General features: G+C 63.8%; 47 protein-coding genes (2 of these 47 cut by a window edge). 22 read left to right on the top strand and 25 right to left on the bottom strand.

Translation table 11 applies throughout. From position 1 onward, the window contains the following. From H8S62_RS07880 to H8S62_RS07860, 5 genes are all read right to left on the bottom strand, one after another. Positions 1 to 1,084, bottom strand: partial view of a S1C family serine protease gene (locus tag H8S62_RS07880; protein ID WP_155147683.1) — the 5' portion only. 230 nt of this gene lie to the left of the window's left edge; only the first 1,084 of its 1,314 coding nucleotides appear in the window; the start codon lies at positions 1,082 to 1,084; its stop codon lies off the left edge, out of view. A 74-nt stretch (positions 1,085 to 1,158) separates the two neighbouring features. Then, complete coding sequence (locus H8S62_RS07875; protein ID WP_155147685.1) at positions 1,159 to 2,604, bottom strand: sensor histidine kinase; 1,446 nt, start codon at positions 2,602 to 2,604, stop codon at positions 1,159 to 1,161. Positions 2,605 to 2,643: 39 nt separating this feature from the next. Next, positions 2,644 to 3,336 carry a response regulator transcription factor gene (locus H8S62_RS07870; RefSeq protein ID WP_186918959.1) on the bottom strand — a complete coding sequence of 231 codons (693 nt, stop codon included), beginning with the start codon at positions 3,334 to 3,336 and terminating at the stop codon, positions 2,644 to 2,646. Between the two features lie 539 nt (positions 3,337 to 3,875). Next, complete coding sequence (locus tag H8S62_RS07865; RefSeq protein ID WP_186918958.1) at positions 3,876 to 5,051, bottom strand: cation diffusion facilitator family transporter; 1,176 nt, start codon at positions 5,049 to 5,051, stop codon at positions 3,876 to 3,878. Positions 5,052 to 5,295: 244 nt separating this feature from the next. After that, a complete protein-coding gene (locus H8S62_RS07860; RefSeq protein WP_186918957.1) occupies positions 5,296 to 6,375 on the bottom strand; it encodes a sensor histidine kinase in 1,080 nt (359 codons plus the stop codon). A 631-nt stretch (positions 6,376 to 7,006) separates the two neighbouring features. Between H8S62_RS07860 and gap the strand changes: the two genes are divergently transcribed. Continuing rightward, positions 7,007 to 8,020: a type I glyceraldehyde-3-phosphate dehydrogenase gene (gene gap, locus H8S62_RS07855; RefSeq protein ID WP_186918956.1), complete on the top strand. Its 1,014-nt coding sequence runs from the start codon at positions 7,007 to 7,009 to the stop codon at positions 8,018 to 8,020. 160 nt (positions 8,021 to 8,180) lie between these two features. Here gap and H8S62_RS07850 read toward each other — a convergent pair whose 3' ends face one another. The 4 genes from H8S62_RS07850 to proB form a co-directional block, all read right to left on the bottom strand. Continuing rightward, positions 8,181 to 8,570 carry a hypothetical protein gene (locus H8S62_RS07850; RefSeq protein ID WP_155147696.1) on the bottom strand — a complete coding sequence of 130 codons (390 nt, stop codon included), beginning with the start codon at positions 8,568 to 8,570 and terminating at the stop codon, positions 8,181 to 8,183. A 281-nt stretch (positions 8,571 to 8,851) separates the two neighbouring features. Next, complete coding sequence (locus H8S62_RS07845) at positions 8,852 to 9,136, bottom strand: hypothetical protein (protein ID WP_186918955.1); 285 nt, start codon at positions 9,134 to 9,136, stop codon at positions 8,852 to 8,854. Positions 9,137 to 9,153: 17 nt separating this feature from the next. Further along, a complete protein-coding gene (locus H8S62_RS07840) occupies positions 9,154 to 10,401 on the bottom strand; it encodes a glutamate-5-semialdehyde dehydrogenase (protein ID WP_186918954.1) in 1,248 nt (415 codons plus the stop codon). 84 nt (positions 10,402 to 10,485) lie between these two features. Next, the gene (gene proB / locus H8S62_RS07835; RefSeq protein WP_155147701.1) at positions 10,486 to 11,298 is read right to left on the bottom strand and encodes a glutamate 5-kinase; all 813 of its coding nucleotides are present in this window, start codon (positions 11,296 to 11,298) and stop codon (positions 10,486 to 10,488) included. 468 nt (positions 11,299 to 11,766) lie between these two features. Between proB and H8S62_RS07830 the strand changes: the two genes are divergently transcribed. The 9 genes from H8S62_RS07830 (at position 11,767) to H8S62_RS18340 (ending at position 24,397) form a co-directional block, all read left to right on the top strand. Then, positions 11,767 to 12,252 carry a tRNA (cytidine(34)-2'-O)-methyltransferase gene (locus H8S62_RS07830; protein ID WP_155147704.1) on the top strand — a complete coding sequence of 162 codons (486 nt, stop codon included), beginning with the start codon at positions 11,767 to 11,769 and terminating at the stop codon, positions 12,250 to 12,252. A gap of 6 nt (positions 12,253 to 12,258) precedes the next feature. Next, positions 12,259 to 13,527, top strand: a complete 1,269-nt coding sequence (locus H8S62_RS07825; RefSeq protein ID WP_186918953.1) for a phosphoglycerate kinase — start codon at positions 12,259 to 12,261, stop codon at positions 13,525 to 13,527. Between the two features lie 178 nt (positions 13,528 to 13,705). Then, positions 13,706 to 14,479, top strand: a complete 774-nt coding sequence (gene tpiA, locus H8S62_RS07820) for a triose-phosphate isomerase (RefSeq protein ID WP_155147707.1) — start codon at positions 13,706 to 13,708, stop codon at positions 14,477 to 14,479. Between the two features lie 349 nt (positions 14,480 to 14,828). Next, the gene (gpmI, locus tag H8S62_RS07815; protein ID WP_186918952.1) at positions 14,829 to 16,349 is read left to right on the top strand and encodes a 2,3-bisphosphoglycerate-independent phosphoglycerate mutase; all 1,521 of its coding nucleotides are present in this window, start codon (positions 14,829 to 14,831) and stop codon (positions 16,347 to 16,349) included. 454 nt (positions 16,350 to 16,803) lie between these two features. Continuing rightward, on the top strand, positions 16,804 to 18,105 hold the full coding sequence (gene eno / locus H8S62_RS07810) for a phosphopyruvate hydratase (RefSeq protein WP_207723481.1): 1,302 nt from the start codon (positions 16,804 to 16,806) through the stop codon (positions 18,103 to 18,105). A gap of 676 nt (positions 18,106 to 18,781) precedes the next feature. Next, positions 18,782 to 19,354: a TetR/AcrR family transcriptional regulator gene (locus H8S62_RS07805; RefSeq protein ID WP_155147712.1), complete on the top strand. Its 573-nt coding sequence runs from the start codon at positions 18,782 to 18,784 to the stop codon at positions 19,352 to 19,354. Beyond that, positions 19,351 to 20,724, top strand: coding sequence for an AMP-binding protein (locus H8S62_RS07800; RefSeq protein ID WP_186918951.1), 1,374 nt, complete (start codon positions 19,351 to 19,353; stop codon positions 20,722 to 20,724). Before H8S62_RS07805 ends, H8S62_RS07800 begins: the two co-directional genes overlap by 4 nt. 78 nt (positions 20,725 to 20,802) lie before the next feature. Next, positions 20,803 to 21,186 carry a BlaI/MecI/CopY family transcriptional regulator gene (locus H8S62_RS07795; protein ID WP_155147714.1) on the top strand — a complete coding sequence of 128 codons (384 nt, stop codon included), beginning with the start codon at positions 20,803 to 20,805 and terminating at the stop codon, positions 21,184 to 21,186. Further along, complete coding sequence (locus tag H8S62_RS18340; protein ID WP_155147716.1) at positions 21,179 to 24,397, top strand: M56 family metallopeptidase; 3,219 nt, start codon at positions 21,179 to 21,181, stop codon at positions 24,395 to 24,397. The genes H8S62_RS07795 and H8S62_RS18340 overlap by 8 nt, the downstream gene beginning before the upstream one ends. A 101-nt stretch (positions 24,398 to 24,498) precedes the next feature. Here H8S62_RS18340 and H8S62_RS07785 read toward each other — a convergent pair whose 3' ends face one another. Next, positions 24,499 to 25,572, bottom strand: coding sequence for an NAD-dependent epimerase/dehydratase family protein (locus H8S62_RS07785; protein ID WP_186918950.1), 1,074 nt, complete (start codon positions 25,570 to 25,572; stop codon positions 24,499 to 24,501). Between the two features lie 185 nt (positions 25,573 to 25,757). Between H8S62_RS07785 and H8S62_RS18505 the strand changes: the two genes are divergently transcribed. Then, positions 25,758 to 26,336, top strand: coding sequence for a TetR/AcrR family transcriptional regulator C-terminal domain-containing protein (locus H8S62_RS18505; protein WP_155147720.1), 579 nt, complete (start codon positions 25,758 to 25,760; stop codon positions 26,334 to 26,336). A 2-nt stretch (positions 26,337 to 26,338) separates the two neighbouring features. After that, positions 26,339 to 27,046 carry a hypothetical protein gene (locus H8S62_RS07775; protein ID WP_186918949.1) on the top strand — a complete coding sequence of 236 codons (708 nt, stop codon included), beginning with the start codon at positions 26,339 to 26,341 and terminating at the stop codon, positions 27,044 to 27,046. 62 nt (positions 27,047 to 27,108) lie between these two features. Here the strand turns inward: H8S62_RS07775 and H8S62_RS07770 are convergent, their stop codons facing one another. Continuing rightward, positions 27,109 to 27,927, bottom strand: a complete 819-nt coding sequence (locus H8S62_RS07770) for a C40 family peptidase (RefSeq protein WP_186918948.1) — start codon at positions 27,925 to 27,927, stop codon at positions 27,109 to 27,111. Between the two features lie 41 nt (positions 27,928 to 27,968). Continuing rightward, entirely contained in the window at positions 27,969 to 28,898 is a 930-nt protein-coding gene (locus H8S62_RS07765; protein WP_207723480.1) for a S66 peptidase family protein, read from the bottom strand. A 232-nt stretch (positions 28,899 to 29,130) separates the two neighbouring features. Between H8S62_RS07765 and H8S62_RS07760 the strand changes: the two genes are divergently transcribed. Genes H8S62_RS07760 through H8S62_RS07750 form a run of 3 tightly spaced genes read left to right on the top strand, consistent with a single transcriptional unit; the run spans position 29,131 to position 31,825 of the window. Further along, on the top strand, positions 29,131 to 30,117 hold the full coding sequence (locus H8S62_RS07760) for a helix-turn-helix transcriptional regulator (RefSeq protein WP_186918947.1): 987 nt from the start codon (positions 29,131 to 29,133) through the stop codon (positions 30,115 to 30,117). 15 nt (positions 30,118 to 30,132) lie between these two features. Beyond that, the gene (locus tag H8S62_RS07755; RefSeq protein WP_186918946.1) at positions 30,133 to 30,804 is read left to right on the top strand and encodes a response regulator transcription factor; all 672 of its coding nucleotides are present in this window, start codon (positions 30,133 to 30,135) and stop codon (positions 30,802 to 30,804) included. After that, a complete protein-coding gene (locus H8S62_RS07750; protein ID WP_173023520.1) occupies positions 30,791 to 31,825 on the top strand; it encodes a HAMP domain-containing sensor histidine kinase in 1,035 nt (344 codons plus the stop codon). The genes H8S62_RS07755 and H8S62_RS07750 overlap by 14 nt, the downstream gene beginning before the upstream one ends. A gap of 216 nt (positions 31,826 to 32,041) precedes the next feature. On the opposite strand, the gene H8S62_RS07745 is transcribed toward H8S62_RS07750, so the two are convergent. From H8S62_RS07745 to H8S62_RS07730, 4 genes are all read right to left on the bottom strand, one after another. Next, positions 32,042 to 32,473, bottom strand: coding sequence for a GNAT family N-acetyltransferase (locus tag H8S62_RS07745; RefSeq protein WP_155147735.1), 432 nt, complete (start codon positions 32,471 to 32,473; stop codon positions 32,042 to 32,044). A gap of 239 nt (positions 32,474 to 32,712) precedes the next feature. After that, a complete protein-coding gene (locus H8S62_RS07740) occupies positions 32,713 to 33,045 on the bottom strand; it encodes an arsenate reductase family protein (protein ID WP_155147737.1) in 333 nt (110 codons plus the stop codon). A gap of 33 nt (positions 33,046 to 33,078) precedes the next feature. Further along, positions 33,079 to 33,294, bottom strand: coding sequence for a DUF1653 domain-containing protein (locus tag H8S62_RS07735; protein ID WP_155147739.1), 216 nt, complete (start codon positions 33,292 to 33,294; stop codon positions 33,079 to 33,081). A gap of 66 nt (positions 33,295 to 33,360) precedes the next feature. Further along, on the bottom strand, positions 33,361 to 34,206 hold the full coding sequence (locus tag H8S62_RS07730; protein WP_186918945.1) for a hypothetical protein: 846 nt from the start codon (positions 34,204 to 34,206) through the stop codon (positions 33,361 to 33,363). A gap of 189 nt (positions 34,207 to 34,395) precedes the next feature. Between H8S62_RS07730 and H8S62_RS07725 the strand changes: the two genes are divergently transcribed. Next, positions 34,396 to 36,735 carry a sugar phosphate nucleotidyltransferase gene (locus H8S62_RS07725; RefSeq protein WP_186918944.1) on the top strand — a complete coding sequence of 780 codons (2,340 nt, stop codon included), beginning with the start codon at positions 34,396 to 34,398 and terminating at the stop codon, positions 36,733 to 36,735. Between the two features lie 393 nt (positions 36,736 to 37,128). Further along, positions 37,129 to 38,787 carry a ribonuclease J gene (locus H8S62_RS07720; protein WP_155147745.1) on the top strand — a complete coding sequence of 553 codons (1,659 nt, stop codon included), beginning with the start codon at positions 37,129 to 37,131 and terminating at the stop codon, positions 38,785 to 38,787. A 67-nt stretch (positions 38,788 to 38,854) separates the two neighbouring features. Here the strand turns inward: H8S62_RS07720 and H8S62_RS07715 are convergent, their stop codons facing one another. Then, positions 38,855 to 39,961, bottom strand: a complete 1,107-nt coding sequence (locus H8S62_RS07715) for an Ig-like domain-containing protein (RefSeq protein WP_186918943.1) — start codon at positions 39,959 to 39,961, stop codon at positions 38,855 to 38,857. Positions 39,962 to 40,225: 264 nt separating this feature from the next. Between H8S62_RS07715 and H8S62_RS07710 the strand changes: the two genes are divergently transcribed. Then, positions 40,226 to 41,866: an AAA family ATPase gene (locus H8S62_RS07710; protein WP_186918942.1), complete on the top strand. Its 1,641-nt coding sequence runs from the start codon at positions 40,226 to 40,228 to the stop codon at positions 41,864 to 41,866. A gap of 194 nt (positions 41,867 to 42,060) precedes the next feature. Here H8S62_RS07710 and H8S62_RS07705 read toward each other — a convergent pair whose 3' ends face one another. The 3 genes from H8S62_RS07705 to H8S62_RS07695 form a co-directional block, all read right to left on the bottom strand. Then, the gene (locus tag H8S62_RS07705; protein WP_243255498.1) at positions 42,061 to 42,837 is read right to left on the bottom strand and encodes a polysaccharide deacetylase family protein; all 777 of its coding nucleotides are present in this window, start codon (positions 42,835 to 42,837) and stop codon (positions 42,061 to 42,063) included. 210 nt (positions 42,838 to 43,047) lie between these two features. Next, positions 43,048 to 43,725, bottom strand: a complete 678-nt coding sequence (locus H8S62_RS07700) for a DUF2461 family protein (RefSeq protein WP_186918941.1) — start codon at positions 43,723 to 43,725, stop codon at positions 43,048 to 43,050. Positions 43,726 to 43,981: 256 nt separating this feature from the next. Then, entirely contained in the window at positions 43,982 to 45,925 is a 1,944-nt protein-coding gene (locus tag H8S62_RS07695) for a VanW family protein (protein WP_186918940.1), read from the bottom strand. A 356-nt stretch (positions 45,926 to 46,281) separates the two neighbouring features. Between H8S62_RS07695 and H8S62_RS07690 the strand changes: the two genes are divergently transcribed. Continuing rightward, positions 46,282 to 47,673 carry a 5-bromo-4-chloroindolyl phosphate hydrolysis family protein gene (locus tag H8S62_RS07690; RefSeq protein WP_186918939.1) on the top strand — a complete coding sequence of 464 codons (1,392 nt, stop codon included), beginning with the start codon at positions 46,282 to 46,284 and terminating at the stop codon, positions 47,671 to 47,673. 126 nt (positions 47,674 to 47,799) lie between these two features. Here the strand turns inward: H8S62_RS07690 and H8S62_RS07685 are convergent, their stop codons facing one another. Then, a complete protein-coding gene (locus H8S62_RS07685; RefSeq protein ID WP_341481034.1) occupies positions 47,800 to 48,729 on the bottom strand; it encodes a CPBP family intramembrane glutamic endopeptidase in 930 nt (309 codons plus the stop codon). Between the two features lie 206 nt (positions 48,730 to 48,935). Between H8S62_RS07685 and H8S62_RS07680 the strand changes: the two genes are divergently transcribed. From H8S62_RS07680 to H8S62_RS07670, 3 genes are all read left to right on the top strand, one after another. Next, positions 48,936 to 51,257, top strand: a complete 2,322-nt coding sequence (locus H8S62_RS07680) for a vitamin B12-dependent ribonucleotide reductase (protein WP_186918938.1) — start codon at positions 48,936 to 48,938, stop codon at positions 51,255 to 51,257. 362 nt (positions 51,258 to 51,619) lie between these two features. Further along, positions 51,620 to 52,096: a DUF6323 family protein gene (locus H8S62_RS07675; RefSeq protein ID WP_186918937.1), complete on the top strand. Its 477-nt coding sequence runs from the start codon at positions 51,620 to 51,622 to the stop codon at positions 52,094 to 52,096. Then, positions 52,086 to 52,904 carry a DUF6179 domain-containing protein gene (locus H8S62_RS07670; protein WP_186918936.1) on the top strand — a complete coding sequence of 273 codons (819 nt, stop codon included), beginning with the start codon at positions 52,086 to 52,088 and terminating at the stop codon, positions 52,902 to 52,904. The genes H8S62_RS07675 and H8S62_RS07670 overlap by 11 nt, the downstream gene beginning before the upstream one ends. A 38-nt stretch (positions 52,905 to 52,942) precedes the next feature. Here H8S62_RS07670 and rpiB read toward each other — a convergent pair whose 3' ends face one another. The 4 genes from rpiB to dnaJ all read right to left on the bottom strand — a co-directional run. Further along, complete coding sequence (rpiB, locus tag H8S62_RS07665; RefSeq protein WP_186918935.1) at positions 52,943 to 53,368, bottom strand: ribose 5-phosphate isomerase B; 426 nt, start codon at positions 53,366 to 53,368, stop codon at positions 52,943 to 52,945. Positions 53,369 to 53,403: 35 nt separating this feature from the next. Then, a complete protein-coding gene (locus H8S62_RS07660; RefSeq protein ID WP_155147762.1) occupies positions 53,404 to 54,207 on the bottom strand; it encodes a histidinol-phosphatase HisJ family protein in 804 nt (267 codons plus the stop codon). A 131-nt stretch (positions 54,208 to 54,338) separates the two neighbouring features. Next, positions 54,339 to 56,513 (bottom strand): phospholipid carrier-dependent glycosyltransferase, encoded by a 2,175-nt coding sequence (locus H8S62_RS07655; protein ID WP_186918934.1) that lies wholly within the window; start codon positions 56,511 to 56,513, stop codon positions 54,339 to 54,341. A gap of 204 nt (positions 56,514 to 56,717) precedes the next feature. Continuing rightward, a protein-coding gene (gene dnaJ, locus H8S62_RS07650; protein WP_155147766.1) for a molecular chaperone DnaJ crosses the window boundary here: on the bottom strand, positions 56,718 to 57,671 show its 3' portion. 210 nt of this gene lie beyond the right edge of the window; the window shows 954 of its 1,164 coding nt (coding positions 211–1,164); the start codon falls outside the window, past its right edge — the gene reads right to left on this strand; it ends in the stop codon at positions 56,718 to 56,720.

Raw genomic sequence — 57,671 nt, 5'->3', positions numbered from 1 at the left:
CCGGGACCAGTCCGCGGGCCGCTGCCATCTCCTCCGAGAGGGCCGCGCCGGTGATGCCCAGGGTGGGCCGACCCGCCAGATGCCCCCGCTCAATGAGCTCATCCACCACGGCTTTGGCGGTGACCGAGGGAATGGCGAAGCCGATGCCCTCAATGGTGTCGGAGTAGGAGGTCATCTTCATGTTGGTAATGCCCACCACCTGGCCGTAGATATTCAGCAGGGCCCCGCCGGAGTTGCCGGAGTTGAGGGCGGCGGTGGTCTGGAGGAGGGTCATGGTGTTGCCGTCGGAGTTCACGTCCCGGTTAATGGCGGAGATGATGCCGTCGGTCATGGTGCCCCGGAGCTGCTCGCCCAGGGGGTTGCCGACGGCCAGGGCCGTATCCCCCACCTGGAGCAGGTCGGAGTCCCCGAACTCTGCGGGGGTCAGGCCGGAGCAGTCAATTTTGAGCACGGCCAGATCGTTGGTCTGATCGCCGCCCACCAGCAGCGCGTCGTGGACGCTGTCGTCGTGTAGAAGGACCTCCACCCGGCTGGCGCCCTGGATGACGTGGTAATTGGTGATCACGTAGCCGTCCTGCGTCATGACGACCCCAGTACCGGAGGCGCCACCGCTGGTCTTGTAGGAGCGGATGCCCGCGATGGACGGGATGCACTTCTGATAGAGGGCCTGATAGGTGAGGGCCTCGCCTGTCTCATGGGAGAGGTCCAGGGTGACGCCGGTGCCTGTGGGCGCCCGCTCCACCGTGGTGGGCGGATCGGACGCCTGGGGCAGGGGGATGGTGGTGACGCCGCCGCCCGAGGGAATGTAGCCCGATGGGAGGGCGAGGGCGGGTGCCTCCATCCGCAGGGCCAGGAGAACAGCCGCCGTCGCGCCGATAAGGAGCAGGAAAACGGCGAAAACCAGTCCCGCGTGGTGCCTGCGGCTGGGCCGCTGCCCGCGCAGGGCCTTCCGCTGTGCGCGGGTGAGGGGCGGCGGGTCCTCGTAGAGGGGGCCGCCGAAGCCGGTCGGCGCACAGGGAGAGTACCGCCCTGCGCAGTCCGCGGGGCGGTAGTCCAGGTCCTGGTCAAAATAATAACTGTGCATATGACCTCCATGGGAGATGAGATAGGCGCGGCCCGTCAATGGACGGGCATAAACATCACGGGTCAAAAAATTCGTTATGCCAGGGTGAGGGTAAAAACAAACTCGGTGACGCCGTTTTCACTGGTCACAGTGATGTTCTCTTTGTGGTTGTTGAGGATGGTTTTGACGATGTAGAGACCTAGGCCCACGCCCTCCCGGTCCTCGCTGCGGGACTTGTCGCTCTTGTGGAAGCGGTCGAAGAGGAGGGGCAGCTCGGCGGCGGGGATGGTATCGCCCACGTTGCGGACGCTTACATGGGCCTTGCCGCCCTTGGACGCTACGCCCAGGGTGATGACGCCCCCCTCCAGGGAAAATTTGATGGCGTTGTCGAGCAGGTTATAGCATACCTGGGTGATAGCGTCCGGATCGCCCCAGACCATGACCGGCTCCTCAGGCAGGTTGGTGTCCACATCCAGCCTGCGGGCGTTGATTTTGGTCTCCAGGCTCAGCAGCACACGGACCATGAGCTCGGACACGTCGAACTGCTCCTGGGCGGTGACGCTCTCAGTGGACTGGAGACGGGAGAGGTCCAGCATCCGCCGCACAAGCCTGGAGAGCCGCCGCGTCTCGGAGGAGATGGTGGCGAGGGCTTCCGGCTCCTTGGCGGGGGGGATGGTGCCGTCCAGTATGCCGTCGGCAAAGCCCGCGATGGTGGTCATGGGTGTCTTGAGCTCGTGGGAGATGTTGGCTACGAACTCGCTGCGCTTGGCCTCGGACTTTGCCAGAGAATCGGCCATGGCGTTGAAGGCCTCGGCCAGCTCGCCCACCTCGTCTTGGCGGCCGCCCACCTCCACCCGGGTCTCAAATTCCCCGTGGCCGAACTTCCGCACGGCGTCCGCCATCTCCTTGAGGGGCTTGGTCTGGCGCAGGGAGGTGACGGAGGTGGTGATAAAGGCGATGCACAGCACCACCACGGCGGTAAAGAAGAAAATATTAGCGAAAGCCCGCCACATCTCGGTGAGGCTGGAGGTCTCGGCGGCCACAAAGACCATGCCCGCCATTACGCTGCCCCTGTAGATGGGGCTGGCGGCCACAAATCGCTTTTCGGTAAACAGGCCGCCCAATGTATCCATTCCAGAGTATCCCTTACCTTGAATTGCCGACTGTATGACGGACTCAGGCACGTAGAGACCATTGAACCCGCCCTCTGTCACGCCGTCGGAGGAGTAGACAATCTGACCGGAGACACCCTCGGCAGTCTCACTGAGGATGACATACGCGTCGGCCAGCTGGGCCAGAATAGAGACATAGCTGCGGTATTCAGTATCATAGATGGTGGCAGGACTGTAGAAGGATCGGTTCCCCGAGAGGTAGAGCGTGGTAAAATTAGCGAGAATATCGGCGTTATGTTCCATCGATTCCTGCTTCTCCCGGACGGTATACGTGTAGGAGAGGGTAATGAACGCCGAGCCCAAGAGGGCAAAAGAGATGAGGATCATCCCCGCCATCATGGCAAATTGACGCTTATAGAGGCTCTTCATAAGGGACATCCCCCCTTCTTCTCTTAAGTTCTTTCGATGTCAGCTGTTTACTACCTCGAATTTATACCCAACACCCCATACGGTCTTCAGGCTCCAGGCGTCGCTGACGCCCTCCAGCTTTTCCCGCAGGCGTTTGATGTGGACGTCCACCGTACGGGAGTCGCCGAAGTAGTCGAAGCCCCAGACCTCGTCAAGAAGCTGGTTGCGGGTAAACACCCGGTTGGGGGAGGCGGCCAGATGGAAAAGAAGCTCCAGCTCTTTGGGAGGCGTGTCCACCCGCTTGCCGTCCACCAGCAGCTCGTAGGAGTCCAGGTTGATGACCAGCTTGTCGAAGGAGAGGCGCTTTTCGCCGCCGCTCTCCTCCTCCACGCCGAAGCGGCGCAGCACCGCGTGGATGCGGGCGAGGACCTCCTTCATCTCAAAGGGCTTGACGATGTAGTCGTCCGCGCCCCCCTCCAGACCGTTGACCTTGTCCTCGGTCTCGCCCTTGGCGGTGAGCATGATGACGGGGGTTTTGTCGGTTTCGCGGATCTTCTTCAGCACCGACCAGCCGTCCATCACAGGCAGCATGATGTCCAGCAGCACCAGGTCCGGGCGGAAGGAGCGGAAGAGCTCCACGCCCTTGCCCCCGTCGGGAGCCACGGCGGTTTCAAAGCCCTCCTTCTCCAGATAGAGATGCAGAAGCTCCGCGATGTTGGCCTCGTCCTCCACGATAAGCACTTTTCGCGCCATATGACACCATCCTTACTCTCTTAGTAGTTTCATTATAACCGGATTCAGGGATACGGGGTGAACTTTTTGTAAATTTAGGGTGAAGCGCGAGCGTAGGCGCATAGGGGGGATAAGACGTCATGGAGCCGAAAAAACAGGTTGGGCGACTCACGCAAGCCCAACGGCATTTTTCGCGCAATGCCGGCTTATCACCCCGGCCATGGGCCAACGAGAACGTGACAAAAAAGCGCGAGCGTAGGCGCATAGGGGGATAAGACGTCATGGAGCCGAAAAAACAGGTTGGGCGACTCACGCAAGCCCAACGGGATATTTCGCGCAATGGCGGCTTATCACCCCGGCCATGGGCCAACGAGAACGTGACAAAAAAGCGCAAGCGTAGGCGCATAGGGGGATAAGACGTCATGGAGCCGAAAAAAACAGGTTGGGCGACTCACGCAAGCCGCCCGGGGGTGCGCAGTCCTACGGCTTAGGGCCCTGGGCGATTCGTGAATGGTCCTCGCGCACTGCTGCGAGAGAGGCCCCTTGTGCCGCACTGAGTCCTACATCCCCTCGGTATAGGCCCGGTCGATCTCAATCACGGCGAAGCAGTTGGCGTCCACAGCCTTGAGCCTGCTGACAATGGCGGCCTTTACTTCGTCGTCGGTGAGCTTCACGCTGTAGGGCACCACCACGTCGAAGATGAGGTTGCGGTGATGGGGGCCGTTGGTCATGCGGAAGTCGTGGATGGTCATGGCGCCGTCGAGCTCCTTGACCAGGGCGGCCACCATGTCACGGGTGCGGTTCACCGTCTCGTCGCCGGTGGCTATGGGGTCCATATGGATGGAGGTCTCAATGCGGAACTTCTCCCTCAACTCCCGTTCAATGGCGTCAATCACATCGTGAACCTCCATAATATTGGAATCCATGGGCACCTCGGCGTGAAGGCTCATCATGGAGCGGCCGGGGCCGTAATCGTGGAGAATCAGGTCGTGAATGCCCACCACCTCCGGATGGGCGAGAATGGTGTCGTGAATGTCCTTGACGAGGGCGGGGTCCGGGCTCTGGCCCAGGAGGGGATTGAGGGTATCTCTGGCGGCCCCCCAGCCCGCCCGCAGGATAAAGGCGGCCACCAGAATGCCCATCCAGGCGTCAATATTGAAGCCGAGGAAGTGGCCGATGAGGGTGCCGAGCAGCACCGCGGAGGTGGCGGCCACGTCGGAAAGGGAGTCGGTGGCGGTGGCGGCCATGGCCGCCGAGCCGATGCGGCGGGAGAGGGAGCGGTTAAAAAAGCTCATCCAGAGCTTTACCAGGATGGACGCTGCCAGAATACCCACGGTAAGCCAGGAGAAGGAGACGGTCTCCGGGTGAATGATTTTGTCAATGGAGGACTTGGCCAGCTCCAGCCCCACCAGCAGGATTGCCGCGGATACGGCGAGGCCTGAGAGGTACTCAATGCGGCCGTGGCCGAAGGGGTGGTCGCCGTCGGCCCGCTTGCCCGCCATATGAAAGCCTACCAGGGTTACCACGGAGGAACCGGCGTCGGAGAGGTTATTGAAGGCGTCGGCGGTGACGGCGATGGAGCCCGTGAGCATTCCGGCCGCGAATTTGCCCAGGGAGAGCAGGAGGTTCAGGATAATGCCCACAATGCCGGACAGCGCTCCGTAGCGCTGACGGACGGCGGGGTCCTGGGCGTCGCCGCAGTTTTTTATGAAGGTTTTTACCAGCAGGTCGGTCATAGGACACCTCATATTGGAAAATGATATCTACATATTATCCCACGCCCGCGGGAACCCGTCAAGGGGTGAGCGCGGGCGTGACAGGGGAGGCGCTCAGCGTCCGTATAGGGGCTGCGGCATCGGAGCCGGAACGGGCAAAAAGGGAGAGGAACGATCAAAGCAGATACCAAATGAAACAACAAGCGCGAAACGGAAACAGGGTTTGAAACGGTTTCCTGCCGTTTCAAACCCTGTAAATGAGCATTCAATCCACGTCGTCGGGCAAAAACGCCTCACTGGGCAGCAGGTCGGCCAGCTCCACCAGCACGGGGGAGAAGCCGCCGGTGACGTCGCCCACCGGGGAAGGGGTGCGCAGAGCGCCGCAGCCCTCGGGCGGCTGGACGGGGAGGGAGAACGCCGCACGGACGCCCTTGCCCGAGCGGCTCTCCAGCATGACCGCGCCGCCGTGGAGGGCGGCTATCTGCCGGGCGGCGCTCAGGCCCACGCCCAGACCGCCGCCGCTCCGGTATACGGGTTCGCTGTCCGGACCTCCGCTCTCCATGCCGCTCCCCAGGCCGGGGCCGCTGTCCCAGACGGTAATCAGGGCCCTGCGTCCGGACTTGGCGAGCCGAAGGCCGGCCTCGCCCCCTCTGCCCGCAGCCCGGAGGGCGTTGGACACAAGGCTGAGGATCAGCCGGCGGAGCAGGGCGGCGTCCCCGGTGGTAATGAGGGAGGAGAGCTCGCTCTCATAGCGGAAGGACACCCCCGCCATCCCGGCCAGATGGGTCACCTGGTCGGCAAGCTCCCGGCACAGCCCCGCCAGGTCCAGGGAGGCGGGGCGGAAGGGGAGGACACCGTCATCCAGAGCCCGGGCGGTGTCGGCGCTGTTCATCAGGCGCATGAGCCGGTAAAAGCTCTGGTTCATAATGGCGAGATACTGATCGTATCTCGCCTCACCATGCTCACGGATTACCGGAGTGAGCAGGTGGGTGGCGGCCACCAGATTCCCTACGTGCTGGCGCATCTGCTCCACCAGCACGGGGAGCTGAAAGCCCGGGCCGGGGGCCGCGCCGCCATTCTGGAAGAAGACCAGCAGGCCCTGCTGGGAATAGGAGGCGGCGACGGACCAGAGGCGCCCCCCCGCCAGGCAGGAGGCCGAGACGGCGCCGCGGGCGTCCGCAAGCTCGGCCAGAAACTCCGGCAGAGCGCTGCCCGGCTCCGGCAGGGGCAGCGCCCGGACGGCGGCGGGGTTGCTGTAAACAACGGTTCCGCCGCGCAGGAGCAGGACGGGCTGGGGAAGAGTATCAAAAAAAGCGCAGAGCTCTGACGGCTGCGTCATATCCATTCGTCACCTCCATCGGCTTTTCAAAACCTGTTTAAAGCCCGTCGGGGCGCCCGGCAGCGAAATGGTCTCGCGATATCGGGCGGCGGGTTTTGCAGCAGACTCTAATAGGATGCACAAAAGCGCGGCGGATACTGAGCCTTTTCAGTATACCAAAATCTGGCCGCTACAACAAGAAAAAAGTCGAATTATGTCGAAAACGAGGGCGGGAGAAAAACACCGGTAAAATACCGGCCGGGAGACAAACAAGCGTGATAAGCGGGAAAGCCCGCCCGGGCGGGCTTTTTTCCGCCAAAACGCGGCGGTTTCTCCTGTCCGGCCAGAATTATGTCCCGCCCATCGGGCGTTTTTCGCCAGGAAGGGCGGCTTCTAAATGCCGGGGAAAAAGCGACGGGAGGGACCTTCGACCGGGATTACAGGGGGCTGCATCCAGGGAACCGCCGGTCAAAGGAGGCGGTGAACCCACTTACTTCGCGCTTAAACACCGCCGAGCGACATTTTGCGAATACTTGAATAAAAATCATGAATTTTTTGCAAAATTTCAAAAAAAGACTTCCAAAATGCAACCAGATGAGCTATAATAGGCCCCGCTAGGAAACCTAATCATAATGAACGTTTAAGGAGAGATTGCACTATGGGCATTAAAGTAGGCATCAACGGCTTCGGCAGAATCGGCCGCCTTGTGTTCCGCGCCGGCATCGGCCGCTCCGACATTGAGTTCGTTGGCATCAACGACCCCTTCATGACCCCTGACTACATGGCTTATATGCTGAAGTACGACACCATGCACGGCCAGTTCCAGGGCACCATCGACTACACCGACCACTCCATCATCGTCAACGGCCAGGAGATCGAGTTCTTTGCCTGCAAGGACCCCAAGGACATTCCCTGGGCCAAGGTGAACGTCGAGTACGTCGTGGAGTCCACCGGCGTGTTCCTGACCAAGGAGAAGAGCCAGGCCCACATCGACGCCGGCGCCAAGAAGGTCGTCATGTCCGCCCCGTCCAAGGACGACACCCCCATGTTTGTCATGGGCGTCAACCATACAACCTATGATCCCAGCATGACTTTCGTGTCTAACGCCTCCTGCACCACCAACTGCCTGGCCCCCATCGCCAAGGTGCTGCACGACAACTGGGGCATCACCGACGGCCTGATGACCACCGTCCACTCCACCACCGCCACCCAGAAGACCGTGGACGGCCCCTCCGCCAAGGATTGGCGCGGCGGCCGCGCTGCCTCCGGCAACATCATCCCCTCCTCCACCGGCGCCGCCAAGGCCGTGGGTAAGGTGATCCCCTCCCTCAACGGCAAGCTGACCGGCATGAGCATGCGCGTGCCCACCCTGGACGTGTCCGTGGTCGACCTGACCGTCAACCTGGCGAAGCCCGCCAAGTACGACGAGATCTGCGCCGCCATGAAGGCTGCCGCCGAGGGCGAGCTGAAGGGCATCCTGGGCTACACCGAGGACGCCGTGGTCTCCTCCGACTTCCTGGGCGACACCCGCACCTCCATCTTCGACGCCAAGGCCGGCATTGCCCTCACCGACACCTTTGTGAAGGTTGTGTCCTGGTACGACAACGAGATCGGCTACTCCAACAAGGTGCTCGACCTCATCGCGCATATGTACAGCGTCGACCACAAGTAAGACTGTCTCAGAGGGGCATAGCTCCGACTGAATATCAAAAAAGGAGCCGCTTTTGCGGCTCCTTTTTTGATGTCCCCGGCCGCAGCGGCGGGATAATGGAGCTCTCCGCGGGGGCCTATCCCGGGTATGGACGGACGCAGGAGCATTTTCGCCTGCGGCCTCAGGGCAGCAGGCGGCAGCGGGCGTGGCAGTCCACGTAGTTGGCGTCCACCCGGACGAGGAAACGGCGCTTGCCGCCGCCGCTCAGGTCCAGCTCCGCCGGAAGGACAAAGCGGACCGGCGGCACCGCCAGATGGACGGGGAGGGACTCGTGGTGGCCGTGGACCAGAAGGGTGCGCAGGCCGCGGGGATACTCCCGGTCCTGCTGATCCAGCTCGGTGACGGTGAGGGCCACCGCCGTCCGGGTCTCGGGGGGGACGTCCTCCAGCGCCAGCACCAGCTCCAGCACACAGCCGCCGGACTCGGGACAGAGGGTATCCAGACGCTGAATCAGAAGACCCGCGTCGCGCTCCACCTCCACCGAGACCGATTTCGTTTCGATGCGCTCCATGCAAAACACACCTCTCATCAGGATTCATACGGACACGACGCGCCGTATGTAGATGGACCCCGAGAGAGAAAAATGGAGTGCCCGCGCTTTTGCGGGCACTCCATTTTATGTCGCCGGAGGGAAAAGGTGCGGGGCGTTTCCCCGGCCGGCTGCCACCGAGAGACCCCCTGACAAGGGGCCGGGAGCAGCGCGGGCCCCTGCGGCTTTATAGGGTGTGAGGAGGGCAAGGAAGAGAAGTGAGGAGTGCCCTCTCCCGCAGGGCGTTACGAAGGGCACGGACTTTACCGGTCACGGAGCAGGCGGAAGCAGCCCACGCCGATGGCGGCCATGCCGGCGACATAGGCGCAGGCGTAGCCGACAAGGATAGCCGGACGCTCCAGCAGCCAGCGGGGTATGGCCATGCCCCGCTCTTCCAGCGTGCCGAGCAGGAGCCACATGGAAAGCGCGGCGGCCAGGGTTGCGGCGCTGCCGAAGAGAATGAGAAAATGGTTCCGCCTGGCGCAGAAGGCCCATACAGCCGCGCCCAGGGAGAGTAAGGCCAGAACTGCCAGAAGAATCGCACCCATAACGGCCTCCTTAACGGTTATCGAATCTGTCCCGTGCCGTACACGATGTATTTGGAGGAGGTCAGCTCCTCCAGGCCCATGGGGCCCCGGGCGTGCATCTTCTGGGTGGAGATGCCGATCTCGGCCCCCAGGCCGAACTCGAAGCCGTCGGTAAAGCGGGTGGATGCGTTCACATAGACCGCGGCGGCGTCCACCTCGTCCAGAAAGCGCTGGGCGGCGAAGTAGTCGGCCGTCACAATGGACTCGGAGTGGCCCGTGCCGTGGGCGTTGATGAAATGAATGGCCTCGTCCTCGCCGCCCACCACCTTGACGGCCAGGATATAGTCGCCGAATTCGGTATCCCAGTCCCCGGCGGCGGCGGGGATCACGACCTCCCCAAGGATGGCGCGGGTCTCCGGGCAGCCCCGGAGCTCCACACCCTTGTTCTTTAAAAACGCCCAGGCCATGGGCAGAAAGTCCCGCGCCACCGCCCGGTCCACCAGCAGGCACTCGGCGGCGTTGCACACCGAGGGGCGGGAGGTCTTGGCGTTATAGATAATCTCCGCCCCCATCTGGAGATCGGCCTTCTCGTGGACGTAGACGTGGCAGACGCCCACGCCGGTCTGGATGACGGGGACACGGGCGTTTTCCACCACGGAGCGGATGAGGCCCGCGCCGCCCCGGGGAATGAGCACGTCCAGATAACCGGTGAGATTCATCAGCCCGGCGGCGCTCTCCCGGCTGACATCCATCACCAGGGAGACGCAGTCCCGGGGCAGGAGCGCGGACTCCAGCGCGTCCCGCATGATACGAACCAGCATCTCGTTGGAGTGGAAGGCCTCCTTGCCGCCCCGGAGGATGACGGCGTTGCCCGACTTGAGGCAGAGGGCCGCGGCGTCCACGGTGACGTTGGGCCGGGCCTCGTAGATGATGCCGATGACCCCCAGAGGGACCCGCCGCCTGCCGATAATGAGGCCGTTGGGGCGCTTATCCATCTTGGTGACTGCGCCGATGGGGTCGGGGAGGGCGCACACCTGCCGCACCCCCTCCACGATGCCGGCGATACGGTTCTCGTCCAGGGCCAGGCGGTCCTGGAGGGACTGGCGCATTCCGGCCTCCCGGGCGGCGGCCAGGTCCATGGCGTTGGCGGAGAGAATGTCCCCCTGCCGCGCCAGCAGGGCGGAGGCCACCGCCTCCAGCGCCCCGTTCTTCTGCGCCGTGTCCGCCACTGCCAGGATGCGGGAGGCATTTTTGGCCGCCAGGCCTTGCGTTTCCAGGATGGTCATAGTAAGTCCTCCAATCTGAATATAGGGGCGGCCCCTGCGGCCGCCCACACCGATAGCGTCCCATCAAACGGGCGGCCGCAAGGACTACCCCTGGAGTGTCCCGGCAAACCGCGTGCCGACGGCCTCGCCCCGGACGATGCGGTAGAGGTCCTCCACCCGCTCGCCGTTGGTGATGACCATATCCACTCCGGCGGCCATGGCGACCTCGGCGGCGTTCAGCTTGGTCTGCATCCCGCCGGTGCCCCTCCAGGTGCCCGCGCCGCCCGCCATGGCCCGCAGCTGCGCAGTGACCGCGTCCACCCGGGGAATGAGCCTGGCGGCGGGGTTATTATGGGGGTCGGCATCGTAGAGACCGTCGATATCGCTGAGAAGGACCAGCAGGTCGGCCTTCACCAGCCGGGCCACAATGGCGGAGAGGGTGTCGTTGTCGCCCAGGACCTTGCACTTGCCGGTCTCAATCTCTGCGGAGGAGACGGAGTCGTTCTCGTTTACCACGGGGATGATGCCCAGCTCCAGCAGGGACTCAAAGGTATTGCGCAGGTGCTCCGCCCGGACGGGGGCGTCCACATCCTCGCCGGTGAGAAGAATCTGGGCCACCACCCTGTTATACTCGCCAAACATCTTGTCATAGAGATGCATGATGGCGCATTGGCCCACCGCGGCGGCGGCCTGCTTCATCCTGAGCTCGCGGGGCCGCTCCTTCAGCCCCAGCTTGGTACTCCCCACGCCGATGGCGCCGGAGGAGACCAGCACAACCTCGTGGCCCATGCCCTCCAAATCGGACAGGGTCCGGGCCAGCCGGTCCATATTATGCAGGTTCAGCCGGCCGGTGTCATGGGTCAGGGAGGATGTGCCTACCTTTACGACTATGCGCAGTGAGTCCGTACGCTCTTCCATCTTGCTGTCTCCTTCCAAATACACGCGCAGCGTGCGCGCCGGGCGGCGCGGGGGCCGGCGAGCTGCTCTTTCGCCAGCCGATGGTTACAATTAAGGGGTCCCCGCGGAAATTACATCCCGTGGGGTGTGTCGGCTTTGACCACTATGTGGATGCAATCGTTACGAGTTTCCGCGATTCATTCTCCTTAAGTCAACTTTTTGGAGGTCTAAAAGCGATATTTTTAGTTTAGACTTAACGGCGCGGCACACAACTTTACCCCGGCGCAAACACCGCCGCCGCCGCTTTACTGCCGTTATTGTACCACACCGCTTCTCCACAATAAAGTACAAAACACATTTATTGCGCAAATTTAATGTTTTGAGGGCGAAAATCTAAAAATTTATAGCATTTTCAGTACATTTGTTATTGAAATCCAGGGCATTGTGATGTACAATACAAGACGCTGTAAGGAAGGGAGGCGTGCGCAAATGCTCAATATTGTTCTGGTGGAGCCAGAGATACCCCAGAACACGGGCAATATCGCCCGGACCTGCGCCGCCACCCGGAGCCGGCTGCATCTCATCAAGCCGCTGGGCTTCGACATCTCCGAGCGGGCGGTGAGGCGGGCGGGGCTGGACTACTGGGACATGGTGGACCTGAACGTCTACGAAGATCTGGACGATTTCTTCGCCCGGACGGCCGCGGACGACGTCTGGCTCACCACCACCAAGGCGCCCCGGGCGTACACCGAAGCCGCATTTCGCAGCGGCTGCTGGCTCTTTTTCGGTAAGGAGACGGCGGGCCTGCCGCAGGCATTCCGGGAGCGGCACCGCGAACGGTGCGTGCGCATTCCCATGCGGGAGGAAGCCCGCAGCCTGAACCTCGCAAACTCCGTTGCCATCGTTACCTACGAAGCATTGCGTCAAATAGGATTCCCCGGCTTGTCCGGGGAGGGCGAGATGAAAGGAGTATAAGATTTTATGAACTACAACAAGAAGACCGTCAAGGACATCGACGTGAAGGGTAAGAAGGTCCTCCTGCGGTGCGACTTCAACGTCCCCCAGGACAAGGAAACCCTCGCCATCACCGACGATAAGCGCATCCGCGCCGCCCTGCCCACCATCCAGTATCTGCTGGACCAGGGTGCGGCGGTCATCGCCTGCTCCCACCTGGGAAAGCCGGAGCCCAGCTTTGAGAAGTGGGCCAAGAAGCAGGCCGAGAAGGGCAAGGACCCCGCCGCCATTACCGAGGAGAAGTGGAGCAAGTCCCTCCAGGCCCTGAGCCTGGCCCCCGTGGCGGAGCGCCTGAGCGAGCTGCTGGGCAAGAAGGTCATTATGGCCGACGACGTGGTGGGCCCCGACGCCACCGCCAAGGCTGCGGCCCTCCAGCCCGGCCAGGTGCTCCTGCTGCAGAACACCCGTTTTGAGAAGGGCGAGACCAAGAACGACCCGGAGCTTGCCAGGAAGATGGCGGCTATGGCCGAGGTCTATGTGTCCGACGCCTTCGGAGCGGTCCACCGCGCCCACGCCTCCACCGCCGGCGTGGCCGAGTATCTGCCGGCCGTCTCCGGCTTCCTGATCCAGAAGGAGCTGGAGATCATCGGCGGCGCGCTTGCCAGTCCCAAGCGGCCCCTGGTGGCCATCCTGGGCGGCAGCAAGGTCTCCTCCAAGATTGGCGTCATCAACAATTTACTGGAGATTGCCGACACCATCATCATCGGTGGCGGCATGGCCTACACCTTCTCCGCCGCCCAGGGCGGCAAGGTGGGCGACAGCCTGCTGGAAGCCGACTGGGAGGACTACTCCAGGGAGATGGTGGAGAAGGCCGCGGCCAAGGGCGTGAAGCTCCTCCTGCCGGTGGACACCGTCATCGCCGACGCCTTCGCCCCCGACGCCAAGAGCCAGATCGTGAAGTCCGGCGAGATCCCCGACGGCTGGCAGGGCCTGGACATCGGGCCTGAGACCGTCAAGCTCTACTGCGACGCCGTGAAGGACGCGGGCACCGTTATCTGGAACGGGCCCATGGGCGTGTTCGAGTTCCCCGCCTTTGCGGGGGGTACCAAGGCCGTGGCCGAGGCCCTCTCCAAGACCGAAGCCATCACCATCATCGGCGGCGGCGATTCCGCGGCTGCCGTGCAGCAGTTGGGCTACGCCGACAAGATGACCCACATCTCCACCGGCGGCGGCGCCTCCCTGGAGTTCATGGAGGGCAAGGAGCTGCCCGGCGTGGCGTGCCTTTTGGATGCGTAAAAAAGGAAGAGGTAAATAGCCGGGCGGGCGACAAGGGGGATTCCGCGCACAGCATCTTTTTGAAGCCTTTGTTGAAGGCGCTGTCAGACGTAGCAGCCCATTCTTCCGCACGCAGGAGCCGTTTGCTTTTCACGTTCAATTTTGTGGTTTTTACTCTATATGAAAAGGATGGAATAACATGAACCGCCGTTACCGTAAGACTATCATCGCCGGAAACTGGAAGATGAACAAGACCCTCTCCGAGACCCGCGCCTACGCTGAAGAGATCAAGCCCATGCTGGGCAAGCCCAAGTGGTGCGAGGTCGTCCTGTGCGTACCCTATGTGAACATCCCCGCCGCCGTGCGCCTGTTCAAGGAGAGCCGCATCGCCATCGGCGCGGAGAACTGTCACTATGAGTCCACCGGCGCGTACACCGGCGAGGTGTCCGCCGAGATGCTCAAGGAGCTGGGCGTGAAGTATGTCATCATCGGCCATTCCGAGCGCCGCGCCTACTACAACGAGACCGACTTCACCGTCAACAAGAAGGTCCACGCCGCCCTGGAGGCGGGCCTTTACCCCATCGTCTGCGTGGGCGAGAGCCTGGAGCAGCGTGAGCTGGACGTGACCATGGAGCTTATCGCCTACCAGGTGAAGGCCGCCCTGGCCGGCGTGCCCGCCGATAAGATGCGCCATGTGGTCATCGCCTACGAGCCCATCTGGGCCATCGGCACCGGCAAGACCGCCACTGCCGAGCAGGCCGGCGAGGTCTGCGAGGGCATCCGTGCCGTGGTGCGCAAGCTGTACGGCGCCCGTGTGGCCCGGGCCGTCACCATCCAGTACGGCGGCTCCATGAACGCCAAGAACGCCGCCGAGCTCCTGGCCCAGCCCGACGTGGACGGCGGCCTGATCGGCGGCGCGGCCCTCAAGCCCGCCGATTTCACGACGATTGTGAACGCGGCCAATCAGGAGTAAAGCCGGCCACGCCGTGAACGAAGGTAAGCCGCGCCGCAAGGCGCGTCCAAGCGTTTTGGCCGAATGGCCGAAACCTTGCCGCAGGCGGGATTGAATCCCGCCGAGGATGTGAAATCAAAAGGGCCCCCGCGCGATGGTACATCGCGTGGGAATGGGACGGCGGCCTAATCGGCGGCGCGGCCCTCAAGCCCGCGGCCCTCACCACGGTTGTGAACGCGGCCAATCAGGAGTAAGATCCCCCAGCCGCGCAAATGCCACAGCCCCTTATGGGGGCCAAGACGCATCTCCTTTCCCCCGCTAAGGGGGAGGGCCGCGAAGTGGCGGGGGGAACGATAGATTCGAGGTATTTATGAGTAAAACACCTACCACTCTCATTATCATGGACGGCTTCGGGCTGCGGGCGGAGACGGACGGCAACGCCGTGCTGAACGCCCGGACGCCCGTGCTGGATAAGCTCTTCGCCGAGAATCCCGGCTGTAAGCTTTCCGCCTCAGGCCTGGACGTGGGCCTGCCCGACGGCCAGATGGGCAACAGCGAGGTGGGCCACACCAACATTGGCGCGGGCCGCGTGGTCTTCCAGGACCTGCCCCGCATCTCCAAGGCCATCACCGACGGCGACTTCTTCGAAAACGCCGCCTATTTGAAGGCCATGGACAGCTGCAGAGAGAACGGCGCCGCCCTCCATGTGATGGGGCTGCTGTCCGACGGCGGCGTCCACAGCCATATCACCCACATCTTCGCCATCCTGGAGATGGCCAAGCGCCAGGGCCTGAGCAGAGTCTTCGTCCACTGCTTCCTGGACGGGCGTGACGTGCCCCCCTCCTCCGGCAGGGACTTTGTGGCGCAGCTTGCCGCCAAGTGCGCTGAACTGGGCGTGGGGCGGATCGCCACCGTCATGGGACGCTTCTACGCCATGGACCGGGATAAGCGCTGGGACCGCGTGCAGCGGGCCTACGACGCCATCGCCTGCGGCGAGGGGGCCTTCAACGCCGACGCGGCGGACGCCGTCCAGAAGTCCTACGATGCGGGCGTCACCGACGAGTTCGTGGAGCCGGTGGTCTGCGTGAAAGACGCGGCGGTCAACGCGGGCGACTCCATCATCTTTATGAACTTCCGCCCCGACCGGGCCCGGGAGATCACCCGCTGCTTCGTCGACGCCGACTTCACCGACGTGGAGCGCAGGCGGGGCTTCCTTCCCGTCACCTATGTATGCACCACCGAGTACGACGCCACCATGCCCGGTGTGGAGGTGGCCTTCCCCCACCGGGAGCTCACCAACATCTTTGGCGAGTATATCTCCCGGCTGGGCCTCACCCAGCTGCGCATCGCCGAGACCGAGAAATACGCCCATGTGACCTTCTTCTTCAACGGCGGGCAGGAGGCGGTTTTCCCCGGGGAGGACCGGGCCCTCATCGCCTCTCCCAAGGTGCCCACCTACGACATGAAGCCCGACATGAGCGCCCGTGAGGTGGCCGCGGAGGCCGTCAAGCGGATCGAGAGCGGCGCGTATGACGTCATTATCCTCAACTTCGCCAACTGCGACATGGTGGGCCACACCGGCATCTATGAGGCCGCCCGCATCGCTGTGGAGACTGTGGACGAGTGCGTGGGCAAGGTGGTGGAAGCCACCCGCGCCATGGGCGGCGTGGCCCTCATCACCGCCGACCACGGCAACGCCGAGCGCATGGTGGACGACGACGGCGTGACCCCCTATACCGCCCATACCACCAATCTGGTGCCCTTCTACATTGTGGGCGCCAACGTGAAGCTCCGCGACGGCCGCCTGGCCGATATCGCCCCCACCATGCTGGATTTGATGGGCCTTGAAAAGCCCGCGGAGATGGACGGGACTTCACTGATTGAGAACTGAGGGCTTCAAGGCCCATACCAAGGGTTTCGGCCCACCCACGCAGGGTCAAACCCTTGATGCCGGGCGGGTTTACTCCGCCCAGGCAGATAAAAGCAACAGGGGTCCCCGCGCGGCCTGCCGCGCGGGGCGCCTTGAAAAGCCCTCGGAGATGGACGGGACTTCACTGATTGAGAACTGAGGGCTTCAAGGCCCATACCAAGGGTTTCGGCCCACCCACGCAGGGTCAAACCCTTGATGCCGGGCGGATTTACTCCGCCCAGGCAGATAAAATCAACGGGGTCCCCCCACGGCCTGCCGCACGGGGCGCCTTGAAAAGCCCGCGGAGATGGACGGGAATACCTTGATTGTCGGCTAAAAGTTTTTAGTTCTGGGCATGGGGTATAAAATGACGCAACTGGGGCGAACATCATAGCGATTCGCTCTTTAGCGGTTCCATACGAAAGGAGATCTTACCATGAAGCAGATTATTGAAATTGTCGACGTGCTCGGCCGCGAGATTCTGGACAGCCGCGGCAACCCCACCGTTGAGGTGGAGGTCTATCTGGAGGACGGCGTCGTGGGCCGCGCGGCCGTTCCCTCCGGCGCTTCCACCGGCATCTATGAGGCCTGCGAGCTCCGCGACGGCGACAAGAGCCGCTACCTGGGCAAGGGCGTGCAGAAGGCCGTCACGAACGTGAATACCGAGATTGCCGAGTGCCTGGTGGGCATGAACGTCCTGGATCAGGTCGCCATCGACAAGGCCCTCATCGATCTGGACGGCACCGCCAACAAGGAGCGCCTGGGCGCCAACGCCATCCTGGGCGCGTCCCTGGCCTGCGCCAAGGCCGCCGCCGAGACCCTGGGCACCAGCCTCTACAACTATATCGGCGGCGTCAACGCCAAGACTCTGCCCGTGCCCATGATGAACATTCTCAACGGCGGCGCCCATGCCACCAACAATGTTGAGATCCAGGAGTTCATGATTATGCCTGTGGGCGCCTGCTGCTTCAAAAAGGCCCTCCAGATGTGCGCCGAGGTCTTCCACACCCTGAAGAGCGTCCTCAAGGAGAACGGCACCCCCGCCGCCGGCGTGGGCGACGAGGGCGGCTACGCCCCCAACCTGAAGAAGGATGAGGACGCCCTGAAGGTCATCGTGGCCGCCATTGAGAAGGCCGGCTTCAAGCCCGGTGAGGACTTTATGATCGCCATCGACGCCGCCTCCTCCGAGTGGTGGAACGAGGAGGAGAAGTGCTATATCCAGCCCAAGTCCGGCAAGAAGATGACCCAGCAGCAGCTGGTGAATATGTGGAAGAAGTTTGCAGACACCTATCCCATCGTATCTCTGGAGGACGGCATGGCCGAGACCGACTGGGAGGGCTGGGCCATGCTCACCAAGGCTATCGGCGACAAGGTGCAGCTCGTGGGCGACGACCTGTTCGTCACCAATGTCACCCGCCTGTCCACCGGCATTGAGCAGAAAGTTGCAAACTCCATCCTCATCAAGGTCAACCAGATCGGCACCCTGACCGAGACCCTGGATGCCATCCAGATGGCCAACCGCGCCGGATACACCGCGATTGTGTCCCACCGCTCCGGCGAGACCGAGGACACCACCATCGCCGATATCTCCGTGGCCCTCAACGCCGGCCAGATCAAGACCGGCGCCCCCAGCCGCACCGACCGCGTGGCCAAGTACAACCAGCTGCTCCGAATCGAGGAGGAGCTGGGCGACGTGGCTCAGTACCCTGGCATGAAGGCGTTTTTCAACCTGAGATAAAATAGACCGCAGCCGTTCATGTCGCCCAGGACCTCCTCACCAAGTGTTCCGGCCCGTCCAACGCCGGGCCGGAACCTTGATGCCTGGGCGATTCACTTGCCCAGGCAGATAAAATAAAGTGGGGTCCCCAATGGGCGCCTCCCATTGGGGCGTGAGCTGGGCGACGTGGCTCAGTACCCTGGCAAGAAGGCGTTTTTCAACCTGAAGTAAGCTGAATGAACGGCAAAAAGGCCGCCACCCTTTTGGGTGGCGGCCTTTTATGTCATCTGGGCCTTTTTTAATTTCGACGTTTATTTTATGGCGGCGGCCACCCGGACGGGCCGCCCTACGGGGTCCCGGGAACACCGCGTCCTCCGTGTGAAGGTTTTCAAACAGCTATGCGGGAACCTGAAACCCTGTAGGGCCGATGGCCCCGGTGAGCCGCAGGAAGGAGCTACCACGGGACACGCGGTAATCGTCCCCTCAGCACCGACGGCGGCCATTGAGTACCTGGAGAAACGCAGCCGGTAACAAGTCTTGCCGGGTGACCTTTGCTCGAGGGACGCTACCCCCGTCTCGCTTCTGCCCAGGTCGCGGGGCCCGGGCGGCGGATGCGAAGAGGAAAATCCGCTTGACAAGCAGACTTTAATAATATATCATAAGATATATAACAAAAGATATATGAGGAGGCCCAGCTATGCCGCCAAGGCAGAGGATCACCCGCGGGATGATATTGGACGCCGCCCTTGCACTGACCCGCACCGAGGGCATCGGCGCGGTGAACGCCCGGAGCGTGGCGAAGTTCCTGGGCTGCTCCACCCAGCCGGTATTCAGCCAGTTCGCCACCATGGAGGCCCTGCGCCGGGCCACCTTCGACCACGCGGGGAGGGTTATCATGGAGAAGATTTTGCAGTACCAGGACCGGCCGGACTTCCTCCAGCGCACCGACGAGCTGGTGCTGAACCTGGCCCGGGACGAGCCGAGGCTCTTCCACCTGCTCTACCTCTCGGACAGCTTTGAGAGCCGCAACCTCTGGGAGGTGATGATGGACTGGGAGTGCAACCGGAAGCTGGTGGCCGCCCTGGCGGAGCGATACGGCCTGGGGGAGGAGGACTGTCGGGACATCTTCCTGCGGGGCTATCTGCTGCTCCACGGCGTCGCCGCCATGATCGCCACCAACCAGATGGATTTTACCAACCAACAGGCCCTGGACATGGTGCGCCGCACGGTGGGCGACATGGTGTGCGGGGCGCGCAAGGAGGAGCCGTGAGAGAGATTGGCCTGATAAAAGCCCTGGCCCTGACCCGCCGGGCGGGGAAGATGCTCCCGGAGGAGCGCGCCGCCCTCCGGCGTCGGCGGCTGGAGGCGCTGGTGGCCCACGCGCGGGCGAACAGCCCCTACTATGCCGAGCGTTGCGCCGGGCTGGGGGCGGACTTCGCCCTCACCGACCTGCCGGCCGTAAACAAGGTGGAGCTGATGGCCCGCTTCGACGACTGGACCGCAGACCGGGCAGTTACTCTGGCGCGGGTCAGAACGTTTATGGAGGACAAAAACAACATCGGGCGGATGCTGGACGGGAAATACCTGGTCTTCACCACCTCCGGCTCCACGGGACACCCGGCGGTCATCATTTGGGACAAGACCGCCATGAACATCTCCTCCGCCCTCTCCGTCCTGCGGTCCTACGCCAGGAGGGAGGATATGGCGGCCTTTCTCAGGAAGGGCAAGCGGTCGGCCAGCCTCTTCGCGGACGGCGGCTTCTACCTGGGCTGCGGCTCCATCCGCTACCAGCTGCACAAGATGCCCTACAAGAAGGGGCAGATCATGAACATTGACGTGCGCACCCCCATGGCCCGGGCGGTGGAACGGCTGAACGCCTTCCGCCCCGCCATGTTGGGGGGCTACCCCAGCGCCCTGGAGCTGCTGGCGGAGGAGCAGGAGGCCGGGCGGCTGCATATCGCTCCGGCGGTGGTCATGACCGGCGGCGAGCTTCTGCGGCCCGAGGTCCGGGAGAGGCTGGGGGCGGCCTTCGGCGGGTACGTGCAGACCAATTACTCCTGCACAGAGGGAGGCACCGTGGCCCATGAGTGCAGAAACCGGCACTTCCACATCAACGACGAGTGGATCATCGTCGAGCCGGTGGACAGCGCGGGCCGGGCGGTGCCCGACGGCGTGCAGTCGGACAAGCTGCTGCTGACCAATCTGGCCAGCTTCGCCCAGCCCATCATCCGCTACGAGGTGACGGACCGTGTGATTCTGCACCGGGAGCCCTGCGGCTGCGGCTGCACCGCCCCCTGGCTGGAGCTGGAGGGGCGCACCGACGACACCCTCACCTTCTCCGGCGGAATACGGGCCGCGCCCCTGGGACTGTACGCCCTGCTCAAGGAGATTCCCGGAGTGCGGCGCTTCCAGCTCGTTCAAAGAGAGCGGGATGTGCTGGAGCTGCGGCTCCTGGCGGAGGACCGGGCGGCGGCCTTCGAGATGGCCCGGCGGGAGCTGGGGGCGTATTTGAAATCCCTGGGGGCCGATGTGAGAATTGTTTTGGGGGAGGATTTGCCCCGGACCCACCCGGAGAGCGGGAAGTTCCGACACATTGTGTCCCTGGGGCAGGGGCGGGGACCCGCTGCGCAAAAATTATAACGACCCTCTTGACATTGCGGTTAGACAAATGTAAAATGAAGCTACAGCGACAGATGTCTAATGAAAGGAGGGGCGGGCATGGGAGACTATGTGAGACTGCCCGACGCGGAGCTGGAGGTCATGCAGGCCCTGTGGGCTCAGAAGGAGTATCCGGCCTCCTCGGGGGAGCTGATGGAGCACCTCCAGGGGAAGCACTGGCGGCTGCCCACGCTCCTGAAGCTCCTCTCCCGGCTGGAGGAACGGGGCTTCGTGGCCCGCGAGAAGGACGGCAGGGCCAATCTCTACAGCCCCCTGGTGAAGGAGGCGGACTATCTGGCTGCGGAGACCCGCTCCTTTCTGGAGCGGCTGCACGCGGGAAGCCTGCCCAGCCTTGTGGCTGCGCTGGTAGACAGCAAGGCGGTCAGCGAGGCCGACCTTCGGGAGCTGGAGGAGCTGCTGAAAGGGGGAACCCAGGATGCGTGACGCGCTCTTTTCCCTCTTGGAGGTGACCCTCTCGGTGGGCGCGGTCATCGCCCTGCTGCTGGCGCTGGGGCCGCTGCTGGAAAAGCGCTTCAAGCCCCAGTGGCGGTACTGGGCGTGGCTGGCGGTGGCGGTGCGCCTGGCGGTGCCCTTCAACCTGCCCAGCCCCCAGCCGCTGGTCCAGATTCCCGCCCCCGTGATGGAGCAGCGGGGGGAGAACCCCCGCAACGCCCCCTCCGCCCTCACCGGGCCCGGAGGCGAAAACGCCGTCCCCGCCGTCAATATCAATCCGGTCGATACGCCCGTTCAGCCCCAGGCGAGCGCAGCCGCTCCGACGGCAGCGCCCATTCGGATTCCCTGGACGGTCCTGCTGCCGGCCCTTTGGCTGGGTGGCGGCGGGGTGTTCCTGGCGGCGCAGCTCTGGGGGTATTCCCGCTTCCGCCGGACCATAAGGCGGTGGGGCCGCAGCCCCGGCGAGGAGGAGCGGGCCGTCCTGGCGGAGGCCATGGCCCAAGCGGGCGTCACCGCCCCGGTGGAGCTCATCGTCTGCCGTGCGGTGGCCTCCCCCGCCCTGGTGGGCTTCCTCAGGCCCGCCATCCTCCTGCCCGAGACCCTGGGGGGGAACGCGCTGCCCTTTGCCTTTCTCCACGAGCTGACCCACTTGAAGCGGCGCGACCTCTGGTATAAGGCGCTGCTGGTGTGGGCGAACGCCCTGCACTGGTTCAACCCCCTGGTCTGGCTCATGCGGCGGCGTGCGGAGCAGGATTTGGAGGCCGCCTGCGACGACGCCCTTCTCCGGGGCAGGGACGAGGCCTACCGCCGGAGCTACGGCGCGGCCATCCTCTCCGCGGTGACCACCCAGCGGCAGAGCGCGGCCGCCCTCACCTCCCACTTCGCCGCCGACGGCAAGAGCCTCAAGAAGCGGGTTCTGGCCCTGCTGGATATGGGGCCCAAGCACAAGGGCCGGGCGGCTCTGGCCGTGGTGGTCTGCGCCGCTGTTCTGGCGAGCGCGCTGGTGGCCTGCCGGGAACAGGCTGCGGCGCTGCCCGACGGGACCTACTGGGCCGAGCCGCAGCTGAGCGCCGAGGAGTCCGCCTTGCTGCGGGAGAAGGGCTATGCCGAGACCGTCACCTTCGCCCTGGCCGACGTGGACGAGAGCGGCGATCTGCCCGTCCAGATAAGTACGGAGGAAAATACCCATACCCTGGATCTGGCGGAGGATGCCGCGCTGAGCCTGCGTGCGCTCAACGGACGCAGCGAGGCCTTCGGCGGAAGTGTAAACGACTTCATCCAGTACCGGCTGCTTCTCTCCTACGCGCCCGTCCTGCTGCACCTGCAGGTGCAGGGGGGAACAATTACGGCGATGGCGTGGGTCTGGGGGAACTATGCCCCCGAGTACCTATGGTCAAACCACAGCGGCACGGTTACCGGGCTTATGGGGCAGTTTACCCAGGAGAACGGTGAGAACACGTATAGCGGCATGGCCTATCACAAGGACGCGAATACCCTGACCTTCCAGCCCGTGGAGCGCTACCTGGGGACGGACGGAGAGGAGTACGCCGCATCCTGGGGCGAGATGGGCGATGAGGCCACCCAGGTCCGCGGCCTGGGTGCGGCGGTGACCCTGCCCCTGGCGGAGGACGCGGTGGTGGTGGGGTCCAACGGCACCGAGACCGGGCCGGAGGGGATGGAGGAGCTCTGCTTCGGCCTGCTGGCCATGTCCTATACGCCCTATCACTTCCTCCGCATGGAGGTGGAGGACGGCCGGGTCCGGCGGGTGGAGTCGGTCCGGGAGGTCCGGCTGAGCACTGAGGACGCCGCACTGGGCGACTGGCTGGGCGGCCTGGTGGACGGCGCACTGGGCGACACGCCGGACGGCTGGGACGATATAGACTGGAAGGCCTTTACTGAGCTGATGAAAGGTTCATCCATCCGGGAGAATCTCCGCTCCCTGGACGACATCACCGACGCTATGATGAGCGGCGAGACCGTCATCGGCAGCTACTGTAATGAAAGCAACAGCTACTGGCTGACACAGGGATATACCAACAGCTTCGGCAGCTTTACCGGAGTGATTCATCAGTACACGATTGATACGGACAGGGACATGGAGGTTCAGCTTACCTACTCCACGGACTTCCCGGCCGACGAGTTCAAGGCGGCAATCGTCACTGCGAATGGCGAGGTACAGTACCTGGAGCACAGCCGGACGGACAAGACCGTCACAATTTCCCTGCCTGAGGGAAACAACTTCGTCGCCATGGCGGGCTTCCGGGCGGGGGGGACCTTCCGCATCCGGATGACACCGCAGGACGGGGCGGAGCTCCGGTACCGGGACGAGTTTATGGAGGCCTTCAGCCAGGCCGGGAGCAGGAACACGCAGGGCGGGGAAGGCCCAACGCTGGTGAATGAACAGAGCATGGATATGAGCGGCGTGAAGCTGGTCAGCGTGGATTATATTATGGAGAACGTGGTTTTCTACCAGGGGGAGTCCGATAAGCTGGTCTATAGGGAGTACCTGACCCGGAACGACAGCGGCTGCCTCGGCAAAGCCGAGCGGGAGGACGGCGCGCTGACCATCAAGACCGGCGAGCGGCCCACGGACGGCACCTGGAAGAGCGGCTACGTGGAAATCTACCTGCCCGCCTCTTATGCCGGCAGCCTGAATGTGGAGACCACCAGCGGAAACATCACCGTTCCCGTGCTCAACGGCGGGGATGCGATTTCGTCCGTCTCGGGCAACCTGTCGGCTGCCGCGGCCAACGGCGTGCAGAGGCTGGAGACCACCAGCGGAAACATCACGCTGGAGTCGGCGGCGCTGAAGGCGGGCAGTACAATCAATTCCGTCTCCGGAAATATCCGGGTGGGACAGATGACGGGCGCGCCGTATATCGGCACCACCAGCGGCAGCATCACCGTGGAGAGGATGGAGGGCTACGGGGAGTACGCCACCACCTCCGGCGGCATTGACCTGACGTATCTCGCGGTGAAGGGGGATATCTCCGTGAGCTCGACCAGCGGCACGGTCCGGCTGGGCCTGCCCGGCGGGCTTGGGATGGACTTCGACGCCCGGAGCAACAGCGGGAGCATCCATACCCCCTTTGACGGTGAATTGACGGTCCGGAAACGGAGCAAGTCCGGCAGCGTGAGCGGCGGCGGCGTGTCCGTGCAGATTGAAACCACGTCGGGAGATATTACGGTATCACAGACGTGAGCATAGAAGCGGCGGCCCCGGTTCGGGGCCGCCGCCGTTCGTTTGCCGTGGTATGCCCGGCTTCTAATATGGCGGAAACGCTGTCCGGCGCGATGGAGCCGTCAATTGACTGCCGGCAGCTTTTTGGGACGGCATTTTTTTGCCCTCGCCGGGCGGGGGGCGGGTTTCGCCGCCTCAGCCCGGCTCAGTTCCCAGGCGGCGGTATCCGCCAAGGTTTCGGCGATGGGGCGGTTGGTGAAGCCAAGCGCCCTGCGGGCCTTCCGGCTGGAAAAATTATCGTTGGAGCGCATACAGTAGAGAGAGTACCCCGTGAAGAGGGGCTGCTCCCGCCGCAGCTTGGCCCACAGCTCCATGAGGGGCGCCACGGGCCGCAGGGCGGAGGGGGAGAGGAAGCGCTTCACATGGGCGGCGGTGTTTTCCGCCTCCAGCAGGGCGGAGACCTCCCTCCAGTCGTAGTGCCTGCCGGAGAGGATATAGCTCTCGCCCCGGCCACCCTTGTCCACGGCTGCGATGCAGGCGTCGGCCACGTCCCGCACGTCCACCAGGTCGTACCCGCCGGTGACCAGGGTATGGAGCCTGCCGGTGACGCAGGCGCGGATGGTGTGGTTGAGGTGGTTGCGGCCGAAGTCCCCCGGCCCCAGAATTCCGGCGGGCAGGACAAGGGAGGCGTCCAGCCCCCGAGCGCGCACCGCGTTCAGCACCTTCTGGGCGGCCTCGGCCTTGGTCTTGGCGTAGGCCCCCTTCACCCAGGCGGCGTGGAATTGGTCGGTCTCCCGGATCACGCCGCGGCCCGGCTGCTCGGGCAGGGCGTGGACCGAGCTGACGTGGACCAGCCGGGCGGGCGGGTGGGCGAGACAGGCGTCGACGATGTTCTCCACGCCCCCCACATTGACGGCGCGGAGCCGGGGGGAGACCTTGGTCTCTATGGAGATAAGGGCGGCGGTGTGGATGACCGCCAGGGTCTCCCGGGGGCCGTGGGCAAAGAGAGGTTCCAGACTGGCGGCGTCGCAGACGTCCCCGCGGACGATCTCCACATCGGGGCAGCCCTCCAGAGGCGCGGCGGACTCGCCGGGCAGAAGCAGGGCCCGCACCCGCGCGCCCAGGGCGCTGAGCTTTTTCACAATGGTGCTGCCCAGATGGCCCGCACCGCCGGTCACAATATAAATACGTTCCATTATCGGGCTCCTTTTTCAGATTGTTCACAAAACAGAGGTTGATGATTTCCCTGATTTCATTATAATGAAAAGAAAGCAAGGCACAAGCGACAGCTTTTCGCGCCCTGTGGGATGATGGACACGGAGTGGACACTGTGTCCGACAACCGGCAGGGCGGCGTAAAATCGTCGCGCGGAGGTGAAGGCGTGAAGAGCAGGAAGGACGACCAGCGGACCCGGATGACCCGCAAGCTGCTGCAGAAGGCCCTGGTGGACCTGATGCGGGAGAAGCCCCTCAAGGACATCACGGTGAAGGCGCTCTGCCAGCAGGCGGAGGTGAACCGGAGCACGTTCTATCTTCATTACTACGATATTTACGACCTGATGGAGGAGCTGGAGGGCCAGATCGGCGCGGAGCTCACCGCCGTGCTGGAGGAGATGCCGTTCACCCTGGGAGACCAGAACACCTTCTCCGCCTACTATACCGCGATTTTCGCACTCCTGGCCCGACACGCGGACCTGTGCACCATTCTGCTGGGTGAGCACGGGGACAAGGTCTTTGTCTCCAAGCTTTTCGACATGGGGCGGGAGAAGTGCGTCACCGAGTGGATGCGGCTCTACCCAGACGCCGGGCGCAAGCGGGTGGAGATGTACTATGTGTTCGTCTCCTCCGGCTGCGTGGGGCTGCTCCAGAACTGGTTTGACGGCGGCTGCAAGGAACCGCCCGAGGCGGTGGCCCGGCAGGTGGAGCGGCTGGTGGCCACGAGTATCACCACGCTGGAATGAGTATGGGCGCAGCGAAAAAAGGTGCGGAGGTCAATGCTGCATATACGCCGGAATACCTGGCACGGCGGCGGGCGTGGGCCGGACTTTTTGCCAGGGACAATTTTCAAGAAGAGGAGATGGTCCCGCTCTCCGGAGGGTACCGTCTTGTAACGCGCAGCTATGCCGGGGTGGTAAACGGCTGCCGGCTGACCGGCAGCCGAAATGTCTTGTGGGACCGGTCGGGAAAGCGGCTGGGCTTCTTTGAAACCCACGATGACGAGGGTGAATTTGCGGAAATAATCTCCCATAGAAATGGCCGGGAATACCTGATTTTTCGCCGGGAGCTGTACGGCTACAGCGTCCTAGACCTCCACTCGGGCGAGGAATTTCATTTTGTCCCCCGGGCCATGCTGGAGGGGCGGGAGACCTTTATATGGACAGGGGTTTGCTACAATCCGGAAAACAATATTCTTGCCGTTTCCGGCTGCTTTTGGGCGTGCCCCTGGGGGACGCTCCTGCTTGACTTTTCCAATCCGATGACGGAGACCGGGTGGGTGGATATCCACGCCGCGCTTGATGCCGGGTACGAGCGGTACGACGATATGGAGTTCAGAATGTGGCGTGGGACGGATTTGATTTTGGACTGCCGCAATCAGAGGGATGGTCAGGTCGAGGAGGTCGTGCTGGAGAGAACGGCCTATGAAGCCTGGCTGAGGGCGATTAAAGAATGAAGGTCAGTCTGTAGGACAAAATGATGAAAAGCCCCCGCTGCGGCGCAGCGGGGGCTTTTGCATTAAAAAATACTGCCTGCCGCCGTCAGCTTCTCCGGCAGATCGGGGCGGTAGTCCGGGTGGGACGGGTCCAGGCTGTTGACGACCACGCCGTCGCTGCCGTCTTTGGCAGTGGAGTGGAGATACCGCCCGTCCCCCAGATAGATCGCCACGTGGCCGGGGAAGAAGAGGAGGTCGGCGGGCTTGACGGACTCCGGAGGGATAGGATGGAGGGGATACCCCTCCTTGAGTTTTGCATCCCGCCAGATGACTACCCCGTTGAGCAGGTAGGCCATGGACGCAAGGCCGGAACAATCGATGCCCATGGGGGTCTTGCCCCCCCAGCGGTAGTGGGTGCCCAGATAGCCCATCGCGGTCTCCACAATGGCGGCGCGAAGGGCGCTTTCGCCGAAGCGGGGGGGCGTATCGTAATAAGGGCCCAGAAAACTGCGTTTCGTATACCCCTCCCGTCCATCCGGGAGAAAAATTCTCTGCCAGCCCTTCCCGTCAGGCGCGCCCTGGGGGGATACCAGCGCCCCGCGGGTGAGGGAAACCAGCGGCCAGCTCTCCACGGCGGGGGCGGAGAGCACGTCGCAGAGGGCTTTGGTAATCACAGCCTTGGGCAGGCGCAGCCAGCTCTCCGCGCAGTCCTCCCCGAAGAGCAGGTGACGGCCCTCCCCATAGCCGGTATAGCCGTAGTGGGTCCGCACCCGAAACCAGCCTGGGCAGGGGGCGTCCAGCACCTCGGCGGCCATGCCGAAGAGGGCCTCGTCGACGCGCTCCCCGGGGCAGGCGGGGCGGAGCATCAGGGGACAGATTGGGACATTGACGATAACTCTCATGGCGGCCTCCTGGAGAGAGAATTGATGATCGGAAATAGGAGTCAGCCGGGCAGGACGGTCAGAGTCCCGGCGCAGGCATCCATCTTGGCCGGCGCCCCCAGGGGCAGCGCCATGGTGGGCTGGTCGTGGCCGCAGGGGAGGCCCGCAAGGATGGGCTTTCCGGCGGGGAGGAGCAGCTCGGTGAAAATCTCATCCAGGGTGAGCGACCGCTCCGGGTCCTCGGGGCCGACATCGGTCCAGTAGCCCAGCAGGATGCCCGCGCAGTCCCGGAGCTTGCCGGCGTTTCGCAGCTGTGTGAGCATGGCGTCCACCCGGTGGCTGCGCTCCCCCACCTCCTCCAGGAAGAGGAGCTTTCCCCGGGTGTCCAGCTCCCAGGGGGTGCCCAGGGAGTCGGCGATCAGGGACAGGTTGCCCCCGCAGAGGGGGCCGCAGGCCAGGCCGGGGGCCAGGGTCCGCCAGGGCCTGCCCGGCAGTCCGGGCAGGGGGCCGGTGAGGCCGCCAAAGAGGGCGCGCCGCACATAGTCGAGGCTCCAGCCGTCCAGAGGACGCTCCGCCCAGTAGGCGGGCATGGACACATGGTAGGAGACGAGGCGGCAATTCTGCTGGAGGGCGGTGTGGAGGGCGGTTATATCGCTGAATCCGCCAAGCCACTTGGGATGGGCGGCAATACAGCGCCAGTCCAGCAGGGGCAGCAGGCGGGCCGCGCCGTACCCGCCCCGGATGCACCAGACGCCGTCGACCGATGGGTCGGCAAAGGCACGATTCAGGTCGGCGGCCCGCTGGGCGTCGTCCGCGGCCAGATACCCATGGCGGTAGTCGGGGAGGCTGGAGGGAAAGACCACGGCCTCCAGGCCCAGGGCGCGCATACCGTCCACAGCGCCCCTCAGCTGCTCCACGCTGACGCCGGAGGAGGGGGCCGCCAGCGCCACCCGCGCGCCGGGGAAGAGGGGGGAGGGGGTGCGTATGGGCATATCTATCACCTCAATGAAACGGCATGAAGCAGCCGGTTAGGGGGGCTAAATGGCTCGAGTTTAAACCATTCTACCAGTTGAAGGAGGATGTGTAAAGCGGTCCTTGGCACGGGGGGAGGAATATGGTATACTAAACAAAAGTCCGTTATATGGTACATATTTTTTGGTAAGATAATCCTGCGGCAGAGGTGGCCCTGAGGCCGCCATCCGCCGCAGAAGGGAAGTGCTGCCAATGGCTCGCGGTGCAAACCAGAAATTAAAGCTGCCGCTCCTGGAGCGGATTTTGCTCCAGGAGACCGACGAGGAGCACCCCATGACGGTGCAGGAGCTCATCGCGGCTCTGGAGGCCCGGGGGGTGGGTGCGGAGCGCAAGAGCATCTATGACGATATGGAGGCCCTGCGACAGCTGGATGTGGACGTCCAGAGCCGGAAGGGCAAGAGTCCGGGCTGGTTCGTGGGGGCGCGGACCTTTGAGCTGGCGGAGCTGAAGCTGCTGGTGGATGCGGTCCAGTCCTGCAAATTCATCACCCGGAAGAAGTCCGACGCCCTGATTGCCAAGCTGGAGACCCTCGCCAGCCGCCATGAGGCCCGGCAGCTCCAGCGGCAGGTCTACGTGGACCGCCGGGTGAAGACCATGAACGAGAGCGTCTACTATAATATCGACAAGCTCCACGCCGCCATCTCCGGGGCGCACGCGGTGACCTTTAAGTACTTTGAGTACAACGTGCGTAAGGAGAAGGTCTTCCGCCGGGAGGGGAGGCGCTATCAGGTGAGCCCCTACGGGCTGCTGTGGGACAATGAGAATTACTACCTGGCGGGCTTCGACCACCAGCACGCCGAGCTGCGCCACTACCGGGTGGACAAGATGGCCGAGCTGGCGGTGACCTGTCTGCCCCGGCAGGGGGACGGGACCTGCGAGAACTTTGATATAGCATCCTATGCGCAAAAGCACTTCGGCATGTTCAGCGGCCGGGAGGGGCAGGTGACCCTGCGCTGCCGCAAGGGGCTGGTGGGCGTGGTGCTGGACCGCTTCGGCCAGGATGTGATGCTGGTGCCCGACGGGGAGGAGCACTTCACCGCCACCGTACGGGCAGTGGTGAGCCCTCAGTTTTTGGGCTGGGTCTTCGGCCTGGGGGACGGGGTGGCGGTCACCGGGCCGGACTGGGCGGTGGCGGCGCTGGAGGAGCAGATGGAAGCGGTGGGGCGGCAGTACCGATGAGAGGAGCGGGATACCATGGCGCAGCGTATTTTGATTGTGGACGACGAGGAAAAGATCCGCACCCTCCTGAGCAAATACGCCCGCCACGCGGGCTATGAGAGTGTGGAGGCCGGTGACGGCCGGACCGCAGTGGAGATCTGCCGGGCCGGGAATGTGGACATGGTGATCCTGGACGTGATGATGCCTGTGCTGGACGGACACGAGGCCCTGCGGGCCATCCGCACCTTTTCCGACGTGCCGGTGCTTATGCTGTCCGCCCGGGGGGAGGAGTACGACAAGGTGAGGGGCTTTAAGCTGGGGGTGGACGACTACGTGGTCAAGCCCTTCTCCCCCAAGGAGCTGATGCTCCGGGTGGCGGCGATCCTCAAGCGCGGGGGCGGAGATCGCAGCCGGGAGACCTTGGGTGTGGCCGGGCTGGTGGTGGACCCCGCCGCCCGCCGGGTGACGGTGGACGGAAGGGAGGTGGACATGACCCCCAAGGAGTTCGACCTGCTCGCCCTCCTGACCACGAGGCCAGGGGAGGCAATCACTCGACAGGAACTTCTGGACGCCGTTTGGGCCGGAGAGCAGCCGGGCAGCGACAGGACCCTGGACACCCACATCAAGCAGGTCCGCCGGGCGGTGGGGCCGTATGCGCAGCGGATTGTCACGCTGCGGGGAGTGGGGTATCGGTTTGAAGAAAAGTGAGCACAGGCCCCGCTGGATGGCGAAGCTCAGCCTCCGCTGGGCCATCCTGGCCTATCTGATGAGCTTCGCGCTGGTGCTGGTGGTCTGGATTGGGCTGCTCCAGGGCGGCAGAATGCCCCTCCTCCTGCGGGACCCCTGGGCCACCTACATCTGCGTGGCAATTATTACCATTCTTGGGGCGCTGGGACTGGGACTTATTGTCTCCCGGCAGATCATCCGGCCCATCCTGCGGCTGTGCGCCCAGGCAAAGTCGCTGGCGTCGGGGGAGCGGCGCACCGTCTTCCAGGAGCGGAGCTACCGGGAGGTGGCCGAGCTGTCCGACAGCCTGAACATGGCCCGGCAGGAGCTGGAGGCCGCCGAGGAGCTGCGGCGGGAGATGCTGGTCACCGTGTCACACGACCTGCGCACCCCCCTGTCCATGATCGCCGGCTACGCCGAGGCCATGCGGGACCTGCCGGGCGAGAATACCCCGGAGAATATTCAGGTGATTCTGGACGAGGCCGGGCGGCTGTCCAGCGTGGTGAACGATGTGCTGGACCGCGCCCGGCGGGAGTCCTTTCTCGGGGCGCTCTCCCTGGAGCGCTTTGACTACGGCGCGGTGCTGCGATGGGGCCTGAGCCGTTACCAGGCCCTGTCTGCGGGCCGGTGGCATGTCCGCTGCGAGGGGCCCAGGCATGTGACGGTCCGGGCTGACCGGGTGAAGGTCTCGCGGGTGCTCTACAATCTGCTCAATAACGCCGTCGACCACGGGGGCGCGGACGGCGAGGTGGTAGTGCGCACCAGCATCCGGGGCGCGGTGGTACGCACGGAGGTTATCGACCGGGGGCCGGGCATCGATACCGGGGACCCGGCCGGCATCTGGCGCGAGCACCTGCGCTGCGAGGAGGGGGAGGGACACTACGGCCTGGGCCTCGCCATCGTACGGCGGATTATGGAGATGCACGGGATGGACTACGGCGCGGACAACGTGCCGGGGGGCGGCGCGGTGTTCTGGTTTGAACTGCCGGCTGCGGAAAAATAAAAGGGGCCTGCGCACCGCACGGTGCGCAGGCCCCTTTTACGTGTCGGAACAAGCTGCCGCCCCACTTCTTGGGCAAATGGCGGGGCGGGGGAGCGCCGCGCCCTCCGCCGGCTTCACGGTACCTCGCCTCCGCACCGAGAGCCCCTCTATGGGCGGCTGCGCGCCGGAAGGCGCGAGGTTCTTATGGGGAAGGTCTGTGCTTGCCCGTGCTCTGACTTAGTAATCCAGCACCATGATGTGCTCACGGCCATAGACCCGGCCGTCGAAGCGGAAGCCCAGGGAGCGGTAGAGGCTTACCGCCGGGTTCTCCGGCTCCACGCCGAGATAAATATGGTGCCGGGCGGGGTCGGCCTTCATCCGAGTGAGGACCTGCTCCAGGGCGGCGCGGCCGCAGCCCCTGCCCTGGTGGGCGCGGTCCACCATAAGGCGGTAGAGCCACCACGCGCCGTCGTCCCGGTCCACGCAGTACATGACAAAGCCCACGGGGTGGGGGCCGTCGTAGATTGCCAGGGGGATGCACTCCTCCTGGACATAGGCCTGGGCGATGGACTCGGCATTACAGGCCACGAATTCGCGCTGTTCGTCCGATACGGAAAGTGAGATGATTTCATCAAAGTTTTCCACATTTACTGCCTGCAGTGTGATCATTTTACATACTCCTTTTCGTCTGTGACCAAAATTGGGCGTAAAAAGGCCCGGGTACGGAGGGTACCGTCCCGGGCGCACTGCAGCGGAGAAAGTCAGGCGTGCGGCCTTCCACGGGACGGCGCGAAGATAATGATGCTCATCATACTGACCGTCCCCTTTCAAGTGAATTCAGCCCCCGGATTATGGGGCCTGAACACAGTATAACAGCGCGGGGTGCATAATGCAACAGAAATGTTATGCTACGTCCAGGTTTTCCACACGTCGGGGCAGTACCCCACGGTGGCCTGCCTGCCGTTGCGCACGATGGGGGTCTTGAGGAGCCGGGGGTCCTCCAGCAGCTTCTCAAGCTTGTCCGCGTCGTAGGCCAGGTAGGTGACGAGGGCCGCGTCCGGGTGGGCGGCGTCAATCAGCGCCTCCAGCCCCACCGCGTTTTTCACGCTCTGGAGCTCCCCCTTGCTGATGCCGTACTTCACAAGGTCGATGGCCTGGTATTTCACCCGGCGCTCCTTGAAGTACCGCTCGGCCTTCTTGGTGTCAAAGCATTTGGATTTGCCGAAAATCTGAATATTCATATGCTCACGGCGGGGTCGGGGCCCCGTACCTCCTTATTCGCCGATGTAGATGAAACGGGGGCCGCTGTAGCCGTCCCGGTCCACCTGCTCGCTCCACATGGCGGCGGGGCGGACCCAGACGCCGCGCTCTCCGTAGAGGGCCTGATAGACCACCATGGGTTCCAGGGTCTCGGAGTGGCGGGCGGTATAGAGGACGCGGTACTCGTTGCCCTTAAAGTGGCGGTATTTGCCGGGCCTGACGTCTTCCATAGTCTTACGCTCCTTTCCGGCTGTGCGGTATATTAGCTTCGGGCTCCGGGGGACGGCGGCCCCGCACTATTTGACGGGACTTGCCTTGGCGCAGGGGACCCCGGCCTGGCAGAGGCCGCAGCCGGCCTCCACGTTCACGTCGAAGCCGGGGGTGTTCCGATAGAGCGCATGGCAGCGCTCCAGCCAGGCGCGGCACCTCTCCTTATCGTGGCCCCGGGGGGTAATGGCCCCGGCGGGACAGCGGGCGGCGCAGACCTTGCAGGAGCCGCTGCGGAAGAAGAGGCACCAGCCGTGGGGGTCCTCGCTCACCCTGGGGTCGGCCTCCCAATTGCCCTCTAAAATCAGTGTGATGAAGCGGACGGCCATCCCCGCACGGGAGATAAAGCCGTCGGACAGGCCGAACGTGCCCAGCCCCGCGGCGTAGGCGGCGTGGCGGTGGGACCAGCGGGCTGCAAAGCCGCCCGGTTCGAGGCCGAATTCCGGCAGCTGATCCACGGCGACGGCCCGGACGCCCTGCCGCGCCAGCGCAGCCAGGATTGAGGCGTAAAAGGGCTTGACGACGGCGTTCCAGGAGTTGCGGGCAAAGACCCAGCGGGGGGCCGGGGTGTCGCCCCCACTGGCCTGGTCGGCCACGGTCTCCTCCGCCTGGGGGAAGCAGAGCACTGCAACGGTGAGAGCACTACCGGAGAGGGACTCGCCGGGGTGGGCGGCGTCCCAGACCTCCTGGGGAGTCCAGTGAAAGGGACCTATGACCTCCTTGTAGCGCACAAAAACCGGGTCGTCCCCCGCGGCCAGGCCCACCAAAGGCCGCCGCCAGATGGGACCATCCCCCAGGGCATAGGGCGCAAAGGTGTTCTCCCGCCAGCCGACGTAGACGGTCTCTATTAAATTGTTCAATTCCATCTTATTCATACCAACAGAATACCGCATTTAAGGGCGAAAGGGAAGAGGAAAGAGGGGTTAAATTTTCAGAGCAGGGCAATACTAAGGCAATACCGATGCGGGTTGGAGGAAAAACGGGCGTTTGGGGCGGACAGCGCCCAGGCATTCCCCGTTTTTCTTCCCGGACATCGAGAATTCCGCCAAAGGATGGTATCGCCTGTGAAAGCAGTCATTATGGCGGGGGGCGAGGGGACAAGGCTGCGGCCGCTCTCCCTGGGCCGGCCCAAGCCCATGACCCCCCTCTTTGATAAGCCCGTAATGGAACACATCATCACCCTTCTGAAGTCCCACGGCATCACCGACATCTGCGTGACGCTGCAATACATGCCCCGGGCCGTGACGGACTACTTCGGCGACGGCGCCGAGCTGGGGGTCCGCCTGACCTATTTTGTGGAGGAGGAGCCCCTGGGAACCGCCGGAAGCGTGAAAAACTGCATGTCCCACCTGGGGGAGGAGGACTTTCTGGTCATCAGCGGCGACGCGGTGTGCGACCTGGACCTGTCCGCCGCCATGGGCTTCCACGCCGCCCGCCGCTCCGCCGCCACACTGGTGCTCTACCACCACCCGACGCCGCTGGAGTACGGCCTGGTCCTCACCGACGAGGAGGGCCGCATCCGGCGCTTCATTGAGAAGCCCTCCTGGGGCCAGGTGCTTACCAACATGGTGAATACCGGAATCTATCTCCTCACCCCCCGGGCCATGGAGCTGGTGCCCGAGGGCTGGCCCTTCGACTTCGGCAAGGACCTCTTTCCCCTGCTGCTGGAGCGGGGAGAGGCCATGTTCGGCTGTGCGGTGGACGGCTATTGGTGCGATATGGGGGACGGCCCGGCCTATCTGCGCTGTGTGGCCGACGCCCTCTCCGGCAAGGTGAAGCTGGATTTGGGTGCGCCCAGGGTGGCCTCCGGCGTGTGGGCGGAGAGCCCCATCCCGCCCACGGTGGAGATAGTGCCGCCCTGTTATATCGGGCGGGGCGTGACCCTGGGGGACGGCTCCCTCATCGGTCCCGACGCCGCCATCGGCGCGGGAAGCTGCGTGGGGCGCCGGGCCCTGGTGCAGAACAGCGCCCTCCACGCAGCCCGTGTGGGGGACCGGGCCACCCTCTACGGGGCCATTCTCTGCCGGGATTCCTCCGCCGGCGCCGGGTCCGTCCTCAACGAGGGGACGGCCCTGGGGGAGGAGGCGGTCCTGGGGCGGGACGCCATTTTGATGGAGGGGGTCAAGGTCTGGCCCAACCGGGCGGTGGAGGCCGGGGCGCGCCTCACCGCCTCCCTCACCGAGGGGGGGCTCAAGGGGCCGCTGAAATTTGGTGACGGGGGGGTTATCCGCGGGATCATCGGCGAGGATTTGACGCCGGAGGCCCTGCTCCTCCTGGGCAACGCCCTGGGAACCGAGGGCCGGGTGGGGTTGGGCCACTGCGGCGGCGAGGGGGCTGGGATGCTCGCCCAGGCCGCGCTGAGCGGCATGGCTGCCGCCGGGTGCAGGGTCTACAGCCACGACGGCCCCTGCGCCGCCTCCGCCGCCTGGCTGGCGGGGAGCTACGCCCTGCCCGCGTCCCTCTTCGTCGAGCAGGACGGCGAGCGGGCCTACCTCCACCTCTTCGACCGCCGGGGCCTGCCTCTGGGCCGGGCCCGGGAGCGCAAGCTGGAAGGGGCCATGCTCCGGGGAGAGATGCACAGGGTCCCCGCCCGCCAGGTGGGGCAGCTGGAGCGCGTGGGCGGCGTGCAGGCGGCTTATGCCGACGATGCCCGCCACCGGGCCCGGCTGAAGGCCGGGCCCATGCGCCCGTTGACGGTCTGCGTCCCCGGAGAGAGCGGCGGGGACGACGCCCTCGCCGAGGCCCTGGAGCGCCTGGGCTGCGACGTAAAGCGGTCCTTCGCCCCCGCCGTCCCGGCCTTTCGGGCCCTCCACGGGGGCTTCCAGCTCATGGCCTGGGACGAGGAGGGCCGGGAGCTGGAGCCGGAGCGGATGCTCACCCTGGTGAGCCTGGTGGAGTTCCAGAACGGGGACGGCCGGGTGGCCGTACCCGCCGGCGCGCCGGTGTCCATCGACCTGCTGGCCCACGGCCACGGCGGGGTGGTCCTCCGCCTGGGGAGGGACGGCAAAGAGGCCGACGAGCGGTATGAGAATATGCCCTGGCTCCGTGACGCGGTCTTCGCCGCCTGCCGCATCTGCGCCCGTATGGGGGCCACCGGCGAGGCGCTGCGCACCCTGGACGGGAAAGCGCCCCTCTTTAACCTCCGGCGGACGGAGGTCCCTCTGGCGGCCAGCCGGGGCGACGTGATGCAGGCCATCGCCCGGGAGGTTCCCGGCGCGGAGAGCGCCGGGGAGGGACTTCGCATCTCCTCCGGGGACGGCTGGGTGTATATCGCCCCCCTGACCCGGCGGCCCGCCCTCCGGGTGGTGGGGGAGAGCTTCGACGCCGAGACCGCGCGGGAGCTGTGCGGCGCCGTCGCTGAGAAGGCCAGGGAGCTGGACGGGAGAATGAAAAAGGAAATATGAGGACGGGGGAACGGCGGGGCGGCTCCTGCGGCCGCCCCGCGGGGCGCGCGAAATCCCCGGTTACTGAAAACGCCCCCAAATTCCCCGAAAAAAATTTATGTATACTTTTTCCCACAGCTGTGGTATACTAAATTGTCATTATGCTCCCCTGCGGGGTCGAGCAACAGGGCTTTCCGTACGCTTGGCGTACTGATATAAGCAGGACACAGACTGAACAGCGCAAAGGCGGCGAATGGCCGTCCCTTTTTCCGGCGAGGCAGGGCCGGAAAGAGCAGGCGGAATCGTCTTGTTTTGGTGCGCTCCTGTGCCCAAGGGGTGTGTTTTATTTCCACCCTTACATACCATAAAATGATTGGTAAAACGGATTTTTTAAGGAGTGTTATTAACTACACAATGGCAGAAAAACTGAAAATTATCTCTCTTGGCGGTCTCAATGAGATCGGCAAGAACGTCACCGTCTATGAGTACGGCGGCGACATGATCGTGGTGGACGTGGGCATGGGCTTTCCCGATGACGATATGTACGGCATCGACGTGGTCATCCCCGACTTCTCCTACCTCATCAAGAACAGGGACCGCATCCGCGGCATCTTCCTCACCCACGGACACGAGGACCACATCGGCTCCCTGCCCTACCTCCTGCGGGATGTCCAGGCGCCGATTTACGCCACCCGCATGACCGCGGGCCTCGTCAAGCTGAAGCTGGAGGAGCACCGCCTCCTGGACAAGACCAAGCTCATCACCTGCGAGGCGGGCGAGACCGTAAAGGCGGGCAAATTCACCGTGGAGTTCATCCACGTGAACCACTCCATCGCCGACGCGGTGTCCTTCGCCATCAAGACCCCCGTGGGCGTGTGCGTCCACACCGGCGACTTTAAAATCGACCCCACCCCGGTCTCCGGCGGTATGATCGACCTGGCCCGCTTCGGCCAGCTCGGGAAGGAGGGCGTGCTCGCCCTCCTGTCCGACTCCACCAATGTGGAGCGCCCCGGCTTCACCAAGAGCGAGAAGAGCGTGGGCGAGAGCTTCGAGGGCCTCTTCCGGGGCTGCGAGGAGCGCATCATTGTCACCACCTTTGCCTCCAATGTGGACCGGATGCAGCAGATCATCTCCGTGGCCGCCAAGTACGGCCGCAAGGTGGCCGTCACAGGCCGCAGCATGGAGAACGCCATTAAGGTCTCCACGGAGCTTGGCTATATGCAGATTCCCGCCGGAGTCCTGGTGGACGTGAACCACCTGAAGAGCCTGCCCAAGAACAAAATCTGCATCATCACCACCGGCAGCCAGGGCGAGACCATGTCCGCCTTGAGCCGCATGGCCTTCTCCACCCACAAGCAGGTGGACATCCAGGCCGGCGACCGGGTGATTATCTCCGCCTCCGCCATCCCCGGCAACGAGAACAGCGTTGGCGCGGTGGTCAACGAGCTCTACCGCAAGGGGGCCGACGTGGTCAACGAGCGGGAGCGCGCGCTCCACGTCTCGGGCCACGCCTGCCAGGATGAGCTGAAGATCATCCACGCGCTGATTAAGCCCAAGTTCTTCATCCCCGTCCACGGCGAGCAGCGGCACCTGAAAACCCACGCCAAGCTGGCACGGGAGATGGGCATGGAACCCAACAACATCATTATCAGCGATATCGGCAAGGTCATTGAGCTGACCCCCACCAGCGCCAAGCTCAACGGCAGCGTGCCCGCCGGGCGGGTATTCGTGGACGGCTACGGCGTGGGCGATGTGGGCGCGGTGGTTCTCCGGGACCGCAAGCACCTGGCCGAGGACGGTATGATTGTGGTGGTGGCCTCCATGTCCGGCGAGGACGGCAGCCTGATCTCCGGCCCCGACATCATCACCCGCGGCTTTGTCTACGTGAAGGAGTCCGAGGGCCTGATGGAGGAGCTGCGCCTGGTGGCCGTGGCCGCCATTCAGGAGTGCCGGGACCAGCGCGTCAAGGATTGGTCCGCCATTAAGAGCCAGATCAAAAACGACTTGTCCAATTTCCTCTACAAGAAAACCAAACGCAATCCCATGATCCTGCCTGTTATCATGGAGGTATGAAAAACGTCCCGCCCCGGGCCAAGTGGCCCGGGGCGGGACGTTTCATTTTAGGAAATTTTTAAAGCCGTCAGGTGCAGCGCACAAGACAGGTCAGCGTCTGTCCGTCCACGGTAACGGTGATGGTGGTGCTGCCCTTGGATACGGCGGAGACCTTGCCGCTGCCGTCCACGGTGGCGATGGAGGCGTCCTTCACGCTCCAGGTGGGGGTGCTGCTGGTGCCCTTGACCTTCAGCGTCCAGGAGTCGCCCACAGGGAGACTGAAATCGTAGCTCTTCCCGTCCAGGCCCAGGCCCACGTTCAGGGAGAGGGAGGACGGGGAGGTCCCGGGGTCGGCGGAGGGCTCGGCAGCGGCGGAACCGCTGCTGGTGACGTTGTTGCGCACCAGGCAGGACTGGCTGTACCCGCCCGCCATGGTGGCAGTGATGGTGGCGTTGCCCTTGGAGACCGGGGTCAGCCTGCCGTTCTGGTCCACGGCCACCACATCGCTCTTGCTGCTGGTCCAGGTGATGGTGCCGGTGGAGCCGGAGGGGGAGAAATTCACGCGGAAGGTGAAGTCGGGATAGGCGTCGCTCAGGGAGATATCCTGGACCGTCTTGCCGGCGTAGTTCACCAGGGTAAAGGCGGTGGCGGTCTGACTGGCCGGAATCTCGTCGCTGGGCTCGGGGGAGGGAATCAGTCCGCCGGGTTCCTGTGAGGGCTCGGCCGTGGGCTCGGTGGTGGGGTCCGGGTCGGGGCTGGGGTCCTGGGAGGGGGTGGGGCTGACGGAGACGGGGGTGGAGGGGTCTACCGAGGGCACCGGGCCGGGATCGCCCTTCTGGACAATCGGCACAATAAAGGAGACCACAATCCAGATGGCGGCACCAATGAGGGCCAGGGAGAAGATGGTCAGGATAATGTGCAGCGGCGAGGGGCCCCGGCCGTAGCCGCCGCCTCTGGCGTTGGTCACCAGCCGCTTGCCGCCGTGACTGCGGGGCTCGTCGTCCTCGTACTCGTCATCATATCCGTCGTCGAAGACGTCGTAATCCTCATATTCATCGTCGCTGCGTCTGCTGCGCCGGTCGGCCGCGCGCTCTTCGCAGAAGGGACAGCGCTTATAGGTAGTGGCATAGTATTCACCGCAGTTTTCACAGCGGACGGTCTCGCTGCGCGCACCCACAGGCTTTTTGGCTGCCATTGGTCATTCCCTCCGATTCTCTTGACTTCCTTATTTTTTATCGTTTTCCACATTGGGCCGGGCCCTGTGGAGAGAGCGGTTTTACATTCCCTATCATCTTACACGTTATGAGGAAAATCGTCAACGGTCTAGCGTAAATTGTCAGTTATTTTTTAGTTTTTATGTCTACCATAGCCGGGGAATTTTAAGGATACTTTTATTGATTATCCGTATCCTATCGGATATAATGGGTTCACATGTGAAAAAAGTAGGAGTTGAGGACGCGTGAAGGGTTCCATGACCGCCGCGGCGGTGCACAAGCAGTACGACGACGGCGTCACCGCTTTCCGGCGGCAGATTGGCGATTCGGCGCTGAGAATGCGCTTTACCCAGGAGGCGGACAGCTTTATGAGGGCCTGCGCCCTGGGCGTCTGGGGCAGGGACGGGAGCGCCGTTACCCCGCGCCATGTGGAGTACTATAACGCCATCTACACCAAGGGGAACCCCGTCCCCTCCATTTTGTTCTGGGAGCTGAGCACCGCTGTGGCGGACTACCCCGGCTTCCAGCCTCCGGCGTTCTTCGCCCGGATGCGGGCCTACGACAAGGTGGCCGGGACCAGGCTCTCCCGCCGCTTTGTGGACCTGATGACCCTGATGCTCCTGCTCTTTGCCGCCGTGGACGATGTGGTGAGCGAGGAGGAGGCGGGCTTCGTCAACCACTGCGCCGACGCGATGAGCGCGCTCTGCGCCCGGGACGGCATCAAGGGGGAGAAGGCTCCGCTGGACGTGAGCGACTTCGTCACCAAGCGACCCGCCGCCCCCAAGGCGCCGGAGCTTCCCAATGTTCCCGCTCCAGCCGCCCAGGGCGAGGGGAAGGCCCAGCCCACGGCCGAGGCAGGGGAGGAGGCGGAGGCGGCCCCCAGTCTGGAGGAGCTTCTGGCCGAGCTGGACGAGCTGTGCGGCCTGGACAAGGTGAAAAAGGACGTGAAGAGCCTTATCAATCTGGTGAAGGTGCGCAAGATGCGCCAGGAGCACGCGCTGCCCGTTCCCCCCATGTCCCTCCACCTGGTCTTTATGGGCAATCCCGGTACCGGCAAGACCACCGTGGCCCGGCTGCTGGCGAAGATATACCACGCCATTGGCGTCCTCTCCAAGGGCCAGCTGGTGGAGGTGGACCGCTCCGGCCTGGTGGCCGGCTTCGTGGGCCAGACCGCCATGAAGACCAACGAGGTCATCCAGAAGGCCCTGGGGGGCGTGCTCTTCATCGACGAAGCCTACGCCCTGGCCAATGTGGACGCCCCCAACGACTTCGGCAAGGAGGCCATCGAGGCCCTGCTGAAGGGCATGGAGGACAACCGGGCGGACCTTATCGTCATTGTGGCGGGTTACACCGAATTGATGAGTAATTTCATAAACTCCAACCCCGGCCTGGAGAGCCGCTTCAACAAGTACTTCTACTTCGAGGACTACACCGGCGCGGAGCTGATGGAAATCTTCAGGTCCATGTGCAAAAAGAACGGCTACACCCTGGACGACGAGACTGAGAAATTTGCCGCCGAGGGCTTCCGGTCCCTCTACGACGACCGGGATGAGAACTTCGGCAACGCCCGTGACGTGCGCAACGTCTTCGAGCGGGCGGTGTCTCGCCAGTCCGATCGGGTGGCGGCCATGGAGAACCCCGGCAAGGAGGACCTGATGGCCATCACCGTGGCCGACCTGAGAGAGGACGACGACGAGGAGGAATCCCCCGCCCAGGCCATTGAAGCGGACGCCGCCCCCAGCGGGGGGGATGCGGACGGCGGCGGAGCGGCGGAGCTGCCGGAGGACGGGGAGGCGCCCCCGGCGTCTACGGAAGAGGGCGGGGAGGAAGCCGACACTCCTGCCCCAGGGCAAGCCCCGGGCGAAGGCCGGATTGAAAACCAGTGAGGGAGGCGCTGCTGACCAGATGGGCGTGAGCGTCCGGCTGTTTAAGCGTCAGGGAAATGCGTCCAGGCTCAAGAGATCAATCAGTAAAGCTAAAAGCACCGGGCGGGCCTTCTGGCCTGTCCGGTGTTTTATGCGATATCACGGCGGCGATGGGGCGGGGGACGGATTAAGCGGCGCCGCGTACAGGCGCAGGCTTACGGATAGGCGTTCCAGTACACCTCGCCCGGCTCCAGGTCGATATGCCGGGCGGCGTAGAGCTCGTCGATGGTGCAGAAGAGGAATCCCTTGGCGTGGAGCTGGTCGATTACCTGGAGCGCGGCGTCCACCGAGGCGCTGAAGATATCGTGCATGAGGATGATATCCCCGTCCTTGGCCTCCGATACGATCTGCCGGACCTCCCGGGGAGCGTTCTGGTCCTTCCAGTCCTCCGGGTCGATGGACCAGAGGATGATGGGACAGCCCGCCCAGGTCTTCACGCCGTTGTCCGTCATGCCGTAGGGCGGGCGGAGGAGGAAGTCGTTGTGGCCCAGTACGCCCTTGAGAATGCTCCGGGTTCGGTCCACCTGAGCGTCGAAATCGGTCTTGTTCAGGCCCGTGAGCTTCACGTGGTCATAGGTGTGGATGCCGATCTGATGTCCCTCGTCATCCATCCGCTTGAGCACGTCCTCATTGCCCTCCACCTGCTCGCCGATGAGGAAGAAGGTGGCCTGGACGCCCCGCTCCGCCAGGCCGTCCAGCAGGCGGGTGGTGGTGGAGCGGCGGGGGCCGTCGTCAAAGGTGATGGCGATAAGCTTCATCTCGTCGTCCGGCGGCAGCACCGCCTCGGGGGCCGCGCCCGTCTCGCCCGGGGGCGCGGCGTCCGCCTGCACCGCCGCGGGCCGGGCGGACAGGGCCGCCGCCACCGAGAGGGGAAACGCCAGGGCCATCAGTACCGCCAGCGCCGCAATTTTCCGATTCCGTTTCTGCTCCATACCCCGCCGCCGCCTTTCTGTTTATCAAAAACAGTATGTGCGGCATGGCGGTTTTGTTGCGATGTAATTTTTGTTAGATAAAAAATGGCTCGGAGAGCTGCTTTTTACACCCGCTCCGCCGGGATACGATGAAATTGTTCAGGCGTGGCGCACGGAGCCGTCCCATGCCGGTTTTGACTGTCCGCAGTGGAGCGGCCGGTCAAAAAACGCCTATGCGTCCCGGGGGTCCGGATCGGAATCCAGAGAAATAAGATAGCGGTAAAAGGGCACCAGGGAGTCGTACCCCTGTATCAGCAGCTCCGGCAGCTGCGGAGTGAAGAGGACCCCGCCGTTTTCGCCTCCCGCCGACAGGTTGAAGCCCTTTTTGTTGTACCAGGGGGCCAGCAGGGGGGTGGTTTCCCCCTTGGGCCGCTTGTAGTCCACGCCGTCCAGGGTAAACACATCCTGCCTGTTGAAGGCGCGGACCAGCTGTTCAAAGGGCTTGGGGTTGGTGTCCAGCCGCCTGCGGAATTTGGCCATGGTGATGGGCCGGGCATAGTAGTACCCCAGGCCGTAGGTATAACCCTCGGGGGCCAGCTCGAACCAGAAGACCGGGTCCCCGGTCCAGTCCTCGCTGGGCCGCTCCATGGAGAACCAGAGCCGGTCCTTATAGGGCCCCTGGCCATGGAGCCGCCGGGCGTCCCGGTAGATGCGGGAGACCTTGCTGACGAGGCCCAGCTCGGGATATCTGCCGTCGACGGCCTCATATACCGTGCCGGCCAGCTCCCGCAGGGGGTTATAAAAACAGGTCTTGTACTGGTCCTTATGGGCCTCAAACCAGCCCTTTTCATTGTTAAAGCGGATGCCCCACATAAAGTCGACGGTCTCGTTGGAAAAGCCCTGGAACATCATTTTCACCATCCTTATTTTGGGCCCTGCCTGAAAGAGCCGTCTGCTCTCCGGGCAAGGCCTGATTCATTTTTTCGAAGAAAGTTAAAAAGGGAGGCCCGCGTGATATACGGCATGGCCGCCGATACCGCCCCAGGGCGGGAGGCGGACGCGCCAAAAGCCGGGTATCATAGCTACATTGCGGTTATTATACCACAGAGTTCGCGGTTTTAAAATAAAAAACGCCCCCGTCCGGCGGACGGGGGCGCTGAGAACACTACGCGGCGGGGGATGCCTCGGCATCCGCCGGGGGGATGGTGGGAATCCCCTCGGGCACGTCCTGGGAGGGCGCGGGGCTCTCGGACGGGGTGGGAGAGGGCTCCTCAGAGGGGACCGGGCTCTCACCCGCCGGAGACTCGCTGGGGGGAGGAGTGACCGCGGGGTCTGTGGGCACGGCGCCCGGGTCCGTTCCCGGCGGGGGGGTGGGCTCGGTGGGCATATTGGGATCCGTCGGCACAGCGGGATCGGTGCTGGGGACGGGCGTTGGTTCCACCGAGGGGCTGGGGTCCACCACGGGGGTGAGGTTGCGCAGGCCGGTGGCGGGGTCGATGCCCAGCCGTGCCGCGTCGGCGCTGTTATAGAAGTACACGCCGTTGCGGGAACGGTACTTGTCCTTGTGGAGGAACTTGGTTTCGACCTCGTTGCCCTCGTCGTCCACCAGACGGAGGTAGACCTCCACGGTGATGCCGTTGTAGGCGGTGCGCTCGGTGTCCTTGATGGGCTCGCCGCCGGGGGCGACCTTGGCGTCGTTTGCCTCGTAGACCGTCTGGGCGGCCTCGGTGGCCAAAACCTTGTTGAAGGGCTCGCCGTGGATGCCGTTGCTGGTGCCCAGGATGGTCACATGGAGGTTGTTGCTCTTGTCCCGGTAGCACTCGATTTTCACGGGGTACTCGGTGCTGTTCTTGAACTTGAAGTCGGGATAGGTGTCATAGACCGTGGCGTCGGTGCCGATGATGGGCAGGTAGCCGGTGTTGTAGGCGTGCTGAGAGCGCTCCACCGTCTCCAGATTGGCCACCAGTGTGGCCCAGTACAGGGTGGAGGAGAGCTGGCAGATGCCGCCGGCGGTGGTGTCCACCGACTTGCCCTGGACGTAGGCCGTGGCCTTGCCATAGCCGTTGGAGGTGGTATAGGGGCCGCAGAGCTCCGTGTAGGAGAAGGTCTCGCCGGGCAGGAGAATCGTGTCGTTGACAAAGCTGCAGGCGAGGTCAATGTTGGTCCGGCGGCTGGCGGGGCCGGAGCACCAGGTCTTGGTCTCGGCCAGCACGTCTTTAAAGAGGTTCTCCTCCAGCTTGGCGCCGGTGAGGGCCGGCTCGCTGAGGGCCAGGGGGACGCTGCAGGTCTCCCCCTCCTCCGTGCGCTCCAGCAGTGCCCGGGCGGCGGCGATGTCGAAGCTGACGCCGGTGACCGACGGGACAATCTCCTTGGTCGCCTTATCCAGATAGGCGTCGGCGCTCTCCACGTAGACCTCCCGGTAGATGGCCTCGAAGTCGGGCTCCTCCGGGGCGGTGACCTCAGGGGTGAGCTCCACGCTGTCCTTCCCGGCCCAGAGGGCCTCCAGAAGCTGCTCCCGCAGGGCGTCCAGACTGACGCTGACGCCGGAGGTGCCCTTACGGAGCACCAGGGCGTCGTCGGTGACGTGGTAGGTGGTCTCGGTGAGGGTGGAGCTGATGTCGCTGTCGATGTCATGAATCAGGCGCTGCAGGGTCTCCTCGCCGCCAGGGGCAAGCTCCGCGGCGGCGGTGACGACCAGGGAATTGCCGTGGGAGGAGAGCCAGGCGAAGCCCAGGCCCAGAAAACCGTTCTCCCGTCCCCGGGCGTAGGCCTGGTCGGCCGCGGCCGCGGCGTCCACCGTGACCACGGAGCCGGAGAGCCGCTGGGAGCCGCCGGGGTAGGAGACGCTGATAACCTTGTCGCCGTAGAGCAGCTCGGCGGCCACCCGGACGGCCTCCTCGGCCTGGTTCCGGGTCATGCCGGACAGATCGCCCCCCACGTCGGCGGAGGTGCCCGGCAGAATGCGGTCTGAGGAGCTGACATAGCCGCACAGTGCCAGATAGCCTCCGACCAGCAGGACCAGAACCGCCGCTATGACAATGACGGCAATTTTTGCGCCCTTCGGCATTCCGTTTTTGGGCATGACGCGTTTGCCCTCTGTGTTGTCCATATGAAATCACTCCAAATATCCGGTGGAAAATACTAAGACAGGGTACATTATATGGTGTTTTGTGAAAAAAAGCAATTACAGATTGGTTACAGGGGAAAATGCCGGGCTGCGGAGTGGGAATTTACCCCTGTAACCGCCCGCGGGCGGGGCGGCGAGACCCTTTACTTTCCGGTGGATTCGTTGTATCATAATCTCTACCGGCGTTGTCGGGTCTCTATTTATGTCCCGACCGTAAATTTTAATCTTTTTAAAGAAAAAATCAATCTCTTTTTACCATAGACGTGATACTATATGGGTACAGCGAGTTTATGCGGGGCCCCGGTCCCGCTGACGGATTATTTAGGAGGGCGCTCTTCATGGCGTACAACTACGACAGCAGCGGCGGCTACAACGGCGGCGATAACGACAACAGCGAACTGATCTCCTGGATCATCGTGGTGGCCGCACTGGTCATGTTCTGGCCGGTGGGTCTTTTTCTGCTCTTCCGCAAGCTGACGGGGAACAGTGTGGGAAGCGGGACCAACAGGCGCTACCAGCAGCGGCATCCCTACGATATCCAGCAGGACGCCGCCGCCGGGGCCGGACCCTACAAGCCCTCCTCCTCCGCGTCCGGCGCCGGCTCCTCCGCCTCCTCCGCTAAGCCGGGGGCCTCGTCCTCAGCCTCCTCCGCCCAGAGCGGCGCTCGGACCGACCGCGGCGGGTACAACTATAAGTACGAGTACCGCTACCAGTACCAGGGCGGCCAGCAGGCGGGGCAGCAGCAGAGCCAGCAGGCGGCGGGCAGGCAGTCCTACGCCGGCCGGGGCCGGAGCAAGCAGCCGGGGATGCAGGGCGTGCCCTACCAGAAGCGGCGCAAGAACGTGGATCTCAACAAGGGCAAGGGCATGACCATCTGGGGCGGCATTCTCACGGGTATTTTCGGCTTCATCTCGGCCGTCAGCTTCCCCGCCATCCTGTTTTCCGAGGGGCTGCTGGGCACCCTGGCGGCTATGGCGCCGCTGCTGGGCTTCACCGGCCTGGGCGTGGTGCTTCTGGTCTGCGGCGCGCAGCGCAGCAAGAAGGCCAAGCGCTTCCGCAAGTATCTGGCTCTCATCGGCAAGCGGGACTCCATCTCCATCGCCACCCTGGCCCAGGCCATGCCGGTGAGCTACCACACCGCCTGCGACGACCTTCAGGAGATGCTGGACGAGGGGTACATCCCCACCGGCTATCTGGACATGAGCAGTGGCCGCCTTATCCTATCTGACGAGGGAATCCGGGAAGAGGTTCCCGTCCAGGAGGAAGAGGTCGAGGAGGTGGAGGAGCCCACCCGCAGCGCGGAGGAGGACGACGCGATCCTCCGCGAGATTAAGCAGACCAACGACGCCATCGCCGACCCGGTGATGAGCGCCAAAATCGACCGTATCGGCGAGATTACCAGCAAAATTCTGGAGTACCAGCGCAAGAACCCCAACAAGAACAGCCAGCTCAGGAGCTTTTTGAGCTACTATCTGCCCACCACGCTGAAAATTCTCAAGGCCTACGCCCAGATGGAGGCTCAGGGCATCGAGGGTGAGAACATCCGGGCCGCCAAGGAGCGAATCGAGGGCATGATGGATAAGGTGGTGGAGGGCTTTGAGAAGCAGCTCGACAAGCTCTTCCAGGACGATGCGATGGATATCACCACCGACGTGGAGGTGCTGGAGCGGATGCTGGATAAGGACGGCCTGTCCGGCGGGACAGGCGGCTTCACCCTGGGTGGGGTTTAAAAACCGGCTGAATAAAGAGGCGCGGCTGATGCCGCGCCTCTTTTTATGCCAGTACCCGTATGGGGGACGGACTGCCGCGCCGTGGCCCGCAAAGCCCCCGGGGGAATTGAGGCCGCGGGATACGCCCTACAGCAAAAACAGCACCGCAAAGCCGCACGCGGCGATGCAGAACATAATCATGCCCGGATTGAGAAGGAAGAGCCCCCATTTCCCCCCCTCGGTCATATCCTCCCGGCCCCGGGGCAGGGAGAGCTCGTACCGGCGGCGGATCAGGAGGACGGCGCCCCCCACCGTACACCCCAGGTAGAGAAGGCCTGCGGCCATCGTGCCGGCCTCCCCGAGAAGCGCGGTCAGGAATCCGCCGCCCAGGAGGTTGATCGCGGCGTGGAGAGCGATGGTCTGCCATACCTTCCCCGTCCGCAGTACCACCCAGGCGAAGACCAGCCCCAGGGTAAAGGCGTAGAGCATCTGGTAGAGGTTGCCGTGCATCAGGGAGAAGGCCAGGGCGGAGGCGAAGGCGGCGAACCGGGCGCCGTAGGGCCTGAGCCGCTTGAGCAGGAGGGAGCGGAAGAAGAGCTCCTCAAAGACGGGAGCCAGCACGCATGTGGACAGGAGGGTGAGCGCCATGGGGTAGTCCGCCAGGGAGGCGTCCAGCGGGTTGGTGCTGGTAACGCCCCGGAGGGTGTCCAGGAGGCTGATGAGGAAGATCGTCAGGAGGTTGGAGACCATCAGGACCCCCACCGAGACCACCAGAGCCTTGAGCCAGCCGACCGGGGAGAGCGGCCCCTCCCCGCCCGTGGGGGCGGCGGGGACGGACAGGAGCAGGAGGGCCGCCGCGGAGAAGCCCACAAAATACTGGGAGAGGACCGACAGGACCCATACCACCCAGCTCTCGCCCAGCGCCTGGGGGGCCAGCAGGGAGAGTATCACGGCGGGAACATATTGGACCGCCATCGGTCCCAGCATGAACACCACCAGGGCCCAGCCCATGCGGTTGAAACGCCTCCGGTGGGCCGCCGTGGGCGGCAGCTCGGGCGGCCGCCCCGTATTGTACACCCGCAAACCCTTCACCCCCTATGCATTACGCAGATTTCTGCCGTCATAATCATATCAATTTTCTATACTGAAAGCAAGGAACAAGATGTTGACTTTGATTTGGGACATGCTACAATATATTGTGCGACTATAAACAGCCATGCCGCGGACAAGGGGCTGCCTGCGGCGGGCTGTTTTTCGATGACACTGAGAGAGGAAGATCGTAGATGCCCATTTCTGAAAACGCCAGAGCCGTCCTGGAGAAGCGCTATCTCATCCGGGACGAGCATGGACAGCCCACCGAGACGGTGGACCAGCTTTTCCACCGGGTGGCCGGCGCCATTGCCGCCGCGGACGCCCGTTTTGACCCCAAGGCCGACGTGGACGCCACAGCCCGGACTTTTTACGACATGATGACCGGTCTGGATTTTCTGCCCAACTCCCCCACGCTGATGAACGCCGGCCGACCCCTGGGCCAGCTCTCAGCCTGCTTCGTCCTGCCTGTGGCCGACTCCATGGAGGACATTTTCGACGCCATCAAGAATGCCGCCCTCATCCACAAGTCGGGCGGCGGCACCGGCTTCTCCTTCTCCCGGCTCCGGGCCAAGGGCAGCACGGTGAACTCCACCGGCGGGGTGGCCAGCGGCCCCATCTCCTTCATGAAAGTCTTCAACGCCGCCACTGAGGCTGTGAAGCAGGGCGGCACCCGCCGGGGGGCAAACATGGGCATCCTCCGGGTGGACCACCCCGACATCATGGAGTTTATCGGCTGCAAGAACGACACCCATGAGATCAACAACTTCAATATCTCCGTGGGCCTCACCGAGGCCTTTATGCGCTCTGTGGAGCAGGGCGGGGAGTACGACCTGGTGGACCCGGCCACCGGAACGGTCACCGGCACGCTGAACGCCCGCAGGGTCTTCGAGACCGTGGTGGCATCCGCCTGGCAGACCGGCGAGCCCGGCATCATCTTCCTGGACCGGCTCAACCGGGACAACCCGGTGCCCTCCATGGGAGAGATTGAGTCCACCAACCCCTGCGGCGAGCAGCCGCTCCTGCCCTACGAGGCCTGCAACCTGGGCTCCATCAATCTGGTGACCCACCTGAAGAAGTCCGGCGGCAGGTACGTACTGGACAAGAAGAAGCTGGGCGACACCATCCGCAAGGCGGTCCACTTCCTGGACAACGTCATCGAGGTCAACAAATACCCCCTGGATGAGATTGACAAGATGACCCGCGCCACCCGGAAAATAGGCCTGGGCGTAATGGGCTTTGCCGATATGCTCCTCTATATGGGCATCCCCTACAACAGCGAGGCGGGCGTGGCCCAGGCCAAGGAGGTCATGGAGCTGGTAAACGCCGTCGGCCACCAGGAGAGCGAGAAGCTGGCCGGGACCCGGGGCGCGTTTCCCCTCTTCGGCGAGAGCATCTACCAGAACGGCAGGCCCCTGCGCAACGCCACCGTCACCACCATCGCCCCAACGGGCACGCTGTCCATCATCGCCGGGGTGTCCTCCGGCGTGGAGCCTGTTTTCGCCTACGCCTATATCCGCAATGTCATGGACAACACCCATCTCATCGAGACCAACCAGATTCTAAAGGACAGGCTCACCGAGGCGGGCGTGTACTCTGAAGAGCTGATGGAGCAGATCGTGGAGCAGGGGAGCCTCCAGCATGTGGAGGGCATCCCAGAGGAGATCAGGAGGGTCTTCGTCTGCGCCCACGACGTCTCCCCCATCTGGCATGTGAAAATGCAGGCCGCCTTCCAGGAGTACACCGACAACGCCGTCTCCAAGACGGTGAACTTCCCCAACTCCGCCACCCGGGAGGAGGTGGCCGAGGTCTACACCCTGGCCTACAAGCTGGGCTGCAAGGGCACCACCATCTACCGGGACGGCAGCCGGGACGAGCAGGTGCTCAACATCGGCAAGGTGGCGGGCGGCAGGGAGGAGCCCAGGGCAGAGACCTATGAGGAGGCCGTCCTCAGCGCCGAGTGCGAGAACGGCGCCTGCGTCATGCGCAACATCAAGCCCCGTCCCCGCCCGGCGGTGACCATGGGATATACTGAAAAGGTGAAGATCGGCTGCGGCAACCTCTACATCACCGTCAACTACGACGAAAACGGCATCTGCGAGGTGTTCACCAACACCGGCAGGGCCGGCGGCTGTCCCTCCCAGTCCGAGGCCACCGCACGGCTGGTGTCCATCGCCCTCCGGGCCGGGGTGGACGGCGACGAGCTCATCCACCAGCTCAAGGGCATCCGCTGCCCCTCGTGCCTCAGGCAGAAGGGCGTGCCGGTCACCTCCTGTCCCGACGCCATCGCCAAGGCCATCGAGCGGGTGGTGAAGGCATCCCAGAGCGGCAGCGCCCTGCCCCCCTGTCCGTCTCCCCTGTCCGCCGTGGTCCCCGGGGAGCCCATCATCCCCCGGCCCGGCATGACCCCCGCCGAGGCGAAGCTTGCCAAGTACTGTCCCGAGTGCGGCAGCCCCATGGAGCACGAGGGCGGCTGCGTCACCTGCCGCAACTGCGGCTACTCCAAATGCGGCTAAAGATATCAATATGAGAGGCCCGGAGCGCATATGCGCTCCGGGCCTTTTCGCCTGCTGACGGAAGGGGCTCATTTTATGGAAAAAATTGCCGTATCCGTCATGAGAAGCGTCATTTCCGGGGCGCATGTCTCCGGAAATGACGGATTTAAAATTGATTCCGTCGTCTGCGGACGACGCTGCTCTGCGAGGCTTTCTCCGCGGAGGTTTTTTGACAGCCTGAGCGGCCCGGAACGCGTATGCGTTCCGGGCCGCTTTAAAGATTCTTTCATTTTTTCTATGCCTATATTACCACAAATCGGGCAAAATTTCAAGTCTGTACCTGGCCGCCCGGAAGGTGTATATAGTATGAGAGGAGGGATGGTATGGAGGATATGATGCCGACAGAGGGCCTGGCGGCGGGAACGGTTCGGGACCTGGAGCTGTGCAACCGGGCGACGGCGGAGTACGGCCTGGCGCTGACGAACCGGCAGATGCTGGCCCTGGCGGAACGGCGGGTTCAGGCCCTGCGGGACGCGGATCGGGTGGAATTCGGAGAGGGCGTTTTAAAGAAGCTGGTCTTTGCCTTCCGGGACTCCCCCTATCTGGACCAGGCCCACTATGAGGAGACGCTGACCGAGCTGCAGGACATCTTTTATTTTTACAAAAACGAGTCCGGTGAGCGCCTCTCCGACGACGAGTTGATCGCCCACATGCGCGGCGCCTACAACGGCTGGTGCCGGGGCTCGCTGGAGGCCCTGGCCGGGACCGAGCTGGCCCTGCTGTGCAGGCGGCTGCGGGGCTGGGAGGCGGAAGAAGCGGGGGATGGGATAGGCGCAGAGGAGGGCTGCTATGAGGAGTGAGCTTGTGCCGGAGAGGGGGGAGAACCGGGACGAGGGCGCACTGTGGCGGCTTCTGGCCCGGCGGGTCGCCCTGTATACCGGCGGCGACAGCAGCTCGGTGCCCAGGGCCCTGGCCCTGGAGCTCTTCGCCTCGGTCCGCTTCACCCTGGAGCAGGGGCGGGGAGAGAGCCTGGAGGAGCGCTTTGCCGATGGGGAGGCGGTTATCCGGGACAAGCTGGCCCGCGGAAAACAGCTCTGGAAGGGGACCTGCGGCAGTCTGCCCCAGGTGGAGAACCTGTCCCTTCGGGACACGCTGCGGAGCATCGGCGGGTTCTGGGGCCGGTATGATTACCGCTTCTTCGCCCACCAGGTCCCCTGTGACATTGACTACCAGCTCGGCCGTCCGGTGCCGGAGGATCTGCAGGGAATAGATTATGTCAACCATTATCTGGAGCAGCTCTGTATGGAGAACCGCATTCTCAACTGCTTCGCCCCCCAATATGTGCGCGCCCTCCTGGGCGCGTACTGCAGGGACTACCGGGGCCTGCTCATCAACCTCTGCGAGAGCGTTGCCGTCAACGCCCTGGGCCTGGCCCTGGTGGGGGGAGACGTGGCAAAGCTGAACGTGACGGACGGGGAGCGCGCCCTCCTGGCGGAGCGTTTCAGCCGGGAGGGGCCGGCATGTCTGGGCGCCGCCGCCGGGAGGCTCTGCGCCCTGCTTGGTCTGGATTCTTCCGCGGTGCGGACCTATCTGGAGGCCTTGGCGGACGACCTCTCGCCCCGCATCCGGCAGACAAGCCTGGAGGAAATTTTTCTCACGTATCTGTAAAAGGCGGTCCCGATTCAATGAATCGGGACCGCCTTTGCTCACTCCTCGATGGCGTTGACGCGGCGCTCATGGCGGCCGCCCTCGAACGCTGTGGTCAGGAAGGCGTCCACGATGTGCTCGGCCTCGAAGGGGCCGGTAAAGCCGCCGGCCAGAGCCAGCATATTGGCGTTGTTGTGCCGCCGGGTGAGTTGGGCGGACAGCAGATCCCTGCACAGGGCGCAGCGGACGCCGTGGACCTTGTTGGCGGCGATGGAGATGCCGATACCGGTGGTGCAGACGACGATGCCGCGCTCGCACTCGCCGCTTGCCACCGCCTCGGCCGCCGCCCGGCCGAACTCAGGGTAGTCGCAGCTGTCCGTGGAATGGGTGCCGAAATCCTTAAAGGCAATCCCCTTGGCCTCAAGGTAAGCTTTGATGTGCTCCTTAAGCGAGTATCCGCCGTGGTCGCTGCCTAATGCAATCATAATGATACCTCCGTATATATTTCGTCTGGTTTATCTTACAGCTTGACAAAGGCCGGCTTGCGGCCCTTGTAGGTGGTCAGGTAGCGGAAGCCCATATCCCTTAAAAGGCCGCAGGCGTCCGCCAGCCCCTTGCCCACGTTCTCCGGGGCGTGGGCGTCGGACCCGGTGGTGACGATTTCGCCGCCCGCCTCCCGGTAGAGGGCCAGGACAGGCCGCCACTCCTCCACGGTGCGTCCGCACCAGGTATTAAACTCAATGCCCCGGCCCGACTCCACGGCTGCGCGGAAAATGGCGCGGAGACGGCCGTAGCAGTGCTCCAGAGAGACGCTCTGTCCGTCCCGGACCATGTACCGCAGGGGGTAGATGATGTGGCCAAGCACATCGTAGCAGTCGGGAAGGCGGACCAGAGCCTCCATATTGGTGAAGTAGTCGTCCAGAATGTCGCGGCAGACCTGGGGGCTGCTGTACTCCACACAGTAGTAGTCCCCGCCCCCGGCGGCTTCCGAGCGGTTGTGGAGGGAGCCGATGACGAAGTCCAGCCCGGGCCGGTCCAGAATGTTCCGCGCGGCCTCCGGACAGACGTGGGCGCTGCCCAGCTCCAGCCCCAGGCGCAGGACGAGATTGGGGTCGGCAAAAAATTCTGCCTCGTCGAACTGGGCAAGGCTGGGCTCCCAGTCGAAGGTGAGCTGTCGATCACCCTCCAGGCTCAGAAGGTCGCAGTGGTCGGTAATGCACAGCTCCCGCAGCCCGGCAGCCGAGGCCGCCGCCGCCATATCGTAGATGGAGGCCTGACTGTCGGGGGAGACAAGGGTGTGGGTGTGGTAGTCGGCGAGGAACATAAAATACCTCCATAAGAGATGCAATCCTTGATTTCACCCCGCAGGGCAGGGGAGTATCAAACCAGTGGGGACTGGCCCCTCCCTGGGAGGCGCGGCCGTAATACCACATTTTCCGGAGAAAATGTCCGCGCCTAAAAGGGCCAGCTGGGCAGCCAGCGGATAAAGCTGTCGGTGTACCAGGTGGGCACCATAATGCCCACCAGCACGGGGTAGAAGGCGGCGTAGAGAGCGATGGCCGTCCCGGTCAGACCGTAGAGCGCAATCCGCCAGCCCTTGGCCCTGCGCTCCATGAGATCGTTGAAGACATAGCAGATGGCCAGCACCAGGAAGATGACGGAGGGGAAGTAGTGGTAGGCGAAGGTGGTGCGGCCGATGAGCAGCCACGGCACCAGCTGGGAGAGGTACCCCACCACAATGAAGAGGGCCTTGGCCGAGTACTGGGGGAAGGCGTGGATGGCGAGGGCGCCGAAGGCCAGATAGAGGACCACGCCCAGTATCATGAGCGCCAGGTTCCGGGTGCGGACATAGGACTCCAGCGAGGCGTCCAGGATGCCATTCACCTTGACAAGGGCCGTCGCCGCCCCTGCGGCGGTGACGAGGAAGAAGGACGCCTTGGCCCACTTGCGGCGGAAGGCCTGGGCTGCGCAGGCCAGAATGGCCAGCAGGCCCGCCCAGGAGACCACCGGGTTATTGAAGGAGGCAAAGGCGCACTTGAGCCCCTGTGACGCGCCCGAGGTACTGTCCAGATAGTAGAGGATGGGCCGCCCGTCCACCAGCCACTGGTACCAGCGGGACTCGTAGGGGTGGACATCGTGGACGCCCTGGTGGTAGGTGAGCATATATTTCTGATTCTCCCACATCTGCCGGATGAGATTCTCCAGCGTGAGTCCGTCCCGGGCCAGGGCGTAGGGAATGTAGGAGAGGGTGTAGATCACCGCCGGGATGAGAACGAAGCACAGGACGGAGAAGAGCAGCGTCTTGACGAGCCAGGGGCCGAACCGGGGCGCGCCCTCGTCCTGAGGCCAGTCCCGCAGCTTGAAGTAGAGGCCGATGAAGTAGAGCAGGGCCAGACCCGCCGCCCCGTAGATGACCGTCCACTTGCTGGCGGCGCCGATGCCCCACATGAGGCCCGAGAGGAAGAGGGGCAGCGCGCCCTTCTTAAAGGAGGTCCCGGCGGGGAGGGTCAGATAGCGGTACATAAAGAAGTACATCGCCAGGATAAAGAAAACGCCGTAGGTGTCGATGGTAGCGATGCGGGTCTGGGTCAGGTGCATGAAGTCAAAGGCGAAGAGGGCGGTGCCGCAGGCCGCGACTGCCGTCTTGCCGAAGAGGTTTTTCAGGAACACATACAGCAGGGGGAGCATCCCCACGCCGAAGAGGGCGCCCATAAACCGCCAGCCGAAGGGGGTCATGCCAAAAATCTGGATCCCCAGGCTCATGATAAGCTTGCCCAGGGGCGGGTGGGTAATCTCATAGGGATAGATGCCCCGGATGTGCTCATAGGCCGTACGGGGGTGATAGATCTCGTCAAAATAGCCGGAGTTGTACCAGGTGGGCATGGCGGGGACGGTGCCCTGCTCGTCGAAGAGGGCGGCGGCGCTGCCGTCAGTGTAGGCCACCTGGAGCAGCTCGCCGTCCGCGCCGTAGAGCGCCAGCTCGCCCAGCTCCAGCCAGTCCTTCCCGCTGTCTGGGATGGCGGTGATGCGCAGGAACTTGGCATGGACCGGGGCCGTGGGGACAATCTCCTGCCACTTGAAGAGCAGGGAGTACTTCTGGCTGACCGCCTTGCTGGGCGAGTAGCCCGTGCCGTCCGCCCAGTAGTAGGACTCCACCTTGCCGCCGTCGTCCGTCTTCGCCCAGAGGGAGACCCAATTCTCCCCGTCGGCAGAGGCCTCCAGGGTGTAGGCGCCGGTGTTGAGGCCGGTGTAGTACATCAGGCTTGTGATGTCGGCCTCCTCCTTCAGCGAGAAGGTGGCGCTGCTGCCGGCTGGGAGCTGTGCGAAGGACTGCGGCGCGGTGAAGGACCCCAGGCTCCAGAATGCGGAGAAGGCGTAGACCGCTGTCAGCAGCAGCAGGGGCAGCGCGTCCTTTTTGGTCATGGGGTGCCGCTTGCCCGCAAAGGTGAAGGGCCTGGGCTTGCGGCTGGCCATGGAGATCCACTCCAGCGTGCCCTCCTTGGGGCACATGGCGTACCAGTAGTAGGCGAAAAAGCAGAAGATGGCCGCCAGCAGCAGAACGGGGAAGATGATGGCGGGCGTGATGTACCGAAGGACATTGTCCTGAAGCTGTTGAATGAGGCCGGCCATAGGGTACCTCCAGAATAGAAAAATGGAAAAGATGTTTGAAAACAAGCCGGGAAAAACGGCGCGGGGATCGGCCCGCGCGCCGTGCAGAGGGGCGGCGGAGTCCTATGGAGCAAGGTCGCTGGCGCGTTCTTAAACACTATCCCCGCCCGATTGCCGTTCAAAACACAAAAAAGAAAAGGGGCGGCAAATATGCCACCCCTTATTTTATTTCTTTTTTCTCTTTTTGTCAAAGAAACCTTTCAGGCCCTCGTCCTCTTCCTCGCCGGGCAGCTCACCCATGGCCCGGGCGTAGTCGCGCAGGGCGTCCTTCTGCTCCCGGCTCAGGTTCCTGGGCACCTGGACGTTGACCGTGACAAACTGGTCGCCCCGGCCCCGGCCGTTGACGCTGGGGATGCCCTTGCCACGCAGGCGGAAGGTGGTGCCGGTCTGGGTCCCTTCGGGCAGGGTCCACTTCACCTTGCCGTCGATGGTAGGAATCTCCAGCTCCGTCCCCAGAGTCGCCTGGAGAAAGGAGACGCTCTGGTCTAAGTAGACCGAGGTGCCGTCCCGCTTGAAAAACTCGTGGGGGCGGACGGTGACGGAGATCACCAGATCACCCGCCGGACCGCCGTTCTTGCCCGCGCCGCCCTGACCCCGGAGGGAAACGGCCTGGCCGTTGTCGATACCGGCCGGGATCTGGATGGTAATCTTGCGCTGCTTGCGCACCGCGCCCTGGCCGCCGCAGGTCTTGCAGGGGCTGTGGATGATTTTGCCCGTGCCGCCGCACTTGGGGCACTGGGCGGTGGTGGCGAAGGAGAATGCGCCGCCGCCCCGCTGGATGCGGATGGTGCCGGTGCCCCGGCAGTCGGGACATACCTCAGCCGTGGTGCCCGGCTCGCAGCCGGAGCCGTGACAGGTCTCGCACTGTTCGCTGCGGGAGAGGGTGACCTCCTTCTCGCAGCCGAAGGCGGCCTCCTCAAAGGTGATGGTGATGGAGGCGCGGAGCGTGTCCCCCTTCTGGGGACCGTTGCGGCGCTGGCCGCCGCCCCCGCCGCCAAAGCCGCCGCCAAAGAAGGAGCCGAAGATATCTCCCAGGTCGAAGTCGCCGAAATCGGCTCCGGTAAAGCCGCCGTACCCGCCGCCCGCGCCGAAGTTGGGGTCCACACCCGCGTGGCCGAA

Origin of the sequence: Lawsonibacter faecis (assembly GCF_014287675.1) — a bacterium.
In the GTDB taxonomy this organism is placed as follows: Bacteria; Bacillota; Clostridia; order Oscillospirales; family Oscillospiraceae; genus Pseudoflavonifractor; species Pseudoflavonifractor faecis.
Note: the sequence above shows the minus strand (reverse complement) of the source record. Positions and strands in the feature narration are given on the sequence as shown.

Coding starts and splice junctions, on each gene's coding strand:
- H8S62_RS07765 (WP_207723480.1), bottom strand. CDS start 28,898: ATGCCCATACGCACCCCCTCCCCCCTCTTCCCCGGCGCGCGGGTGGCG.
- H8S62_RS07840 (WP_186918954.1), bottom strand. CDS start 10,401: ATGACCATCCTGGAAACGCAAGGCCTGGCGGCCAAAAATGCCTCCCGC.
- H8S62_RS07680 (WP_186918938.1), top strand. CDS start 48,936: ATGCCCATTTCTGAAAACGCCAGAGCCGTCCTGGAGAAGCGCTATCTC.
- H8S62_RS07670 (WP_186918936.1), top strand. CDS start 52,086: ATGAGGAGTGAGCTTGTGCCGGAGAGGGGGGAGAACCGGGACGAGGGC.
- H8S62_RS07860 (WP_186918957.1), bottom strand. CDS start 6,375: ATGGATATGACGCAGCCGTCAGAGCTCTGCGCTTTTTTTGATACTCTT.
- H8S62_RS07845 (WP_186918955.1), bottom strand. CDS start 9,136: ATGGGTGCGATTCTTCTGGCAGTTCTGGCCTTACTCTCCCTGGGCGCG.
- H8S62_RS07735 (WP_155147739.1), bottom strand. CDS start 33,294: ATGGAAGACGTCAGGCCCGGCAAATACCGCCACTTTAAGGGCAACGAG.
- rpiB (WP_186918935.1), bottom strand. CDS start 53,368: ATGATTGCATTAGGCAGCGACCACGGCGGATACTCGCTTAAGGAGCAC.
- H8S62_RS07755 (WP_186918946.1), top strand. CDS start 30,133: ATGGCGCAGCGTATTTTGATTGTGGACGACGAGGAAAAGATCCGCACC.
- tpiA (WP_155147707.1), top strand. CDS start 13,706: ATGAACCGCCGTTACCGTAAGACTATCATCGCCGGAAACTGGAAGATG.
- H8S62_RS07730 (WP_186918945.1), bottom strand. CDS start 34,206: ATGAATAAGATGGAATTGAACAATTTAATAGAGACCGTCTACGTCGGC.
- H8S62_RS07795 (WP_155147714.1), top strand. CDS start 20,803: ATGGGAGACTATGTGAGACTGCCCGACGCGGAGCTGGAGGTCATGCAG.
- H8S62_RS07770 (WP_186918948.1), bottom strand. CDS start 27,927: ATGAGAGTTATCGTCAATGTCCCAATCTGTCCCCTGATGCTCCGCCCC.
- eno (WP_207723481.1), top strand. CDS start 16,804: ATGAAGCAGATTATTGAAATTGTCGACGTGCTCGGCCGCGAGATTCTG.
- H8S62_RS07715 (WP_186918943.1), bottom strand. CDS start 39,961: ATGGCAGCCAAAAAGCCTGTGGGTGCGCGCAGCGAGACCGTCCGCTGT.
- H8S62_RS07805 (WP_155147712.1), top strand. CDS start 18,782: ATGCCGCCAAGGCAGAGGATCACCCGCGGGATGATATTGGACGCCGCC.
- H8S62_RS07660 (WP_155147762.1), bottom strand. CDS start 54,207: ATGTTCCTCGCCGACTACCACACCCACACCCTTGTCTCCCCCGACAGT.
- H8S62_RS07760 (WP_186918947.1), top strand. CDS start 29,131: ATGGCTCGCGGTGCAAACCAGAAATTAAAGCTGCCGCTCCTGGAGCGG.
- H8S62_RS07740 (WP_155147737.1), bottom strand. CDS start 33,045: ATGAATATTCAGATTTTCGGCAAATCCAAATGCTTTGACACCAAGAAG.
- H8S62_RS07700 (WP_186918941.1), bottom strand. CDS start 43,725: ATGTTCCAGGGCTTTTCCAACGAGACCGTCGACTTTATGTGGGGCATC.
- H8S62_RS07875 (WP_155147685.1), bottom strand. CDS start 2,604: ATGAAGAGCCTCTATAAGCGTCAATTTGCCATGATGGCGGGGATGATC.
- proB (WP_155147701.1), bottom strand. CDS start 11,298: ATGGAAGAGCGTACGGACTCACTGCGCATAGTCGTAAAGGTAGGCACA.
- H8S62_RS07675 (WP_186918937.1), top strand. CDS start 51,620: ATGGAGGATATGATGCCGACAGAGGGCCTGGCGGCGGGAACGGTTCGG.
- H8S62_RS07775 (WP_186918949.1), top strand. CDS start 26,339: ATGGGCGCAGCGAAAAAAGGTGCGGAGGTCAATGCTGCATATACGCCG.
- H8S62_RS07850 (WP_155147696.1), bottom strand. CDS start 8,570: ATGGAGCGCATCGAAACGAAATCGGTCTCGGTGGAGGTGGAGCGCGAC.
- H8S62_RS07655 (WP_186918934.1), bottom strand. CDS start 56,513: ATGGCCGGCCTCATTCAACAGCTTCAGGACAATGTCCTTCGGTACATC.
- H8S62_RS18340 (WP_155147716.1), top strand. CDS start 21,179: ATGCGTGACGCGCTCTTTTCCCTCTTGGAGGTGACCCTCTCGGTGGGC.
- gap (WP_186918956.1), top strand. CDS start 7,007: ATGGGCATTAAAGTAGGCATCAACGGCTTCGGCAGAATCGGCCGCCTT.
- gpmI (WP_186918952.1), top strand. CDS start 14,829: ATGAGTAAAACACCTACCACTCTCATTATCATGGACGGCTTCGGGCTG.
- H8S62_RS07870 (WP_186918959.1), bottom strand. CDS start 3,336: ATGGCGCGAAAAGTGCTTATCGTGGAGGACGAGGCCAACATCGCGGAG.
- H8S62_RS07705 (WP_243255498.1), bottom strand. CDS start 42,837: ATGGAGCAGAAACGGAATCGGAAAATTGCGGCGCTGGCGGTACTGATG.
- H8S62_RS07695 (WP_186918940.1), bottom strand. CDS start 45,925: ATGGACAACACAGAGGGCAAACGCGTCATGCCCAAAAACGGAATGCCG.
- H8S62_RS07825 (WP_186918953.1), top strand. CDS start 12,259: ATGAACTACAACAAGAAGACCGTCAAGGACATCGACGTGAAGGGTAAG.
- H8S62_RS07830 (WP_155147704.1), top strand. CDS start 11,767: ATGCTCAATATTGTTCTGGTGGAGCCAGAGATACCCCAGAACACGGGC.
- H8S62_RS07785 (WP_186918950.1), bottom strand. CDS start 25,572: ATGGAACGTATTTATATTGTGACCGGCGGTGCGGGCCATCTGGGCAGC.
- H8S62_RS07720 (WP_155147745.1), top strand. CDS start 37,129: ATGGCAGAAAAACTGAAAATTATCTCTCTTGGCGGTCTCAATGAGATC.
- H8S62_RS07865 (WP_186918958.1), bottom strand. CDS start 5,051: ATGACCGACCTGCTGGTAAAAACCTTCATAAAAAACTGCGGCGACGCC.
- H8S62_RS07690 (WP_186918939.1), top strand. CDS start 46,282: ATGGCGTACAACTACGACAGCAGCGGCGGCTACAACGGCGGCGATAAC.
- H8S62_RS07745 (WP_155147735.1), bottom strand. CDS start 32,473: ATGATCACACTGCAGGCAGTAAATGTGGAAAACTTTGATGAAATCATC.